Origin of the sequence: Flavobacterium praedii, assembly GCF_026810365.1 — a bacterium.
Classification (GTDB): domain Bacteria; phylum Bacteroidota; class Bacteroidia; order Flavobacteriales; family Flavobacteriaceae; genus Flavobacterium; species Flavobacterium praedii.
On record NZ_CP113948.1, the window covers coordinates 257,672 to 315,342 of the forward strand.

At 34.8% G+C, this 57,671-nt stretch carries 49 protein-coding genes (2 of these 49 running past the window's edge); 28 read left to right on the plus strand and 21 right to left on the minus strand.

Annotation, left to right across the window (positions count from 1 at the left end; translation table 11 throughout):
• The 10 genes from OYT91_RS01215 to ftsY form a co-directional block, all read left to right on the plus strand.
• Positions 1–80, plus strand: the end of a protein-coding gene (locus OYT91_RS01215) for a glycosyltransferase family 2 protein (protein ID WP_281239168.1). Its footprint begins 1,096 nt before the window's first position; 80 of the gene's 1,176 nt are visible here — the last part of the coding sequence; its start codon lies off the left edge, out of view; the stop codon is at positions 78–80.
• A gap of 70 nt (positions 81–150) precedes the next feature.
• Entirely contained in the window at positions 151–1,464 is a 1,314-nt protein-coding gene (locus OYT91_RS01220) for a dihydrolipoamide acetyltransferase family protein (protein ID WP_281239169.1), read from the plus strand.
• A 156-nt stretch (positions 1,465–1,620) separates the two neighbouring features.
• On the plus strand, positions 1,621–2,391 hold the full coding sequence (locus OYT91_RS01225; protein WP_281239170.1) for a 3'-5' exonuclease: 771 nt from the start codon (positions 1,621–1,623) through the stop codon (positions 2,389–2,391).
• Positions 2,392–2,463: 72 nt separating this feature from the next.
• Positions 2,464–3,075 (plus strand): fumarylacetoacetate hydrolase family protein, encoded by a 612-nt coding sequence (locus tag OYT91_RS01230; protein WP_281240353.1) that lies wholly within the window; start codon positions 2,464–2,466, stop codon positions 3,073–3,075.
• Complete coding sequence (locus OYT91_RS01235; RefSeq protein WP_269223442.1) at positions 3,075–3,419, plus strand: Hpt domain-containing protein; 345 nt, start codon at positions 3,075–3,077, stop codon at positions 3,417–3,419. The genes OYT91_RS01230 and OYT91_RS01235 overlap by 1 nt, the downstream gene beginning before the upstream one ends.
• A gap of 131 nt (positions 3,420–3,550) precedes the next feature.
• The gene (locus OYT91_RS01240; RefSeq protein ID WP_281239171.1) at positions 3,551–4,804 is read left to right on the plus strand and encodes a CinA family nicotinamide mononucleotide deamidase-related protein; all 1,254 of its coding nucleotides are present in this window, start codon (positions 3,551–3,553) and stop codon (positions 4,802–4,804) included.
• A gap of 72 nt (positions 4,805–4,876) precedes the next feature.
• Positions 4,877–5,113, plus strand: a complete 237-nt coding sequence (gene rpmB / locus OYT91_RS01245; protein ID WP_024980263.1) for a 50S ribosomal protein L28 — start codon at positions 4,877–4,879, stop codon at positions 5,111–5,113.
• Between the two features lie 27 nt (positions 5,114–5,140).
• A complete protein-coding gene (gene rpmG, locus OYT91_RS01250; protein WP_017495179.1) occupies positions 5,141–5,323 on the plus strand; it encodes a 50S ribosomal protein L33 in 183 nt (60 codons plus the stop codon).
• A 116-nt stretch (positions 5,324–5,439) separates the two neighbouring features.
• A complete protein-coding gene (locus OYT91_RS01255; protein WP_100429907.1) occupies positions 5,440–5,592 on the plus strand; it encodes a DUF4295 domain-containing protein in 153 nt (50 codons plus the stop codon).
• 177 nt (positions 5,593–5,769) lie between these two features.
• Complete coding sequence (gene ftsY, locus OYT91_RS01260; protein ID WP_281239172.1) at positions 5,770–6,723, plus strand: signal recognition particle-docking protein FtsY; 954 nt, start codon at positions 5,770–5,772, stop codon at positions 6,721–6,723.
• 679 nt (positions 6,724–7,402) lie between these two features.
• On the opposite strand, the gene OYT91_RS01265 is transcribed toward ftsY, so the two are convergent.
• Both OYT91_RS01265 and OYT91_RS01270 read right to left on the minus strand, forming a co-directional pair.
• Entirely contained in the window at positions 7,403–7,654 is a 252-nt protein-coding gene (locus tag OYT91_RS01265; RefSeq protein ID WP_269223439.1) for a hypothetical protein, read from the minus strand.
• A 101-nt stretch (positions 7,655–7,755) separates the two neighbouring features.
• Complete coding sequence (locus OYT91_RS01270) at positions 7,756–8,826, minus strand: serine hydrolase domain-containing protein (RefSeq protein ID WP_281239173.1); 1,071 nt, start codon at positions 8,824–8,826, stop codon at positions 7,756–7,758.
• A 273-nt stretch (positions 8,827–9,099) separates the two neighbouring features.
• Here OYT91_RS01270 and OYT91_RS01275 point away from each other — a divergent pair, with 273 nt between their 5' ends.
• Together OYT91_RS01275 and OYT91_RS01280 are read left to right on the plus strand one after the other, a co-directional pair.
• Positions 9,100–9,543 carry a hypothetical protein gene (locus OYT91_RS01275; RefSeq protein WP_281239174.1) on the plus strand — a complete coding sequence of 148 codons (444 nt, stop codon included), beginning with the start codon at positions 9,100–9,102 and terminating at the stop codon, positions 9,541–9,543.
• The gene (locus OYT91_RS01280) at positions 9,524–9,820 is read left to right on the plus strand and encodes a DciA family protein (protein ID WP_281239175.1); all 297 of its coding nucleotides are present in this window, start codon (positions 9,524–9,526) and stop codon (positions 9,818–9,820) included. The genes OYT91_RS01275 and OYT91_RS01280 overlap by 20 nt, the downstream gene beginning before the upstream one ends.
• 165 nt (positions 9,821–9,985) lie before the next feature.
• On the opposite strand, the gene OYT91_RS01285 is transcribed toward OYT91_RS01280, so the two are convergent.
• The 8 genes from OYT91_RS01285 to OYT91_RS01320 form a co-directional block, all read right to left on the minus strand.
• On the minus strand, positions 9,986–10,405 hold the full coding sequence (locus OYT91_RS01285) for a nucleoside-diphosphate kinase (protein ID WP_281239176.1): 420 nt from the start codon (positions 10,403–10,405) through the stop codon (positions 9,986–9,988).
• 174 nt (positions 10,406–10,579) lie between these two features.
• Entirely contained in the window at positions 10,580–12,187 is a 1,608-nt protein-coding gene (gene bshC, locus OYT91_RS01290) for a bacillithiol biosynthesis cysteine-adding enzyme BshC (protein ID WP_281239177.1), read from the minus strand.
• A gap of 540 nt (positions 12,188–12,727) precedes the next feature.
• A complete protein-coding gene (locus OYT91_RS01295) occupies positions 12,728–14,071 on the minus strand; it encodes a DUF4302 domain-containing protein (RefSeq protein WP_281239178.1) in 1,344 nt (447 codons plus the stop codon).
• A gap of 17 nt (positions 14,072–14,088) precedes the next feature.
• Complete coding sequence (locus OYT91_RS01300; protein WP_281239179.1) at positions 14,089–14,946, minus strand: substrate import-associated zinc metallohydrolase lipoprotein; 858 nt, start codon at positions 14,944–14,946, stop codon at positions 14,089–14,091.
• Positions 14,947–14,965: 19 nt separating this feature from the next.
• Entirely contained in the window at positions 14,966–16,444 is a 1,479-nt protein-coding gene (locus OYT91_RS01305) for a RagB/SusD family nutrient uptake outer membrane protein (protein ID WP_281239180.1), read from the minus strand.
• Positions 16,445–16,456: 12 nt separating this feature from the next.
• Positions 16,457–20,182 (minus strand): SusC/RagA family TonB-linked outer membrane protein, encoded by a 3,726-nt coding sequence (locus tag OYT91_RS01310; RefSeq protein WP_281239181.1) that lies wholly within the window; start codon positions 20,180–20,182, stop codon positions 16,457–16,459.
• 161 nt (positions 20,183–20,343) lie between these two features.
• Positions 20,344–21,465, minus strand: a complete 1,122-nt coding sequence (locus tag OYT91_RS01315) for a FecR family protein (protein WP_281239182.1) — start codon at positions 21,463–21,465, stop codon at positions 20,344–20,346.
• A gap of 89 nt (positions 21,466–21,554) precedes the next feature.
• Positions 21,555–22,163: an RNA polymerase sigma factor gene (locus OYT91_RS01320; protein ID WP_281239183.1), complete on the minus strand. Its 609-nt coding sequence runs from the start codon at positions 22,161–22,163 to the stop codon at positions 21,555–21,557.
• A gap of 250 nt (positions 22,164–22,413) precedes the next feature.
• On the opposite strand from OYT91_RS01320, the gene OYT91_RS01325 reads away from it, so the two are divergent.
• The 3 genes from OYT91_RS01325 to OYT91_RS01335 all read left to right on the plus strand — a co-directional run bounded on the left by OYT91_RS01325 (position 22,414) and on the right by OYT91_RS01335 (position 24,939).
• On the plus strand, positions 22,414–22,668 hold the full coding sequence (locus OYT91_RS01325; RefSeq protein ID WP_219317369.1) for an autorepressor SdpR family transcription factor: 255 nt from the start codon (positions 22,414–22,416) through the stop codon (positions 22,666–22,668).
• Between the two features lie 4 nt (positions 22,669–22,672).
• Positions 22,673–23,326: an SdpI family protein gene (locus OYT91_RS01330; RefSeq protein ID WP_281239184.1), complete on the plus strand. Its 654-nt coding sequence runs from the start codon at positions 22,673–22,675 to the stop codon at positions 23,324–23,326.
• Positions 23,327–23,562: 236 nt separating this feature from the next.
• Entirely contained in the window at positions 23,563–24,939 is a 1,377-nt protein-coding gene (locus OYT91_RS01335; RefSeq protein WP_281239185.1) for an alpha/beta hydrolase family protein, read from the plus strand.
• Between the two features lie 84 nt (positions 24,940–25,023).
• Here OYT91_RS01335 and OYT91_RS01340 read toward each other — a convergent pair whose 3' ends face one another.
• From OYT91_RS01340 to OYT91_RS01350, 3 genes are read right to left on the minus strand one after another with little or no spacing between them, the layout of a single operon-like run.
• Complete coding sequence (locus tag OYT91_RS01340; protein ID WP_281239186.1) at positions 25,024–26,019, minus strand: virulence RhuM family protein; 996 nt, start codon at positions 26,017–26,019, stop codon at positions 25,024–25,026.
• 23 nt (positions 26,020–26,042) lie between these two features.
• Positions 26,043–26,171 (minus strand): hypothetical protein, encoded by a 129-nt coding sequence (locus OYT91_RS01345; protein WP_281239187.1) that lies wholly within the window; start codon positions 26,169–26,171, stop codon positions 26,043–26,045.
• 33 nt (positions 26,172–26,204) lie between these two features.
• A complete protein-coding gene (locus OYT91_RS01350; RefSeq protein WP_281239188.1) occupies positions 26,205–27,245 on the minus strand; it encodes a DUF2971 domain-containing protein in 1,041 nt (346 codons plus the stop codon).
• A 253-nt stretch (positions 27,246–27,498) separates the two neighbouring features.
• On the opposite strand from OYT91_RS01350, the gene OYT91_RS01355 reads away from it, so the two are divergent.
• The 7 genes from OYT91_RS01355 to bglX all read left to right on the plus strand — a co-directional run bounded on the left by OYT91_RS01355 (position 27,499) and on the right by bglX (position 39,603).
• Positions 27,499–29,745, plus strand: coding sequence for a B12-binding domain-containing radical SAM protein (locus OYT91_RS01355; RefSeq protein WP_281239189.1), 2,247 nt, complete (start codon positions 27,499–27,501; stop codon positions 29,743–29,745).
• A 538-nt stretch (positions 29,746–30,283) separates the two neighbouring features.
• Positions 30,284–30,769, plus strand: coding sequence for an acyl-CoA carboxylase biotin carboxyl carrier protein subunit (locus OYT91_RS01360; RefSeq protein ID WP_281239190.1), 486 nt, complete (start codon positions 30,284–30,286; stop codon positions 30,767–30,769).
• Between the two features lie 120 nt (positions 30,770–30,889).
• On the plus strand, positions 30,890–32,329 hold the full coding sequence (locus OYT91_RS01365; protein ID WP_281239191.1) for an acetyl-CoA carboxylase biotin carboxylase subunit: 1,440 nt from the start codon (positions 30,890–30,892) through the stop codon (positions 32,327–32,329).
• A 386-nt stretch (positions 32,330–32,715) separates the two neighbouring features.
• Entirely contained in the window at positions 32,716–34,257 is a 1,542-nt protein-coding gene (locus tag OYT91_RS01370; protein WP_281239192.1) for an acyl-CoA carboxylase subunit beta, read from the plus strand.
• 176 nt (positions 34,258–34,433) lie between these two features.
• Positions 34,434–35,537 carry an SGNH/GDSL hydrolase family protein gene (locus tag OYT91_RS01375; RefSeq protein WP_281239193.1) on the plus strand — a complete coding sequence of 368 codons (1,104 nt, stop codon included), beginning with the start codon at positions 34,434–34,436 and terminating at the stop codon, positions 35,535–35,537.
• Complete coding sequence (locus OYT91_RS01380; protein ID WP_281239194.1) at positions 35,527–36,903, plus strand: sialate O-acetylesterase; 1,377 nt, start codon at positions 35,527–35,529, stop codon at positions 36,901–36,903. Before OYT91_RS01375 ends, OYT91_RS01380 begins: the two co-directional genes overlap by 11 nt.
• Positions 36,904–37,308: 405 nt before the next feature.
• Complete coding sequence (gene bglX / locus OYT91_RS01385; RefSeq protein ID WP_281239195.1) at positions 37,309–39,603, plus strand: beta-glucosidase BglX; 2,295 nt, start codon at positions 37,309–37,311, stop codon at positions 39,601–39,603.
• Here bglX and OYT91_RS01390 read toward each other — a convergent pair whose 3' ends face one another.
• A complete protein-coding gene (locus OYT91_RS01390) occupies positions 39,604–39,939 on the minus strand; it encodes a DUF5615 family PIN-like protein (RefSeq protein WP_281239196.1) in 336 nt (111 codons plus the stop codon).
• Positions 39,939–40,169: a DUF433 domain-containing protein gene (locus OYT91_RS01395; protein ID WP_281239197.1), complete on the minus strand. Its 231-nt coding sequence runs from the start codon at positions 40,167–40,169 to the stop codon at positions 39,939–39,941. Before OYT91_RS01395 ends, OYT91_RS01390 begins: the two co-directional genes overlap by 1 nt.
• A gap of 99 nt (positions 40,170–40,268) precedes the next feature.
• Between OYT91_RS01395 and OYT91_RS01400 the strand changes: the two genes are divergently transcribed.
• Positions 40,269–41,225, plus strand: a complete 957-nt coding sequence (locus tag OYT91_RS01400) for an aldo/keto reductase (protein ID WP_281239198.1) — start codon at positions 40,269–40,271, stop codon at positions 41,223–41,225.
• A 36-nt stretch (positions 41,226–41,261) separates the two neighbouring features.
• On the opposite strand, the gene OYT91_RS01405 is transcribed toward OYT91_RS01400, so the two are convergent.
• The 6 genes from OYT91_RS01405 to OYT91_RS01430 all read right to left on the minus strand — a co-directional run bounded on the left by OYT91_RS01405 (position 41,262) and on the right by OYT91_RS01430 (position 49,178).
• Complete coding sequence (locus OYT91_RS01405; RefSeq protein ID WP_281239199.1) at positions 41,262–42,554, minus strand: glycoside hydrolase 5 family protein; 1,293 nt, start codon at positions 42,552–42,554, stop codon at positions 41,262–41,264.
• Between the two features lie 411 nt (positions 42,555–42,965).
• A complete protein-coding gene (locus tag OYT91_RS01410; protein ID WP_281239200.1) occupies positions 42,966–44,198 on the minus strand; it encodes a glycoside hydrolase family 26 protein in 1,233 nt (410 codons plus the stop codon).
• Positions 44,199–44,207: 9 nt separating this feature from the next.
• A complete protein-coding gene (locus OYT91_RS01415) occupies positions 44,208–45,392 on the minus strand; it encodes an AGE family epimerase/isomerase (protein ID WP_281239201.1) in 1,185 nt (394 codons plus the stop codon).
• 2 nt (positions 45,393–45,394) lie between these two features.
• On the minus strand, positions 45,395–46,588 hold the full coding sequence (locus tag OYT91_RS01420) for a glycoside hydrolase family 130 protein (protein ID WP_281239202.1): 1,194 nt from the start codon (positions 46,586–46,588) through the stop codon (positions 45,395–45,397).
• Between the two features lie 23 nt (positions 46,589–46,611).
• Positions 46,612–48,027: an MFS transporter gene (locus tag OYT91_RS01425; RefSeq protein WP_281239203.1), complete on the minus strand. Its 1,416-nt coding sequence runs from the start codon at positions 48,025–48,027 to the stop codon at positions 46,612–46,614.
• 5 nt (positions 48,028–48,032) lie between these two features.
• Entirely contained in the window at positions 48,033–49,178 is a 1,146-nt protein-coding gene (locus OYT91_RS01430) for a glycoside hydrolase family 26 protein (RefSeq protein ID WP_281239204.1), read from the minus strand.
• A 277-nt stretch (positions 49,179–49,455) separates the two neighbouring features.
• Here OYT91_RS01430 and OYT91_RS01435 point away from each other — a divergent pair, with 277 nt between their 5' ends.
• From OYT91_RS01435 to OYT91_RS01455, 5 genes are all read left to right on the plus strand, one after another.
• Positions 49,456–50,334 (plus strand): helix-turn-helix domain-containing protein, encoded by an 879-nt coding sequence (locus OYT91_RS01435; RefSeq protein ID WP_269223413.1) that lies wholly within the window; start codon positions 49,456–49,458, stop codon positions 50,332–50,334.
• Positions 50,335–50,649: 315 nt separating this feature from the next.
• A complete protein-coding gene (locus OYT91_RS01440; RefSeq protein WP_281239205.1) occupies positions 50,650–53,838 on the plus strand; it encodes a SusC/RagA family TonB-linked outer membrane protein in 3,189 nt (1,062 codons plus the stop codon).
• 10 nt (positions 53,839–53,848) lie between these two features.
• A complete protein-coding gene (locus OYT91_RS01445) occupies positions 53,849–55,441 on the plus strand; it encodes a RagB/SusD family nutrient uptake outer membrane protein (protein ID WP_281239206.1) in 1,593 nt (530 codons plus the stop codon).
• 9 nt (positions 55,442–55,450) lie between these two features.
• Entirely contained in the window at positions 55,451–56,500 is a 1,050-nt protein-coding gene (locus tag OYT91_RS01450) for an IPT/TIG domain-containing protein (protein WP_281239207.1), read from the plus strand.
• Between the two features lie 504 nt (positions 56,501–57,004).
• A protein-coding gene (locus OYT91_RS01455) for a glycoside hydrolase family 27 protein (protein WP_281239208.1) crosses the window boundary here: on the plus strand, positions 57,005–57,671 show its 5' portion. It continues 572 nt past the right edge of the window; only the first 667 of its 1,239 coding nucleotides appear in the window; it begins with the start codon at positions 57,005–57,007; its stop codon lies beyond the right edge, outside the window.

A 57,671-nucleotide genomic window follows, 5' to 3' on the forward strand; every position in this document is an offset into this window, starting at 1 on the left:
AAAATGCAGATTTTATCATTGGAAGTGATTCTTCTAATGATAGAGGAGAGGTTGTAATAATCGGTAAAAATTACATTTAGTGTAATTTATATTGATAATATTCATTAATTTCGCAAACAGAAAATCAAAATCATCTTTTAGATTAACAATATGGCAAGATTTGAATTAAAGCTTCCTAAAATGGGAGAGAGCGTTGCAGAAGCAACCATCACAAATTGGTTAAAAGAAGTTGGCGACAAAATTGAAGCGGATGAAGCTGTTTTGGAAATTGCTACCGATAAAGTTGATTCCGAAGTCCCATCGGAGGTTTCGGGTGTTCTTGTCGAAAAATTGTTTGGTAAAGATGATTTGGTTCAAGTAGGACAGACCATTGCTATTATTGAAACTCAAGGAGGAAGTGTTGAAGCGCCAAGTCTTGAGATTACATCAGCCATTGTAGAAGAGATTCAAAAAACAGTTGAAGTAGCTAAAGAATCTGTTGCAACTCCAATTAGTTTTTCTGAAAGTGATAAATTCTTTTCTCCATTAGTAAAAAATATTGCAAAAGAAGAAGGGATTTCTTTGGGTGAATTGGTGAGTATAAAAGGTACAGGAAAAGAAGGACGTGTTACCAAAGAAGATATATTGAGTTACGTAAAAAATAGAGGATCTCAACCAGCAACTGTGGTGGAGACACCAGTCAAAGCGATTGAAACTCCAAAGGTTTCTGCTGTAAGTACTCCGTCACAAAAGGTTTCTCCTATTTCTGTAAGTGGAGGAGATGAAATCGTAGAAATGGACAGAATGACCAAGCTTGTTGCTGGATATATGGTGGCTTCTGTGCAAACTTCGGCGCACGTACAGTCGTTTGTTGAGGTAGATGTGACAAACATTGTAAAATGGAGAGAGAAAAATAAGAATATTTTTGAGAAACGTGAGGGAGAGAAATTGACTTACACTCCAATTTTTATGGAAGCAGTCGCCAAAGCATTAAAGGATTTTCCTGATATGAATGTCTCAGTCGATGGTGATTTTATTATAAAAAAGAAAAATATAAACCTTGGAATGGCAGCTTCATTGCCAAATGGAAATCTAATCGTTCCAGTTATAAAAAATGCAGACCAATTGAATTTGGTGGGAATGGCAAAAGCAGTGAATGACTTAGGTGGTCGTGCCAAAGCAGGAAAGCTAAAACCAGATGATACACAAGGAGGAACTTATACAGTTACCAATGTAGGTACTTTTGGAAGCGTTTTTGGAACGCCAATTTTGAACCAGCCGCAAGTTGGTATTTTGGCACTCGGTGCAATACGAAAAATGCCAGCGGTTATAGAAACTCCAGACGGTGATTTTATAGGGATTCGCCAAAAAATGTTCTTGTCTCACAGTTATGATCATCGTGTTGTAAATGGTGCGCTTGGTGGAAACTTTGTAAAACGCGTAGCCGATTATCTTGAAGCATTTGATGTAAATAGAGATTGCTAAGTTGTGTCTAAAATTATAATAAATAGCCCTTTTAAAGTTTTGAACTTTGTAAGGGTTATTTTTTTTTGGAACTTCGTGATTTTGTGCCTTCAGGGTAAAATAAATTAGCAAAACTCATGGTTAAAATTTATATTTGTACCAATTCAAACACAAAAAATGGAACTAAAACTCAATAAGCCAATTTGTTTTTTCGATCTTGAAACTACAGGAATTGACATTGGAAAAGATAGAATTGTAGAAATATCAGTTTTTAAAGTTTTCCCAAACGGAAATAAAGAAAGTAAAACATGGTTGGTAAACCCAACAATTCCAATTCCGCCACAATCAACCGCCATTCATGGAATAAGTGATGAAAAAGTAGCTAATGAACCTACATTTAATGAACTTGCACCTCAAGTTTATAATATGATTAAGGATAGTGATTTGGCTGGATTCAATTCAGATCGTTTTGATATTCCATTGTTAGCAGAAGAATTATTGCGTGCAGGAGTAGATTTTGATATGAAAGGTAGGGTTTCTGTTGATGTGCAAACCATTTTTCATAAAATGGAAGAGCGTACCTTGAGTGCGGCTTTGAAATTTTACTGTGGCAAAGGACTTGAAAATGCTCATTCAGCTGAAGCAGATACGATGGCAACTTATGAAATCCTAATGGCGCAATTGGAGCGTTATCCTGAATTGGAAAACGATATGAAATCTTTGTCTGAGTTTACTACCAGAAAAAAAATCGCTGATTTTGCCGGAATGATAGCTTTTGATGCTGATAACGAGGAGGTTTTTACCTTTGGAAAACATAAAGGAGTCAAAGTAGATAAGATTTTAGAGTCGGAGCCAGGTTATTATAGTTGGATTCAAAATGCTGATTTTCCATTGTATACCAAAAAAGTTTTGACAGCTATTAAATTAAGAAAATTAAATACGAAATAATGCCCCCTTGCCCCCGAAGGGGGAATGAGCAATAATGAAGCTCCCCCTTCGGGGGTTGGGGGGCTGATAATTATGAAAATAATCTGTATCGGCAGAAATTATGCCAGTCATATTGAAGAATTAAAAAATGAGCGTCCAACGGAGCCTGTTGTTTTTATGAAGCCGGATTCGGCAATTTTGTTAAAACAACATCCTTTTGTGATTCCAGAATTTTCCGAAGACATTCATCATGAAATTGAACTTATTGTAAAAATAAGTAAAGTCGGAAAATATATAGAACCTAAATTTGCCCATAAATACTATGAAGAAGTAAGTGTGGGGATCGATTTTACGGCAAGAGATCTACAAGCTAAATTAAAAGAAAAGGGACTTCCGTGGGAAAAAGCCAAAGCATTTGATGGCTCAGCGGTTATAGGAGAATTTTTGCCTAAAAGTCAGTTTGTTTCATTAGAAAATATTACATTTGAATTAACAAACAATAATAGTATCGTACAGAAAGGGAATACTAATAGAATGTTGTGGAATGTCGATGAGTTAATATCGTATGTTTCTCAATTTTTTACGTTAAAGATTGGAGATATTATTTTTACAGGGACTCCAGAGGGGGTTGCTGCTGTAAATCCTGATGATGTTTTAGAGGGATTTTTAGAAGGAAATAAACTATTTAGAATACAAGTAAAATAATGGCTTTAAAATACAACTTAGCAAAAGTTTATGCACTTTCGGATAATGATCCAGAGTTCGTAAATGAAATTTTAAATTTATTTGTCACCGAAGTTCCTGAAGACTTGATGCAAATTGGAGAGGGGATCAAAAAGAAAGATCATAAACATGCCTATGCTTTTGCACATAAATTGAAGCCTACATTGGATTTACTTGGTTTGAATGTGGCATTCGAGGAAATTTTGCAAATTGAGGCTTGGACCAAAACAGAAGGCAAAAAGAAAGAAATAATTGAAACTTACAAGAGTGTAAAATCTCAGGTAAAGGATGCTATAAAAGAGTTGAGAAAAGATTTCGATCTTTAAAAATTTATTTTTTATCGTTTTTAATTCCTTTAAAACTAAAAAAAAACATTAAATAATCCACGACTGTATTGATTTATACAGTTGGAGGATTATTTTTTTTATCTTATGCAAAATGTAAATAGGGTCAAAATATGAAAGCAGCAATAGTTACCATTGGCGATGAAATTTTAATTGGTCAAATTGTAGATACAAATTCGGGTTTTATAGCAAAAGCTTTGGATAAAATTGGCGTTGAGGTATATGAAATGCTGTCCATAAGTGATTCGCAAGAACACATATTGGATACATTTTCAAAACTTCAAAATACGGTAGATATTGTAATCATTACGGGAGGTCTAGGGCCAACAAAGGATGATGTAACCAAGAAAACGTTTTGTGATTATTTTGAAGACGAATTGGTGATTGATGAATCTGTTTTGGCTCATGTTACAGAATTGATTGAAGGGTATTTTAAAAGAAAAATAACTCAAATCAACAAAGATCAAGCATTAGTTCCCTCGAAAGTGACAGTCCTTCATAATCGATATGGAACTGCTCCTGGTTTATGGATGAAAAAAGAAAAAACTGTTTTTGTTTCTCTTCCAGGTGTCCCTTTTGAGATGAAATATTTGGTTGAAAACGAGATTATTCCAAAGTTAGTTAACGAATATGACCGCCCCTATATTCTGCACAAAACGATATTAACGTATGGGCAAGGCGAGAGTCTAGTAGCTGAGCGTATTGAAAAATGGGAGGATAGTTTGCCTTCTTTTTTAAAGCTGGCATATTTGCCGAGTTTTGGAAAATTACGGTTGCGCCTCACAGCGCGCGGAACAGATAAAAAAATGCTAGAAGAAGCAATAGCAGATTATGTAGATTCTTTAGATTCAATTATCCATGATATAATTGTCGGTTTTGAGGAAGAGGATACTATAGAAGTTGTTTTGGGAAAAATTTTGTCTAAGCAAAATGTAACATTATCAACTGCAGAGAGTTGTACTGGAGGGAAAATTGCGGAAATGATTGCATCAGTTCCAGGAGCTTCCAGTTATTTTAGAGGAAGTGTCGTGGCTTATGCAACAGAAGTGAAGATTCATGTACTTGGTGTTTCGGAAAGTTTGATACAGGAACACACAGTTGTTAGTGCCGAAGTCGCAAAAGCTATGGCTTTGAATGTAAAAGCATTACTCAAAACTGATTATGCAATTGCAACTACAGGTAATGCAGGACCGTCAAAAGGAGAGGCAAGTGCCAATGTTGGAACAGTATATATTGCATTAGCAACACCAAATGAAGTTGTTGTTGAAATGTTTGATTTTGGTCAACCCCGTGAAAAAGTGATAGATAGGGCGGCTGTTAAAGGACTTGAAATGTTACTGAAAGAAATTTCAAAAAAAGAGCTATAATTTTTTTGGTTTATAGGTTTATTTTTCTTTTCTTTGCACCCTGATTTTAGATAACGATAAAAGATAAGTATAATGTCAAGAGTTTGTGACCTTACAGGTAAAAGAGCGATGGTAGGAAATAACGTTTCTCACGCTATGAACAAAACTAAGAGAAAATTTTCTGTAAACTTAGTTAAAAAGCGTTTTTATCTTCCAGAAGAAGATAGATGGATTACTCTTAGAGTAGCAGCATCTACGATAAAAACAATTAATAAAAATGGAATCGCTGCAGTTTTGAAAAAAGCGCAGTCAGAAGGATTTATTAAATAATCTTTTCCAAAATAAACAAATAGCAAGATGGCAAAGAAAGGGAATAGAATCCAGGTAATTTTAGAATGTACTGAACACAAAACTTCAGGTGTTGCAGGAACTTCTAGATACATAACAACAAAGAACAAAAAAAATACTCCAGACAGATTAGAGATTAAAAAATTTAATCCAATCTTGAAAAGAGTAACTGTTCACAAAGAAATTAAATAATTATAAATTTTTACTTTTTGTGAAAATTTAAAATAATCCATTAATTAGAGATTTTAATAAAGATCCCAAATGAACCCATTTGAAGATTTTATTGAATTTCAAATAACATTTGAATCATGGCAAAGAAAACCGTAGCATCGTTACAAACATCTTCTAAGAGATTATCAAAAGCCATCAAAATGGTGAAATCTCCAGTAACTGGAGCATATACATTCGTTGAATCTATTATGGCTCCTGAAGAAGTTGATGAATTCTTGAAAAAGAAATAATTAACTATTACATTTTATAGAAAAGCTACTTTCATTCGGAAGTAGCTTTTTTATTTTCTATATTTACACCTTGAAAATAAAATGCTTTTCGGGTATTTTATTAAAAGCAGATTAAAACATTTTAATTGATTTTTCTTGCTTAAGTTGACAAATGTAAATTACAAATAATTAAACTCCATGAGCTTTTTTAAAAAAATATTCTCGTCAGAGAAAAAACAATCATTAGATAAAGGTCTAGAAAAAACAAAAACAACTTTTTTTTCCAAGTTATCCAAAGCGGTTGCAGGAAAATCAAAAGTGGATGATGATGTATTAGATAATTTAGAGGAAATTCTTGTTTCTTCGGATGTTGGGGTGAATACAACGCTTAAAATAATTACTCGAATAGAAAAAAGAGTAGAAGCGGATAAATATCTAGGAACTGATGAACTCAATCAAATATTGAGAGACGAAATTGCAGGGTTATTATCAGAAACCAATTCTGGTGAAGCCACTGAGTTTGTTATTCCTGTAAATACCAAACCTTATGTTTTGATGGTAGTGGGTGTGAATGGTGTGGGTAAAACAACAACCATTGGTAAACTAGCCTATCAATTCAAAAAAGCTGGCTTTAATGTAGTTCTTGGAGCTGCAGATACTTTTCGAGCTGCTGCGATTGATCAATTGCAAATTTGGGCAGATAGAGTAGGCGTGCCTATTGTTAGACAAGAAATGGGAAGCGATCCAGCTTCGGTAGCTTTTGATACATTGCAATCGGCGGTGGCTCAAAATGCCGATATTGTTATTATTGATACTGCAGGTCGTTTGCATAATAAAATTAACCTGATGAACGAACTTTCTAAAGTAAAACGGGTGATGCAAAAAGTGGTTGGCGATGCGCCTCACGATGTAATGCTTGTTTTGGATGGTTCTACAGGACAAAACGCATTTGAACAAGCCAAACAATTTACGGCAGCAACAGAAGTTTCTTGTTTAGCGGTTACCAAGTTAGACGGTACTGCCAAAGGTGGCGTTGTTATTGGTATTTCAGATCAATTTCAGATTCCAGTTAAGTATATTGGAGTGGGAGAAGGAATTGAAGATTTGCAGGTTTTTAATAAATACGAGTTTGTAGATAGTTTTTTTAAATAATAGATGTTCATGAATTTTTCTTCACTAAAAAACACGAATCCAATATACTTTTATTTTGTAAGTATTGTGGCTTTTGTATTGGCTAACGTTATTAGAACAACCAGTGTCAGTTTTTATTATGTATTGTTGATTGTTGGTTTGGTCTTTTTCTTTCTAGGTTTGATGAGAAGGATTAAGAAATAGGTAACTACATTTCGATAGTTATCAAGAATAAAAAGTGTAGAGGTGTTTCGTAATTAGGAAATTACGAAACACCTCTAATTATTTAAGGGCTTTTTTCTAATGGCTGAGTTGTAAGTGAAAATGATTTTTCGCTATCCTAATAGTATTACGAAAAGCTTTTGAGGTTGCGGAATAAATTAATGGCCTAGATTTTTCTTTAGAATGGAAAGACTTATCGTATCATAGTCCCCTTTATTGTATATAGCGACAAATGTTATAATTGTTTCTGAAATGTTTACAATAGCTTCATAAGTAATAACTCGTCCACCACCGCTGGTTCCTTTTCCTTTGGATTTTATGTCTATTCTTAATTTTTTGAAACCAGAACCTAAATCAATGCCTAGTTTTGGATTTTCTAAAATAGTATTTGATAAATTTTTTAAATCTGTTTTTAAGGAGGGGTGTTTTTTTGCTTAAAGTTTTAAAATCTTTATTAAAATCATCTGTTGTTTCAAAACTATAATTCATCAAACAACTCTTGTAATGGTTTTCCTTTTCGAGTTCCTGCTCCAATTTCTTTAGCGTGTTTTGCCGAACGTCTTAAGGTTTTTAAAAAAGCTTCCTCTTTTTGGCTAAGTTCTGGAGATTCTAAACTATTTGTTGGATTGTTTATTTCAATTCCTTTACTTCCAGCATCAGTGAGTATCTTTACCAATTCAAGGACTACTTTTCCTGCCTTGGTTTTCTCATTTATAGTTAGCGTTGTCATAATCTTAGTTTTATAATAACAAATATACAAAATACTAGCAGTGATTTACTTTTGAGATTCCAAAAAATATAAAAGCTCTTGTAACCTGATGCCTTAGATTATTACTGATACAAAGCACTTATTTTTGTCCAAAGCATATCATCAAAATCAGATAAGGCTAGATTTACATTGTCTGCTGCGTCTCCCATCCGGATAACGACCATTTTTTTACTTGGAACTACGTAGATTTTTTGGTCGTTTTTGCCCAAAGCCATGAACATATCATTTGGAGCTGATGGGATAATACTTCCTTGAAAAGTTATTTGTGATTGTGGTAAGTGATAACTTGATTTCCCGTTTATCCACCACAAATAACCGTAGCCTAAATTGATGTTTTGTGAAGTGTTCGTAGCTTCGTTAAAATAGGATTCGTTTAGAATTACATCATTTTCCCATTTCCCTTTATTGTACATCAATAATCCAAAACGAGCCATGCTTCTGGTGGTACTGCTGTAAACAATATTGTTGCCGGATGTAAACCAAGTGCCATTCATGCCGATTTTGTCTCTCAATTTGGTATTGAAATAGGTACTCCAAGATTGCCCGCTGGCTTGTGCGATTACATCTTGCAGTTTTACATATACGTTGTGGTATGCCCAACGTGTGCCTGCATCGGCTGTGTAGGTGAGGGCTGCAGGTGTTACATCATCGGTGGTGTCATCTAATCCAGAAGTCATAGTGAGTAAATGTTTGCAGGTGATTAGGTTTTCTTTGGCAAGCGGTATGCTTGTCCAACCTGTTCCTATGTATTGTGATACTTTGTTGTTGATGTTGATGAGGTTTTCTTGTTGTGCAATTCCTGTCATTGTTGCTGTTAATGTTTTACCTGCACTTGCCCAATACCAATTGGTGGCTGCGTCGTGTCCATTGAAATAATTTTCCATAACGATTCGGCCGTTAACAAGGATAATAAACCCTTTGGAATGTTTGAGTTCTAAATAATCTAAGAGAGGTTGAATAGCTGTTTGTTTCCAACCAAGGCTTTCTATGGTTTTAGTTTCCCAAGTAGTGCCGGTAAGTGGTGGAAAATATAATGTTTCAGTTGGTGTAGGAACAGGTGTTGGGTCGGTATTATCAGAAGAGCAATTGATGCAACAAAAAGCTAAAACGAGTAATAGTATTGATTTTGACATAGTTGGTTGGTTTGGTTTTGGGTTAGACCAAAAATATATAAAATAGTTTAAAGAGAAATTGTTTTTTTATTTTCTTTGATTTTTTAAAGTTTAACTTTGTGGTCTTAACTAATGATGTTGAGGAACGGGATGCACTAGCCCTGATAGTAGTGGAAATCCTTATAAGCCGGGGTTCGGCTTATAAGATTGAAACGGATAGCAGGAAATAGCTCCTCCCTTCGACTTCGCTCAGGATGACGACTTCATTCTTCGTAATGACAAAATAATTATTCTATGAAAAAAGTATTTGGTATTTTATTGGTAGCCCTTTTATTGGTTGGGTGTAAGCAAAAAATAACTTCGGCTGATGTAGCCAAAATTAACGGCTATTGGGAGATTGAAAAAGTGATTTTGGAGGATGGGAGTGAGAAGAAATATGGGATAAATGAGTCGTTTGATTATTTTCGAATTGATAAAAAAAATATTGGAATTCGTAAGAAAGTGATGCCACAATTGGATGGTACTTTTTTGGTAAACGAAACTTTTGAGGATGTTAAAATTCGTTTTGCCGATGACCAAACTTTTTTGGATTACAGTACGCCGTATATGAAATGGAGTGAGGAAATCATGGCTTTGACGGACAAGGAGTTGGTGGTTTTGAATGCGGAAAAAAAAGAATATCATTATAAAAAAGCAGGGCCTATAAACCTTGAAAGCTATGGCAAAGAGACTAAATAATCAAAGTTCGGTTGGGGATATTTTGAAACAAATTATTGAAGTGAACAAATTGCAACCTGGAATGGATCAAATTGACGTGAAGGATGCTTGGCGTAATTTGATGGGAAATGGGGTGAACAGTTATACCAAAAATGTGGTTTTGAAAGGTGCTACTCTCTATGTGGAGTTGACATCGGCAGTACTTCGCGAGGAATTAAGCCACGGAAAATCAAAGATTATAAAAATGATTAATGAGGAATTGAGACGAGATGTGGTGCGGGATGTGGTTCTAAGATAGTGAGCAGTATTCAGGAAGTTAGTGGTCAGACTTTTAAAAAGAGATCATTTTTTTATAAAAAAATCCCATTCGGTGTGTAGACTGAATGGGATTTTTTATGAAGTTGTAAACTGTGTTTAGTGTTGTATTTTACTGAGCACTAAAAAACGGATCACTGAATACTAATTAGAACTGCTCTCTTCCTGCAAAATGGAATGCACTTTCGATAGCAGCATTTTCGTCGCTATCAGAACCGTGAACTGCATTTTCTCCGATAGAAGTTGCGTATGCTTTACGGATAGTTCCTTCAGCAGCTTCGGCTGGGTTTGTAGCACCAATTAGAGTTCTGAAATCTTCAACTGCATTTTCTTTTTCTAAAATAGCAGTAACTATTGGTCCTCTTGACATGAATTCTACCAATTCTCCGTAGAAAGGTCTTGCAGCGTGTACAGCGTAAAATGCTTGAGCATCTGCAACTGTTAATTGTGTTAATTTCAAAGAAATGATTTTGAAACCATTGTTTGTAATCATTGCCAAGATGTTACCAATGTGTCCGTTTTGAACCGCATCAGGTTTAATCATTGTAAAAGTTCTATTAGTCGCCATTTTTATATGTTTTTAAAAGTGTGTGCAAAAATATACTTTTTTTATGGAATGATTTTAGCAAATTGTCAATTTAATGATGAAAAATTGTTGTTTAAGTGATTTTTATGCTGTTTTTTTAGCTTTAAAGTGTTTTTTTTAGAAAATATAGGAAGCACATAGATTGTTGATGTTCGTCTAATCTAAAGTGATAATATTAAAATTTTGCTCCAATGGTTTGAGTTGACTCAATATTTGCGGAATTAAATGTTGACCGTTTTCTAGATAAAATTCTGAAAAATTGGCTGACCGTTCCTGCAAACTTTGGTTGGGGAACAATTCGTTTTGTAAGTCAACGACGCGTTGCAATTCATCGTTAAATTTTCTTTTTTGAGCAATTAGCAACCTTTTTTCAAGCGTTTCTAGCCCTTTGATTTGTTTGACTTCTTGTGCTTTCACTGCTCCCAAAAAGGATTTGTCCGTTTGATTAGCGAGTTCTAGAAGTGCTTCAAATTGTTTTTTTAATGCATCTTTTTGAACGCTGAAATCAATCGGGAAATCGGATAGCTTTTGGGTTATTCGATTGACTAAAGCGGCTTGTTTTGAAAATAAGTCGGACCAAGTCAGGTTTAATTTGTCAGCTTTTTTGTTTTGTTTTGCAGTTGCCAAAAGCACGGAGTTTCTCAATAACAATATTGGGAATGTTACTTTTGCGGAAGTGAAAAATGATTTTAATTCCAACCAATACGCTATTTCCCCGCCTCCGCCAATGTAGCATAAATTGGGTAGAATAACCTCTTGGTACAACGGACGCATGATGACATTGGGACTGAATTTTTCAGGATTACTTTCTAATAATGCGAGAATTTCGGTTTCGGTGAATTCGATTTTGGTATGATTGACTTTATAAACATTGTTTTCGAGAATAATTCGTTCGCGTAAATTGTCTTCAATGTAAAATAAATTGATTTCGCGCGGATTCACCTGAACGAAATAATCGTTCATTTTTGTTATAGTTTCGCTAACTGCTTTGAAAGAAGATTGGTGAAGCAATTCGTCTTTTATATAAGGAATAAAAGAGCGTTTCAAATCTTGATTATCGGCATCCAGAATGACTAATCCCGATGAACCAAAAAGTGCGTTGGCCAAATATCTTGTGGCATCGGCTAAATGATTATGTTTGATGTAGGAGTCTTCAAACAGTTTCTTGATAGTATTGGCATTAGTGCTGGAACCTATTTCTAGTTCATATATTTCTAAAAATTCAGCTAAACCTTCGGTAGATAATCTCCCAACTGGTCCTTTGCTTTCTTTGTTCCATCTGAATTTTTTTCCTTTGAAACTAAAATAATTTATTTCCTCAAAATCATGATCTTCTGTTGCCATCCAATACACAGGAACAAAATTATAGTCAGAATATTTCGCTTTTAATTCTTTGGTTAAATTAATAGTCGAAATGATTTTGTACAAAAAATACAAAGGCCCACTGAATAAGTTGAGCTGATGTCCAGTGGTAACGGTGAATGTATTTGGATGGTTTAAAAGTTCAATATGGTTTAATGTTTCAGCAGAAACGGTTAATTCAGCATATTGATTTTTTAAAACACGAACTAATGTTTGTCTTTTTAAATTGCCATTGTCATTGCTATTGAAATTGATTTTTTTCTCTTCGATTTGTTTTTTAAAATTTTCAAGAGTGGGAAAGTGATGGTATAAAGAAGCTATTTCGTTTTTTTGATTTAAATAATCATTCATCAAAGGAGAAAAATACCCGGAATTTTGATAGCTAATACAGTCGGTTGGCATATTGTTTTTATTTGATGCTAAATTACCAAAAAATAATGGAAGAGATTGTTTAAATGTTTTCTTTTGAGGTAGAACTTTAACTTGTATTCATGAATATTTATTAGAAATAGTAAGATGTAAATTAGTCTCTTTTTTTAGCTAATCTTTAAACAAAGTAAAACTAATTCATCAAACAGGATTAAAATGAAAAAGCAACTCAAATTGAGTTGCTTTTCTTTAAATATAAGTAAAGCTAAAAGCCTTACATGTAACTTTGCTCAGTAATGAAAAAGAAAACTATTAGTATTACTGCCATAATCAGCATCCTATAAATTGATGATTTAAATATTGTTGTACCATTGATTTGATCATCTCTTCTCTGTTTAATAAGGTTAGAAATCATAAATGGAATCATTATTGTTATGGATCCGTATAAACAATATCTATAATACTCACTATATTCGTTTGAAATGAATACAAGAAGTAGTCCCCATAGGGGGATAATAACATTTATCGGTGTAATATATTTCTTTATCATATTATAAAACTAGCTTTTTGTTATTACAAACCATAAGTTGTTATTCTAAATGGACTTGAGGCGCTTGTAAAAGTGTAAATAGTATTAGAAAATTGTATTTTAAAATTTTCTTTTTTGACGTATAAACCTGCTGGATCCATCAATTTTGCGTCAATGCCTTTTAAGTAGGCTGGTTCTGGTATTAGTGCAGTACCATTGTCCCAAGAGTCATGAATAAGAACAATTGTTTTTGCTGTTGTATTTTCGGCTGTGGTTACATTGTGGTAAATTGTCTTTTTCCCGCCTGCAAATCGATATTCAATATAATTTCCAAAAGGAGTATTGAAATTCAGTTGTATTCTACTCAATTTTTGATTTGCAGGTAATGTAGCATTAACGGCATTCAACAAAGATATACACAGTGGTGAATTTGTTTGAGCACTTGATAAATATGCAGCAATATATCCATATACTGTCTGAGGTTTACCATCCAAAAGATTTTTGTAATCATCGGTTAATACTAAAGGTTTGTCACTATATTTTATGGTTGCAGTGACATTGTTTGTCCCTGTGGCAGTAAAGGCTCCGGTTACATTATCATATGTAAAGTTGGTTAGTTTTTGCTTTCCGACTTCTACTGCGGGATCAACAACAATACCCGTAGGTGTATAAGCAATTCCCATGTTATAACTCATACTTGATCCCGATTCTACAGAGTTTGCAACTGCAAAACGCGTAATATCTGTAAAACTAAAATCAAATTGATGTTGTGTTGTACCATCGTTTGTTTCCAATAATCTAAAAAGTGGTCGAGTAGGAGCTCCAATTACATTGGCTATCATATCAATATTTTTGTGAAGATCTGCCCAATCTTGCGCCGTTGCTTTTACAAAATGAAGTTCAATAAAAGCTCTATTGGTTTTAAAAATGATTTCTCCATTTTCTTGACCATAGTACAAAAATTGAAAATCACCTTTGTATCCTTTTGCTCTTAGTGCTGCTGTTGGATAATTATCTGAATCGGATAGCAAGTGAATTCTATTTTTTGTTGTGAACACAAGACTTACAGAACTTCCTAATTGAATTTGGTACTCACTGTTGTAGATGGCAGTATCACTATCAAAATCGGATGCCATGTCGACTAATCCGCCATTTTTAAATTTAAACAGATGGGTATAGCCTCCTAATTGCGTGTTGTCAGTAAAATAAACTGCTTTCCAACCAAATTCGGAGGATAACAGTAAATCATTTAATTCTTTTTGTTTTGCTTGCAAACGTTCCGTTGGTGATTGTTCGAATTTTTGATCTGCATCTGTATTAGTACAAGCAGCAAACAGTAAGGCTATAATACCTATAATTAGGTATTTATAAATATATTGTGTTTTCATAATTATTTGATATTTAATTAATTTATAACGGCATTTGTATTTTTTTCGGCTTCATCACGTAAAGCATAGAAATCCATATCAAAAGCATCTTTAAAATATTTTACGACTAAAGCTTCTTTTGCTATTAATGCAAAATATGCCGAGTCACTTGTAATATTATTCAAAAAATCTGCATACTCCGCTTTTGAACTAATTAATATTATAGATGCTGTTTCTGCAAAATCTTCATTAATATTAGATCTTGCATAACTAGTAATAAAACCTAATTCATTTGAGAGGGCATTTTCATAATTGTACCAATCTGCAGTATACCCAACTGGAGTAATTGCAGCCCAAGCTTTCTCATCAAAAGGTTTATTCTGATTTAAAATATGAATATATTCGTGTTGAATGGTGTGTATAAATTCTTGTATATTTGCCCGATTTGTTTTGTCGATATAATCAGTTTCAAAAAGTGTTACGCGTTGCCCTCCTTCGGCTAGTCCTAAGGTTCTGGTACCTACACTATTTAAATTAACTCCACCTACCAAAACAATTTCTCGGGGAGCAATTTTTTTTACAAAATCTGCCCCTCCAATTGTTTTATAACTGTCAAGCCAAATTTTTTGAACAATCTCAAGTGCAGGCTGAACGCTGCTTACTAATGGCGGAAATAAATAGCGGCTATTATCAACCGTATTTTGATTCCACTTATATTGGACATTTATGTTGTAAGGGTTTAGATAATTTATACCTATCCAATTATCTAGTGCAGTTTTTGTTGGCTGATTAAAATCAAGCTGGCTTTCGCCTACTTGATCATCATTCGAACAAGCAGTAAGAACTGTCAATGCCAAAAACAAAACTGCTATTTTATTATATTTTACTATTTTCATGATATTTTGCTTTTAAAAATTATCTAGGATTTAATTCGATGCCATTACCTGAAGCATGAAGAGGTATTTGTAAAGCTCTACGATTATCATCTTTGACTAAAATTTTGGTTGATTTGTTGTTAATTTCGTGATTAACAACAATATTAAAACGCTTTACATCGAACCATCTCATGCCTTCGTGTATAAAATCTCTGCGTTTTGTTTCGGCAATTGCTTTTATATAAGAGGTTTGTACGGGGGTCATAGTATAAAACGGAGTGTACTCATCAGCAACTACAGGGTATTTTGCAACAACTTTAGCTTCCGTTAGTTTATCTGTTGCGGCGTTGTATCCTGCTGTTCTAGTTGATAAAAAGTATTCCAATTCATCATTTGCCAAACTAATCTGTCCAGCCATAACATGAGCTTCTATTCGATTTAAGAAAAACTCATCATTACTTAATAAAACTTCAGCAACATACGGTTCTCCGATTCCGGCTGTAACATTTGTATACTTGAAATACTCATAGAACTTAGGAAGAAATACAGTTATGCTACTATTGGAAGAATAAAAATTGTACAGCCAGTTTTTTCCAAAAAGACTTGTGCCAGACCCTAAAATTTCTTGATATTTATCACCCGAAAGATAAAACCTGCTTTGAGAAGCTGATCTTCCGACAATTGAATTTGCAGACACAATTAATAAGTTTGTTTGAGCAGCACTGCTTGCAAAATTTACACGTTGGTCATTTACACTCATTAAATCATAAGAGGCAAAATCTCTTAGTTTCCCAACTGGCTTTGCACCTAAGTCGTTTGATAATGCTATTACTCTATTCCAATCTCCTTTTATCAAATAAAACCTGCTCGCAAATGCTTTAGCTGCCTCTTTATTAAAATGGAATTTTGGCTCTTTGTAACCATTAGTTATATAGGGAAGCCCTTCTTCAATATCTTTTTGAATAAAATCAAAAACTTCCTGAACTGTATTTCGCTTGTATTTCGCAAGTAGCTCATTTTCAGGTTTTGTAACATAGGGGATTCCTAGAGTTGTGCTTGCAGTAGCTGGATTGTAGCGTTTTGACCAGAAAGACACTAACATGAAATGCGAATAGGCTCTTGCTATTAATGCTTCTCCTTTTTGAGGATTTAAACTGCTTGGATTTCCTAATTGATCAATTGCTTGCAGTGCTGTATTTGCATGTGCAATAGCTCTGTAACAAGCATCCCAATAGAAGGCTTGAGTATCAATATTATTAGTTTCTGTTTGAATATCCCAATTGTAGTTTTGTTCATTTTTTGGCAGTGTTTCGGCTAGACCGCTATCAAATACATTATCCGACATTGTTTCGGCAATATCAAAATAACTCATTTGAGGATAAGCATTGACTAAAATTTCAGTAATTTTATCGGGAGTATTTATTTCGGTTCTATTATCGGGTTTCTCAGAAAGAAAATCATCACAACTGCTAACAACTGCAAGCGTTAGAAGTAATAGTGTTATTTTTAAGTTTTTCATAAATTTATAATATTAAAATGAAAGGTTGATAGCAAAAGTATATTGAGTGGTAACTGGCATGGCAACACCTCCAGTATTACGAAATTCAGGATCTTGGCCATTTAAATTTTTGTCTGAATAAATTAACCAAGGATTAACAGAAGAGCCTTTTAAAGTAAAGACACTAAGTCCTAATTTTTTCTTCAAATCTTTTGGAAATTCCCAACTCAATGATATGTTTTTTAATCGTACAAAATCACCATCTGCAATTCTAACATCTGAATAGTTATAAGTGTTATATGCTCTTGCCAGAGTTCTTGATCCTCCATAATTCGAATTCAATTGTTGGTCTGCAATAACAGGGACGTTTGTATAATTTTCGTCACCAGGGTTAATCCAGCGGTTCGTAAATTCTTTAGTAAAAACAGTTAAATCATCATAAGTACTGTCATAAACAGGATTTAGGCGTACTTTGTTTCCACCAGATCCAACGAAAAAGACGTATAAAGACCAATCTTTATAGGTAAATGTATTTGCTAGACCAATTGATTTATTTGGTTCAATAGAACCTTCATATTTTAAATATTTAGTAACATCTTGATTGTCTTGAAAATCAGCTCCTGTTATATTATCTGTTTCCCCTTCAGGCATAATAAAAGTAGGTAAACCTTGATTATTTAAGCCTGTAAATTGGTACGAATAAATTGAATTTCTTGGGTGTCCAACTGTATTGCCTCCATTGCCATCGATCAAATCGAAAACTGTAGGTTTATTTTCTAATTTTGTAATCTCTTGATTGAAAATTGAAAAGTTTAAGGTTGTTGACCATTTAAAATCTTTAGTATTAATGTTTTTTGTAGAGAAACCAATTTCAAGACCTTTGGTTTCCATATTAGCATTGTTACCTTGTTTTATTCTTTGTCCTCCAATTCCAGAGGTAATAACATAATCTACCAAATCAAATGCTTTTCTGCTGTAAACATCTGTTGTAAATTGTATTCTGTTATTGAACATAGCTAAATCAAAACCTATATTAGTTTCAAATTGTTTCTCCCAAGTCAATGCTCCATTTTGTAATTCCTCAATTTGGATTCCTGATTCTCTATCATCAATATTAAAACGATCAGTAATATAACTTTTGTAAATCGCCAGTGAGTTAGTTGCAGGTCCAGCTGTTGCAGTTAGTCCATAAGAACCTCTTAGGCTTAAATTGTTTACAGATTCAACATTCTTCATGAAATTTTCTTCAGAAAGATTCCATTTCCCGCTAAAAGTATAAGTAGGTAGCCATCTCGAAGAACCACTGTCTCCTTGTCTGTTTGACCCATCATAGCGACCTGTTAAAGAAGCGGTATAGCGGCGATCGTAAGTGTATCCAACTTTACCAAAGAAACCTACCGTTCTTTCTTTTTCTACATTAAATCCATAATAAGAATCTCCACCATTAATTATTTTTTCGATAATTCTTGGGTCAGTAAAAGCGGTAAGACCACGGTCATACTGAAGTCCAGCTGCTGTAAAATTATCACTGTTTCGATCTACAACACGCATCTCAGTCCCGAAGAAACCTTCTAATTCATGTTTATCTTTAAAATTATTTCTGTAGGTAATACTGTTTCTAAGATTATAAGAAGTCAGATCATTTGTAAATTTTCTCAAGAAACCACCATTAGGTAAAACCGAAACTTTTGGAGCTGTTAAGTCATTAGGGTCTTGATATAAAAAGATATTCTCATCCCTAACCAATGTGTTAACACCATCTTCACCTTCAGGAGTTCCTGCTTTGTAAGCGCCAACAACATTTGAATTTTCTAGTATTTTATGTTCACGGCTTGTATTTGCATAACGTCCGGATCCAGTTAGATTATAGGTAAGATGTGAATTAATTTTATAATCTAAATCGAGTTGAAAACGAATGTCCTTAACTTCAATTTCCATATAATTATTTTTCAATTCATTTAAAATATTCATCGAAGCCCAATTGTTTCTATAATATTCTAAATTCCCATTCTCATCATAAGGTCTTAAAGTTCTGCTGGTATTCAAAACATAATTAAAAGGATTGATATCAAAATCTCTGGTAACTTTTCCAAAAACTTCATCTTTTTCACTTTCATAACTTCCTGGAGCTTCTTGATTACGAACCGAAGCTAGTGTAGAAAGTGTTATGTTTAATTTATCATTTATAAAGAACGTTCCTTTTATGTTTGATGATAATTGGTTTACTTGATCAGCAATAGTCCATCCTGGATCATTGTAAAAACCTAGTGAAGCATAAAAGGTGTTGTTTTTACCACCTCCAGCAAAACTCAAAGAATGATTTTGAGTAATTGAAGGTCTAAAGAGTATATTGAACCAATCAGTATTGGCTAATTCATATTTTTTTAGGAAATTATTACGGCTTACGGGGTCATTATTTACTAAATAACCACCAGTTTCAGGAACATACGTATTAATTGCTCTTCCTAAAATATTATACGCACCTCCATATCTGCCATTTACCGTTGATGGTAAATCCAAATATCCTTTGGCTTCCATTTCTTTAAAAATGCTCATCGACTCTTGAGAATTTAAAATATCATATTGTCCATAATTAGGCACTGTTCTAAGGGATTGCTCTAATGAGTATGTAATTTTTAATGGTGAGTCTCTTCTGCCTTGTTTGGTAGTAACGACAACAACACCGTTTAATGATCTTGAACCGTATATAGAAGTTGCCGATGCATCTTTAAGGATTTCTATGCTTTGAATATCGTTAGCGTTTAAACCCGCAATTGATGAACTTAATAAAGTTTCTGAGTTTCCTGAAGCTAAATCAGCAAATGAAAGATTAATAATATCTTCTTGTACAACACCATCAATAACCCATAGCGGTTTTGTGTCTCCAAAAATTGATGATGATCCACGTACTGTAATTTTTGGTGCAGTACCAAAAGTACCGGTGACATTTTGTACAGTTACCCCAGCGGCTTTACCTTCAATCATTCGGCTGACATCAACTACACCATCTACTTTGAGTTCTTTATCTGTAATTTTGCTTACAGCCCCGGTAAAAGTTCTTTTTGATGTTTTCTCATATCCAGTTGTAATGATAACTTCGTTAAGACTTTGTCCTATTTCAGACAAAACTACAGTGATAAAATTGTTAGTAACATCAACCTCTTTCGTTTTCATACCAATATAGCTAACTACTATTTTTGTATTTCCAGAGGGTACTTCTATAGAGAAAGTTCCGTCGAAATCAGTTAGTGTTGCAACATTAGTACCTTTAACCAGTACTGATGCTCCTGGTAGAGGATTTCCACCATTGTCGATTACTTTACCTTTAACAATGATAGACGCAATTAAATTAGAATTTAATGATTCTAAAAGGTTAAAATTTGTTGATTCTTTAGGAGGTATGGTTTGAAGCACAATCTGATTACTTATTTCAGAGTAACTGATGTTTAAAGGTAAAAGTATTTCGTTTAAAATACTAGACAAAGCTTCTTCGTTTGCATCGATGCTTACTTTTTGATTGAGTTGCGTAATTCTCGAATTATATGAAAATTTTACATGCGCAGATTTTTGAAGTTTAGATAAAGCATCATCCAAAGATAAATTGGAAACTACAATAGTTACCTTCGTATCTAATTTTTTTTGACCATTCACACTGTTTGCCATTGTAACAGTTGAAAAGACAAATGCTAAGACCAGCTGGAATAATGTTATTTTCATGATTCGAAAGAGTAATCGTTGTTTTACAACAGGTTTTTTCATAATTTTGGTTTTGTTTTAATGAATATTTAATTAAAGGGTATTTTAAGAAACACTACAAATTTCACTTTACAGAGTGCAATTTGATTTTATTAGAGCGTCGAGTATGTTACAGCATATTCGGCGCTTTTTTTATTTTTATTTTTTATAAAGAGAAATTAGAATTAATTACAGCCATTTGAAGATATGATAATTTGATTTCCGTTCATTTCGTAATTGGTATTGTTGCTAATACTTTTACAAATGATTTTTAGTTTTTCGGGTAAAGGCTGATCACTTAATGAGGTTGTTAGATGACAATTTTTTAATTTATCTATAGGGAAATCAATATTTACCAAATAAGCTTGTTCAATAGTCTTGAATATCTGTGCGACCGGTATGTCTGTGAATTCAAAACTTAATTGTTCAATATTTCCTTGGGTATGATCAAAAGATTCATCTTGAGTAATATCAGTAATTTTATTGAAGGTTTGATTTTGTCTTGTAAACCGAAGTGCCTGATTGGGCAGTAATATGATTTCTTTTTCTTTTTCTTTTGAATTTGTTACTGATGGATTCGATCTAACTCTAACCTTACCAGTTCGAACAATTACTTCAACGTTTGGTAAATCGGCATAAGCTTTTATTCTAAAACTCGTACCAACAACTTTGGTTACAATTTCATTAGCATATACAAAAAAAGGTTTTTTGGGATTTTTGCTAATTTCAAAAAAGGCTTCTCCAGAAAGATATACTTTTCTTGTGTTTCCAGTAAATATTTTTGGGTAACTCAGCTTGCTATTTGGTTTTAGCAGCACAGAACTTCCATCAGACAATGTTATTATTTGTGGTTTGTATGAATGATTTGTTTGCTCCACAAGATCAGTGTAATCGTCCTTTATAATCTCATTATAAGTAGATTCTGAATTATTGGAAACAAAATGATTATTGTAAAACCAATTGGATAAAAAGCCAAATAAGAATACCGCGGCAACCGCTTTCAGCCAATTTTTTTGCCATAATTGTACAGTTGATCTTTTTGCTTCGGCAGCTGATTTTTCTTTTTCATTGATTTTTTTCCAAGTAGATTCTAATCCGCCTTGAATAACTTCAGATGGGATCTCTTCATGGTGCACGGACATCGCCAATAACCATAATCTGGAATCCTCGACCAATTTGGCACGATCTGGATTTTCCAAAGTCCATTCTTCCCAACCTTGACTATCTACTTTTGATCGTACCCATAACTGGAATGAGGCATCGGCCAAAAAATCTTCTATTTCTGTATAATTATTACGTTCTTGCATAAAAAAATTAGCTTACAAGAACATAGAGGACAGTTTCTTTATTAGATACTCATTAAATTAATATTATTTTTAAATTAAATAAAAAATAATTAAAAAGTGGTTGCAGATAATAACAATAATAGGGAGAGATTGCCTTTCCATTCTCTTCGAAGTTGAAGTAATGCCCGATGTAATAAGTTATTCGCTGATTGATAATTGATCTGTAGTAATTCGGCAATTTGTTCCACGGTAAGTCCTTGATGGTATCGAAGATAGAGTGCTTCTTTTTGCCTGGCGGGTAAGTTGTTCAAAAATGAATTTAGATGTGCCACTTTTAGTGCTGACTCTTCATCTGAGATAAGTTGATGTTCTATTGAAAAATCAAATAAAAATTCAATAGAATCCGTAGTCGATGTCTTCATAAAAATATAATCACGTTTCTGTAAGCGTGCAATTCTCTTGCGAACACTAGATAACAAATAAGCTTTTACCACAACCGAATTGCTTAATGATTGTCTGTAGATCCAAACATCTGCAAATACATCTTGTACGCAATCTTGTACTTTTTCTTTAAAAGGTGAAAATGAATTTCCGTAGCGAATTAAAACCGAATAATATTTTTCAAAAAGTATTGAGAATGATTTTTCATCACCCGCTTTCAAACTGGACCAAAGTGTAGAATCTTCAGTATTTTTTATGTTTTGGATTTGACTTTTCAAAAGTAAGGGTATTTGTTGGTTTATTTGAATTGGATTAATGTTTTGCAATAACGTATTTTTTTTTAAATAAATGTGTTTAAATTGTTATTTTTTATCAATTTAATTGCTTGTTTGTGTTAAAAACATGACGAAACGTAGTGTTCTAAAAGAAAAGAGAAATTTTCTTATAGAAAGAAAAATAATATAAATATTATTTGGTAAATCAAAAAAACATTTAGACATTTGTCTAAATATATAAATACTTTAAATTATGAACGACATATTTAAAGCATTGAATGATGCCACACGAAGAGAAATATTAGAGCTTTTGAAAACAAAAGATATGTCTGCTGGTGAAATAGCCGATCAGTTCAATATGTCAAAGCCAAGTATTTCCCATCATTTGGATATTTTGAAACGTGCTGATTTGATTACTGCCGAAAAATCGGGACAATTTATTTTCTATTCCATCAACACCACCATAATGGAAGATGTGTTGCAATGGATTTTAACTTTTAAAAAATAATACTATGAATGTAACTTTAAGGAAAGAACTTCCTATCATCGCAATTGTGTTAATGCCTTTTGTTTATTTGGCTTTTATCTGGAATACCTTACCCGCAAAAGTACCAACACATTGGAATTACAAAGGCGAAGTTGATCATTGGGGAGACAAATTTTCACTTGTAGGATTACTGTTTATGTTGCCTGTTTTAATGTATGTCTTGTTACTTGTTGTCCCAAAAATTGATCCCAAAAAGAGAATCGCTCTTATGGGGGGAAAGTATTACCAATTGAAGTTTATACTTGTTTTATTCATGTCCTTGTTGGCATTGTTCATACTGTATATCTCCAAACATCAGTCTTTTTCTAGCCCCAATATGATTTATGCAATTATCGGTATTCTGTTTACCGTTTTGGGAAATTATTTCAAGGTGATTCAGCCCAATTATTTCATCGGGATCCGCACCCCTTGGACATTAGAGAATAAAGAAGTTTGGAAAATTACTCATGTTTTTGCGAGTAAACTTTGGGTTATTGGCGGGTTAACAATTGTATTAGGCGCTTTGTTGTTTCCAAGTGCAACTTTTTCAATCGTTTTTATTGCACTGGTTTTTGTTTTGGCAATCGTCCCAATGGTGTATTCCTATATTAAGTTTAAGGAAATAGAGAAAAAAGGGTAATAAATAAAGTTCGATTATTAATTTGAAGCAGAAAGATTAGGTTTTTTTGCTAGCATCGTCCCGCTTTCCATTTCAATCTTATAAGCCGAACACCGGCTTATAAGGATTTCCATTTCAATCGGGGCTAAAGGGAAAAATTTTACCTTTTTGCCATTATTCAAAAAAAGAAAAAGCAAAAACAATTGGGTTCCATTTTTTAACTATTTAATATCAATTTTAAAATAAAGTCAACAAAAATGAAGAAAACCGTATTTTTTATAATAACAATTCTAGCTTCTTTTACTATGTTCGGACAAGAAATTACCGGACAATGGAATGGAGTTTTAAAAGTTCCCGGGGCACAGTTAAGAGTGGTTTTTAACATCACTAAAACCGAAAGCGGATATTCTTCAACAATGGATAGTCCCGATCAAGGTGCAAAAGGCATTCCAGTAACGACAACCAGTTTTGAAAATGCTATTTTGAAACTACAAATACCAACTGCTACAATTGGTTACGAAGGAATATTGAATAGCGACAATATAATTGAGGGTAATTTTTCGCAAGGCGGCCAATCTTTTGCAATGAATATGTCAAGAGCTATTATAGAAAAAAAAGCAATAATAAGACCTCAAGAACCACAAAAACCTTATCCATATTATACAGAGGAAGTGCTATTTGAAAACAAAATTGATAAAAATGTTTTGGCTGGGACTTTAAGTTTACCTCAAAAGGAAGGTCATTTCCCTGCTGTAATTTTGATTACGGGAAGCGGTCCTCAAAACAGAGACGAAGAGTTGTTGGGACATAAACCCTTTCTAGTTTTGGCTGATTATCTAACCAAAAATGGAATTGCAGTATTGCGATTTGATGATAGAGGGGTTGCCCAATCAACAGGTGATTATAAAACAGCAACCACTCCCGATTTTGCCAAAGATGTTCAAGCAGGAGTCGATTATTTACGAACCCGAAAAGAAATCGATAAAAACAGGATCGGATTAATGGGGCATAGCGAAGGGGGAGTAATTGCCCCCATAGTTGCAGGGAATTCAAAGGATATAAATTTTATTGTATTGTTGGCGGGAACCGGAATCCGCGGAGATCAATTGATGCTTTTGCAAAAAGAAAAGATAGAACGCCAAATGGGAGTTCCTGAGAATGAAATTCAAAATGGACAAGAAATTTTTAAGGGAGCTTATGAAATGATTTTGACTTCCCCAGAAAATGATTCTAATCTTAAATCTAAAATAAATAGTTATTTCAAAGTGCAATTTGGAGACAAAATGAACGAGCAACAAATAAGTGGAGTAACGTCACAAATCACAAGCCCTTGGATGGTCTCTTTTCTGAAATTGGATCCTTCATCGGCTTTAGAAAAAGTGAAATGTCCAGTTCTAGCACTCAACGGGGATAAAGATTTACAAGTTCCCGCTGATGTAAATATTCCTGCGATTAAAAACGCATTGGCCAAAGGCGGAAATAAAAAAGTAACTACCACAATAATTCCAAATTTGAATCATCTGTTTCAAGAATGCAAAACAGGGTTAATGGACGAATATGAAACTATCGAACAAACATTCTCTCCAATTGCATTAGAAGAAATTTCCAAATGGATTTTGGTTCAAGTAAAGTAATAGAATTTATAGAATAAGCAAAAAGCCCATTTTATTGGGCTTTTTTCATGTAGTTTTTTCACATCTTCAAACTAAAATGGCACTTTATTTGTTTTTTAATCGTTTTATATCGTCTTCTATTTCTTTAAGATTTTGTTCTTTTTCTATTGCTTTTTGAGTAGTTTTATATTTTTCATATTCAGTAGATGATTTTTCTAATGCTTTATCATGGCTTATTTTTCCAGCATGAGTTAGAAGTTCTCTGCCGTTGAGTTGCAGGATGCTATCGAGTCGATCGATCCAGTCTTTCATGTACATTGGCATTTGTTGCTGCGCCATAGTTTCGGCAAAAGCCAAATACTGCTCCACCAATAAACCCAAAAGTTTCATTTCGTCTTCGATGAGATAATTTTTGGCCACACTTACATCATTTTTACTAACTGATTTAGAGCCTTTTTTGTCAAAAGACTGCATTCCTACCAAAGGCAAAGTAGCATCTACCCGGCGGTAAATCAGTTCGGCAGCTGTATTTTGAGAAATAGCCCAAAGCAATTTGTTTTGGATAATTTTGAAAAACTCAATAGTTTTTTCGTCTTTAGGATTGTAATCGATACTTGTAGTGTATATGTCTTTAATTTTCTGATAAAAGAAACGTTCTGATAATCGTATTTCCCTGATTCGTTCCTGAAGCTCCGAGAAGTAGTTCATGGAGTTCCCTGATTTGAAACGATCGTCATTTAAAGTAAATCCTTTTACTATGTATTCTTTTAATCGTTGTGTTGCCCAAATTCGGAATTGAGTTCCTTGTATTGATTTTACTCTATAACCAACAGAAATTATTATATCTAGACTATAGAAATTGGTGTCATAATTTTTGCCGTCTGCGGCAGTTGTTCGGAATTTCCGAACAACTGCATTTTCTATAAGTTCGCCTTCTTCAAAAACATTTTTAATATGTTCACTTATAGTTGCTTTTGATTTTTGAAATAAGTCGCAAAGCTGTGCCTGCGTTAACCAAACTGTTTCTTCCTCTAAGCGCACATCAATTTTGATGTTGCCTTCCTGGTTTTGATAAATTAATATTTCGCCTGTATTGTCCATTTAATAATCGTGTTTTTTAGTCATTAAATCTCAATTTCATTAATTTCCTTCATAATTCTTTCCTTTTCTCTCAAAAACTCAATGATTTTTTGATAATACAAAATATCTTCGTAACTCAACTCGCGGTCTTTGAGTTGGAAGGTAGCTGTCAATATAAAAATTATAGAGAGCTTCTTTAACTATTATTAACACATTTTAATAATTTCTTTTTCATTATTTATTTGAAAAATTTCAAATTCGTAATTATGAGTAGTTTTAATTTGATTCAATAAAGATGTTATGGCAACTTTATTTTTTACAGAGATATTAAAACCTAATATAATGTTTTTTATTTCAATTTGCGGGAACTCATCAAAAACTGCATCTTCTTCATTAGAAAGTGAATCTTCGAAATCCAAAAATGGACGCCTTTCTTTTAAAAATAATTTATAGAAATATTTAACTTCCTGATTAGAATTTATGTCTTGATAAATGGATCCAAGTTTATGTACTTTATGAGCTTGTTTTTCTACTTTTAAAAACAACCTTACTTCTTGTTCGACTTTGTATCGTTCCGCTTTATGGAATGATTGAATCTCCATAAAGAACTCGCTAAAATTATTAGGCAAAATATTTTGTTCGTCTTTTGCAAATTTTTCGACTCCTTTTTCTAAGTCTTTTAATGGTTTTAAAGATTCGTTCCCATATTGAACTTTCCCCAAAAGAAATTTATTAGGGTCTTTTTTTGTGAATTCAAATTCAATAAAAACTCCTTTACCCTTATCTCCATAAACTTCCCACATAAAAGCATCTCGCTTAGTTTCTTCATTTGATTGGCAGGCCGAAAGACAGAATATGTTTTCTTTCAATTGTTCTAATTCTTCTTTTTTAATTTGAAAAATAGGATTGTTGATGAAATTTTCTGACGCATACATTAACTCATTTTTGTCAATTAAGTTGCCAAATTCTGACATTCTCAAAAAACCAGTTTCAAGAACAGCTTTTAAACTGAATAAAGAGGTGTAATGAAGAAATTTACTATCTCCTTTATATTCATATTTAGTGTCTTTAAAAAGGTTTACAGACGATAATTTACCTTTGAAACTTGTTGCTGGCTCTCCAAGAGCAGTTACCATCATGCTAGATTCAAATTTAACATTTGGAAAGATGGGTTTAATAACTTCATTTTTGAATTTTTCAATTCTGTCAAAGTCCTGAAACATTACGGTATTATCATTTTCTTCCATATTTGCTTAAATTTCAATTTTATCAATCTCCTTCATAATCCTACTCATCTCACTCAAAGCCACAATGATTTTTTGATAATGCAAAATGTCATTTCGGTCTGTTTTTTTAAAATATTATTGAAGGGTAATTCTCTTTTTTTAAGTTTTTAAAAGTAATAATAATATTTCAGAATAAAGAAAATACAGGTATCTCTGATGCATTTCTTTTTCAAAAAATAAAATAGGTTACTTTTGCACAAAAACAATCTCACTCTTGAAACCAAAACTTTTCCTTATCACGCCCCCGTTTACCCAACTGAATACGCCTTATCCAGCAACGGCTTATATCAAAGGGTTTTTGAATACCAAAAATATTGAATCAGTTCAGGCGGATTTGGGGATTGAAGTGATTTTGAAATTGTTTTCGAAAGAAGGGTTACGCCCCCTAGCCCCCAAAGGAGGAATAGAACAATGCTCAGATAATGCAAAACGAATTTTTGCACTTTGGGATGAATATATCAAAACCATCGATTCGGTTATTGCATTTTTGCAGGGAAAAAATCCAACGTTGGCGCTTCAAATTTGTCAGGAAGATTTTCTGCCCGAAGCTTCACGGTTTGCTCAATTGGAAGAACTCGATTGGGCTTTTGGAACGATGGGAACGCAGGACAAAGCCAAGCATTTGGCTACTTTGTACCTTGAGGATATCTCCGATTTTATCGTAGAATGTGTCGATGAAAACTTTGGTTTCAGTCGTTATGCGGAAAGGTTAGGAAGAAGCGCGAATTCTTTTGATGAATTGTACGGAGCTTTGCAACAGGAACCTACATATATTGACCAAATTTTACTTTCGATTTTAAAAGACAGAATCGAAACGATTCAGCCGACACTATTTTTGATTTCGGTTCCGTTTCCTGGGAATTTATATTCGGCTTTTCGATCCGCCCAATGGGTGAAAAAGCATTATCCGAATATCAAGATTGCTATGGGTGGCGGTTTCCCTAATACCGAATTGCGTTCACTTTCGGATGCACGGGTTTTTGAGTTTTTCGATTATATAACATTAGACGACGGGGAACTTCCAATAGAATTATTATGTAGTCATGTTGCAAGTTCCCCTCCTTCGGAGGGGTTAGGGGAGGCTAAGCGAACTTTTCTTCTTGAAGACGGAAAAGTAGTTTACAAAAATAATTCCACTAAACCGGATTACAAACAATCCCAAGTAGGAACGCCCGATTATTCAGATTTGCTTTTGGATAAATACATTTCGGTTATCGAAATCGTCAATCCGATGCACCGATTGTGGAGCGACGGACGTTGGAACAAACTCACGATGGCGCACGGCTGTTATTGGGGAAAATGTACGTTTTGCGATATTTCTTTAGATTATATAAAAGTGTATGAACCTGTCGCCGCGAGTTTGTTGTGCGACCGAATGGAAGAAATGATTGCCCAAACAGGCGAAACCGGTTTTCATTATGTAGATGAAGCCGCGCCACCCGCTTTAATGCGCGCTTTGGCACTTGAAATCCTTCGTCGAAAATTGGCGGTAACGTGGTGGACAAACATCCGATTCGAAAAAAGTTTTACCCAAGATTTGTGTCTGTTGCTCAAAGCTTCGGGTTGTATTGCAGTTTCGGGTGGACTCGAAGTGGCTTCGGACAGATTGTTGAAACTGATTGACAAAGGCGTAACGGTAGAGCAAGTGGCCAAAGTTACTCGGAATTTTACCGAAGCAGGAGTAATGGTTCACGCTTATTTGATGTACGGTTACCCAACGCAAACGGTTCAGGAAACGGTGGACAGCCTAGAAATGGTGCGTCAGTTGTTTGAAGCGGGCGTTTTGCAATCAGGGTTTTGGCATCAGTTTGCCATGACGGCGCACAGTCCGGTGGGAATGTTTCCAGAGCAATTTGGAGCCGTAAAAGAAACAGAAGCTATTGGAACTTTTGCCAATAATGATATTAATTTTATCGATTCAACTGGAATCGATCACGATAAATTTAGTTTTGGACTCAAGAAATCGTTGTTCAATTTTATGCATGGAATCTGTTTTGATTACGAACTGCAAGATTGGTTTGATTTTAAAATCCCGAAGACGAAAATTGGCGCCGATTTTATTTTTGATGCCTTGCAGGAAAGCCCCCTAACCCCCGAAGGGGGAACAAAAACGATGAGTGGCTTTAATATCAAACCGACTGCCAAAATTGTTTGGTTGGGAGGAAAACCTACAATTGAAACTTTTTCTAAATCCAAAAAAGGAAATTCTTGGGCTATGATGAGCTTGACTTTTCATGATAAAAAAGAAAGTTTCACTATTCAAACCAATAAATCGGAAGGGGAATGGCTAATAGAAATGCTTCAAAAGATTTCGGTTTCAAATATTCCCCCTTCGGGGGCTAGGGGGCTTTCTTTTCAGGATATAAAAGCCGATTTTGAACTGCAATTGGAAGATTTTGAGTTGTTTTGGTATTCAAAACCGGTGAATACTTTGCGAGAATTTGGGTTATTGGTGTTATAGCATAATGCTTTTTTTAAATTTTAGCCGCAGATTGCACGGATTAAACTGATAAGCACGGATTTTATTTTTTTATCTGTGTAAAATCCGTTTAATCCGTATCATCTATGGCCTTTTTTTTATAGGTTGAATTATACCATTAGCACATATAAAATAGTCCAATTTACTCGTTCTTTTTCTCCAATACGTCCTCAAAAAATAATTCCATAGCTAAGGCTATGCAATGATTTTTATCGTTGTCTTGAAAAAAAATAACTTCGCATCTTTGGACTATTTTACATTCACTAATGGTATTACTTTTTATTACTAAATTTTCGGGTTGAACGGGTTTGCGTGAGGGATAGACGGAAGCTACCGAAGTAGCCCATATAGCCCGACTCCAGTAGAGAATGGGCCGTATAAGCGCCTAGTAAAGTAGGCCCATTTTCTAGTGGAGGCACGCCCTAATTGTAACTCTTCGGTTGATTTTTTCAAGAATTTAAATTTTTGTTTACGAAAACGTTTTCTTTTTATACTTTTACTCCTCTAAAAAGAGAAAAGAATGAGTGATAATTACAAAGTAACGGTAAATGATACTTTTCAATTTGATTTTGAAAAGGATAGTATTTCTCAACTGGATGCCGTACCTACGGGAGTCAATGAATTTCATGTACTACATCAAAATACACCTTTTAAAGCGAAAATTATCGCTTCGAATTTCAATCAAAAAAAATATACGGTTAAGGTAAATAACAACACTTATGTGATTGCTATTTCAAATCCATTGGATCTTTTAATTAAAGATATGGGATTTGAAGTGGGCAAGGTGAAACAAGTGAATGCTATAAAAGCTCCTATGCCTGGATTAATTTTGGAAATTGGAGTTGAAGTGGGGCAAATTGTTAAAGAAAATGACTGTTTATTGATTCTAACAGCAATGAAAATGGAAAATAGTTTTCTTTCTCCTAGAGATGGCGTAATCAAATCGATTTCTGTTTCAGTAGGGGATTCGGTAGTAAAAGGGGATTTGTTAATTGAGTTTGAATAGATAGAAAAAAGATAATAGAGTATAGATAATAGAAAAGAGAGAATTAAGATACATGTTTCTTTACTCTTACGGTATAATCTTTATTCTATTTTCTTTATTCTTTTAATCGTATTGAAAATTATGAAAAAAATATTAGTTGCCAATAGAGGAGAAATTGCCATTAGAGTAATGAAAACAGCTCAAAAAATGGGCATAAAAACAGTTGCGGTGTATTCGACAATCGATAGAAATGCACCCCATGTAAAATTCGCCGATGAAGCAGTTTGGATAGGAGAATCTCCATCAAATCAATCATATTTGTTAGGAAGCAAAATTATTGAGGTTGCCAAAGCATTGAATGTAGATGCTATTCATCCAGGATATGGTTTTTTGAGTGAAAATGCTGATTTTGCTCAAGAAGCAGAGCGAAATGGAATTATTTTTATTGGTCCAAAGGCAAAGGCTATTGAAATTATGGGAAGTAAACTTGCTGCTAAAGATGCAGTAATGAAATACAATATTCCGATGGTTCCTGGTGTTGATCACGCTATTATTGATATTGATGAAGCCAAAAAAACGGCAACAACAATTGGCTTTCCTATTTTGATAAAAGCATCTGCAGGTGGTGGCGGAAAAGGAATGCGTGTGGTAGAAAAAGAAAGCGACTTTGAATCCCAAATGAATCGTGCAATAAGCGAAGCAGTTGCGGCTTTTGGTGATGGATCTGTTTTTATCGAAAAATACGTAGCCTCTTCCAGACATATCGAAATCCAAATTATGGCAGACAGCCACGGAAATGTATTGTACTTGTTTGAAAGAGAATGCAGTATTCAACGACGTCATCAAAAAGTAATTGAAGAAGCTCCTTCTTGTGTGTTAAGTCCTGAAACCCGCAAAAAAATGGGAGAAGCTGCTGTTTTGGTTGCCAAATCCTGTGATTATTTAGGGGCTGGAACAGTGGAGTTTTTATATGATGAAAATGACAATTTTTATTTCCTAGAGATGAATACCCGTTTGCAAGTAGAGCACCCAGTTACCGAATTGATTTCAGGCGTTGACTTGGTCGAAATGCAAATTCGTGTAGCTCGAGGAGAAGCATTAGCAATCAAACAAGAAGATCTCGAAATAAAAGGACATGCTATGGAATTGCGTGTATATGCAGAGGATCCGATGAACGACTTTTTGCCAAGCGTTGGGCATTTGGATGTGTACCAGTTACCAGTTGGCGAAGGAATTCGAGTAGATAATGGGTTTGAACAAGGAATGGATATTCCTATTTATTACGACCCGATGTTGGCTAAACTAATAACATATGGAGAAACCCGTGAAGAAGCTATTCAGTTGATGGTAAAAGCCATTGATGGATATAAAATTGAAGGAGTGCAGACCACTTTGCCTTTTGGGAAATTCGTATTTGAACATGAAGCATTCTTGTCCGGTCATTTTGATACCAATTTTGTAAAGAAATTTTACAATGCAGATATGTTGAAAAATTTAATGGAACAAGAAGCTGAAATTGCTGCTTTGATAGCTTTGAAGCAGTATTTTGAAGATCAAAAAATCATACGCTTACCGAATTAAAAATATTTCAATCATTAAGTATTAAGTTTCAGTAAGAAAAAAGCAAAACTTAATTTTCCTTACTCTCTTAATGGTTTAATAAAGAGAAGTATGTTGAGTCGGTTTTGACCAAAAAGAATATAATATTTTGAACCATTAAGGAATTAAGTTTCATAAAGAAAAGTAAAACTTAGTCATCTTATTTTTTAATGGTTTACAAATGGAAAGGCAAATAAAATGTTTTGTTTACTCTTATTGGATTGAAAAGAATAGTTGAACTATTAAGGAATTAAGTTTCATATAGAAAAAGTAAAACTTAATTTTCTTAATCACTTAATGGTTCAAATTAAGTTGGCTTTAGCCGGAAAGAAAGGATTAATAAAAACTCAGCTGTTAAAAAAGAAAGTATGCAAGACAAAATAGAAATCTTAAACGAAAAAATAGCACAAGCCCTTTTGGGTGGAGGAAAAGAACGTATTGCTAAGCAACACGAAAAGAAAAAATTAACCGCAAGAGAACGTATTGATTATTTGATGGATGAAGGTTCTTTTGAGGAAATCGGAATGTTGGTAACACACCGTACTACCGATTTTGGAATGGAAAAAGAATTGTATTATGGCGATGGAGTAGTTACGGGTTATGGTACCATCAACGGCAGATTGGTTTATATTTTCGCTCAAGACTTTACTGTTTTTGGAGGTGCTTTGTCCGAAACACACGCCGAAAAAATATGCAAAGTAATGGACATGGCTGTCAAAATGGGAGCTCCGATGATTGGTCTTAACGACTCAGGTGGCGCTCGTATTCAAGAAGGTGTTCGTTCCCTTGGCGGATATGCTGATATTTTTTATCGTAATGTTCAGGCTAGTGGAGTAATTCCGCAAATCTCAGCAATTATGGGGCCATGCGCGGGTGGAGCGGTATATTCTCCTGCGATGACCGATTTTACTATGATGGTCGAAGGCACCAGTTATATGTTCGTTACCGGTCCTAATGTGGTAAAAACAGTAACCAACGAAAGTGTAACTTCTGAGGAATTGGGTGGTGCATTGGCGCATTCAACCAAGTCAGGTGTGGCACATATCACTTCGGGAAATGATGTTGAATGTTTGGAAGATTTAAAACGATTGTTGGGTTATTTACCGCAAAGCAATAAGGAAACACCAAAAAGTTTGCCGTATGAATTGGGAGATGAAATCCGAATGCAATTGGCAAATGTTATTCCCGATAGTACCAATAAGCCTTATGACATGCACGATGTTATTAAAGGAATAATTGACGAAGATTCTTTTTATGAGATTCATAAAAATTATGCCGAAAATATCATCGTGGGATTTGCGCGTTTAGCAGGAAGAAGTGTTGGAATTATTGCCAATCAGCCCAACTTTTTAGCGGGAGTATTGGGTGTAAAAAGCTCCAAAAAAGCAGCGCGTTTTACTCGTTTTTGCGATTGTTTTAATATACCATTATTAGTATTGGTCGATGTACCCGGTTTTTTACCCGGAACAGACCAAGAGTGGGAGGGAATTATTGTGCATGGTGCCAAATTACTCTACGCATTGAGTGAAGCAACCGTGCCAAGAGTTACCGTGATTACGCGCAAAGCTTATGGTGGGGCCTATGATGTAATGAACTCCAAACACATTGGTGCCGATTTGAATTTTGCTTGGCCAACTGCCGAAATAGCCGTAATGGGAGCAAAAGGAGCTTCGGAAATTATTTTTAAAAACGAAATTAATCAAGCCGAAGATCACGAAGCCAAACTTTTAGAAAAAGAAGCCGAATATGCCAATTTGTTTGCCAATCCATACACAGCAGCGCAACGTGGTTTCGTAGATGAGGTAATTCTACCGCAAGACACTAGACGTAAACTGATCAAAGCGTTTAGCATGCTGGAGAATAAAGTAATTGTTGCTCCCAAAAGAAAACACGGAAATATTCCTTTGTAGTTGAAATCAAAAAACCACCTGAATTAATAGGTGGTTTTTTGGTTTTATGAAGAAATTTTAAGGAGCAATTAGTACAAGTAATTTTTTCATTATAGTTTGAAAAAATAGTATCTAATCCAGAATAGTAATCGTTTTATATTTGTTGTTTATATTGCTAAAATAAGCTCCAAAATATTATGAATTACCCCAAAAAATACCTTTTATTTTTATTGATTGCCATTTCATTCGTTTCTGTTGCCCAAAAAAAGGTCGAGACCCAATCGCTATTTGAGTATCACGGACGAATTGAAAAAATGCAAGATGATAAAGTGATGCTGATCGGCTCTGCTTCTTCAGTTTCGTTTGATTTTAATGGAAATTCCTGTTCTATTTCCTTACAAAGTGTCGATTCCTTTGAACATCAAAACTATGTTTCTCTTGAACTCGATGGGAAATACATCGGAAGAATCCGAATAGAAAAAGGAGCTGTACAATCTTTTCCAATTACGGTTCCAAAAAGCAAAAAAGCACATCATCTTTCAATTTATAAAGCGACAGAAGCAGCCAATGGAGGTGTTTTATTCGCAGGCACAACAGTCAAGTTAATAGCAGGAGCAGCTCCTAAAAAGAAGAAAAAAATTGAACTCATCGGAGATTCTATAACCTGTGGTTTTGGGAATGATGCTTCGGCAATTCCGTGTGGGGCGGGAGATTGGTTTGACCAACACAATGCGTATTATGCTTATGGGCCAGTACTTGCAAGAGATTTAGATGCTGATTTTGTACTGAGTTCCGTTTCGGGATACGGGATGTACCGCAACTGGAACGATGAGCATCTGGACGAGCCTATTATTCCCGATGTATATGAAAATTTATACCTGAATAAAGACAACTCAAAACCGTACAATTTTGCTTTTCAACCTGACTTGGTAAGTATTTGTTTGGGAACCAACGACCTTTCGGATGGTGATGGCAAAAAAGGGAGATTGCCGTTTAATGAAGAAAAATACGTTTCGAATTATATTGATTTCATCAAAACAGTTTACAAACACGCACCCAATACCAGAATTGTTTTGTTGAACAGTCCGATGGTTTCGGGAGAGCGAAATGTAACTTTGGTGAAATGCTTGAAAAAAGTGATTCAAGCTTTTGAAAACGACACCATTCATAAATCCATTGCCTTGTTCGAATTCCAACCAATGAGTCCAAAAGGCTGTGGCTATCATCCCGATATTGCTGATGATAAAGTGATGGCCGACCAATTAAATCCTTTCTTTAAAAAATTACTCGATGCAAAATAACATCTTTAGATTCGTTTTCTTACTGATACTTTCAAATACCGCTTTCGCAAATGTTACGCTTCCGAATATCTTTTCGGATAATATGGTTTTGCAACGAAATGCTGAAGTTACCATTTGGGGCTGGGCAAATCCGCAGGAAGAAGTGGTGATTACACCAAGTTGGAATAGTGAAACCTACAAAATCAAAGCCAGCAATCAAGCCAAATGGGAGATTGTCATTCCAACTCCAAAAGAAGGTGGGCCTTATACCATTGCTATAAAAGGCTACAATGAAATTGTGTTGAAAAACATTTTGATTGGTGAAGTTTGGATCTGTTCCGGACAATCCAATATGGAAATGAACGCCAGTTGGGGAATTGAGAATGGCGATGAAGAAGTAAAAAATGCAATGAACCCAAACATTCGATTATTTTTGGTGCCAAAATTAACGGCAACGACGCCCCAAAATAATATTTCTGGGACTTGGACAGCATGCACACCCGAAACAATGAAATATTTTAGTGCAGTGGGTTATTTTTTTGGAAAGCGTTTGCAAGAAGAGTTGAAAAACGTACCTATCGGTTTGATTTCGTCAAATTGGGGCGGAACACCTGCCGAGATTTGGATGCCAGAAGAAGTGATTCAAAACGACCCCGTTTTATTGGAAACAGCCAAAACCCGAAAAGAAGAAAGCTATGGTCCGAATCAGCCGGGACGTGCTTTTAACGCTATGATTTATCCGCTGACTCAATTTAAAATAGCTGGGGCGTTGTGGTACCAAGGCGAAAGTAACGTGGGGTCAGCGGTTTATGACAAAACGCTGACGGCTTTAATTACTTCGTGGAGAAAATTATGGAAATATGATTTTCCGTTTTATTATGTTCAGATTGCGCCTTATAAATATGGTGAAGATCATTTTGGAGGTTCAATCATTCGCGATGCTCAGCGAAAAGTGCTACAGGAAGTGAATACCGGAATGGTATTGACAAGCGATATTTCTACCCCTGAAGATATTCATCCAAAGGATAAAAAATCAGTTGGAACTCGTTTGGCGAATTTGGCTTTGGTGAATACGTATAAAGCCAATAGCGCATTGGTGAATGGCCCGATTTTTAAAGGAATTGCTATTAATAAAAATAAAGTGACGGTCACTTTTGATTATTCAGAAGGTTTGTATTTTAAAGACACCAAAGACGATTTGTTTGAAGTTGCAGGTGCAGATAATGTGTTTTATAAAGCGACCGCTGTCATCAAAAATAATGCAGTAGTAGTACAATCAGATAAAGTAAAAACACCTGTTAAAGTGCGTTACGCATGGAAGAATACGGATCAAGCGACTCTTTTTAATAAAGCGAATTTACCGACTTCCTCTTTTATAAGTGAATAGTTAAGGTTGCAGTTTTCAGTTATCGCCCGATTAAGAGTTTCCCGCTATTTTTTTAAATCTAGCTCTCGCAAAGGCGCGAAGGCACAAAGTAAGCAACTCAGAATTTTGCGCCTTTGCGTCTTTGCGAGATAAATTGAAGTTGTTGTGAGTCCGCGTAAGGGCAATGTCATTAAGTTAAGGGTTTCTCACTACGCTTTTTCAAAATATAACTCTCGCAAAGACGCGAAGACGCAAAGAAATGGCTCTTAACTTGGCGTCTTAGCGAGAAAAAACAAAGCTTAACTTAATGACATTCCGCGTAAGGGATAGCAGTGAAAATCCTCCCGATTTTTCTCGGGAGATTGCAACGGATAGCCCGACCCGACTTTTTCTGGAGGGATACGCCCAAAAAATAAATTACGAATTATGAAGAACAATACATTAATTATTGCAGGGATTTTTACCCTGATTACCACAGGAACTATGATTGCACAGAAAATACCACATTTAGATAAGACAAAACCCATTGAAGAACGTATCGATTTGTTGATGAAACAAATGACGCTGGAGGAAAAAGTGGGACAAATGAACCAATACAACGGTTTTTGGGAAGTAACCGGTCCAGCGCCAAAAGGCGGAAATGCCGAGTTGAAATACAAACATTTGCGTGATGGTTGGGTAGGTTCTATGCTTTCGGTTCGTGGAGTGAAAGAGGTAAAAGCCGTTCAGAAAATTGCAGTTGAGGAAACTCGATTGAGGATTCCGTTAATCATTGGTTTTGACGTGATTCACGGGTACAAAACCTTGAGTCCGATTCCGTTGGCCGAAGCAGCGAGCTGGGATATGGAAGCGATTAAAAAATCGGCTCAAGTGGCGGCAGACGAAGCTTCGGCATCTGGAATCAACTGGACTTTTGGGCCAAATGTAGATATCTCGAATGATGCCCGTTGGGGTCGCGTGATGGAAGGTGCGGGGGAAGATCCGTATTTGGGGAGCAAAATTGCCATTGCACGAATCACTGGTTTTCAAGGAGATACCAAATCAGATTTGCTTAAGGTGAATACGATTGCGGCTTGTGCCAAACATTTTGCGGCTTATGGTTTTGCCGAATCGGGAAGGGACTATAATACAGTGGATATAAGCAATTCTAAATTGTACAATACGGTTTTGCCACCATTTAAAGCGGCGACAGATGCGGGTGTTCGTACGATGATGAATTCGTTTAATATTTTGAATGGAGTTCCTGCAACCGGAAACAGTTTTTTGCAAAGAGATATTCTAAAAGGCAAATGGAAATTTGACGGTTTTGTGGTTTCGGATTGGGCTTCGGTTCGGGAAATGATTGCTCACGGATTTGCCAAAGATGGTGCAGATGCAACAGCCAAAGCGGTGATTGCTGGTTCGGATATGGATATGGAATCGCATTTGTATGTTGAGGAATTAGTGAAATTGGTAAAAGATGGTAAAGTAAAAGAAGCTTTGGTTGACGATGCCGTTCGTAGAATTTTGCGTGTGAAATTTGAATTGGGATTGTTTGATGATCCGTACAAATATTGTGACGAGAAAAGAGAAAAAGCAACGATAGGAAACAAAGCCAATAATGATGCGGTTTTGGATATGGCCAAAAAATCGATTGTGTTGTTGAAGAACGAAAAAGGATTACTTCCGTTAAAAAAATCAGGGCAGAAAATTGCTTTGATTGGTGCTTTGGCTAATGACAAAAACAGCCCATTGGGAAGTTGGAGAATCGCATCTGATGACAATACTGCCGTTTCGGTTCTGGAAGGGATGCAACAGTATAAAGACAATCAATTGACGTTTGAAAAAGGAGCCGATTTGATTGTTGGGAAAGCGGCTTTTGTAGATGAGTTGGTTTTCAACACCACGGACAAAACCGGATTTGATGCCGCCAAAAAAGTAGCTGCAAACGCTGATGTTGTGGTGATGGTTTTGGGTGAACACGGTTTTCAATCAGGAGAAGGGCGTAGCAGAACAAATCTGGATTTGCCTGGAGTTCAACAAGAATTATTGGAGGAAATCTACAAAGTAAACCCCAATATTGTCTTGGTTTTAAACAACGGAAGACCTCTAGCTTTACCTTGGGCAGCAGAACATATTCCTGCGATTGTCGAGGCTTGGCATCTGGGTACGCAAACCGGAAATGCGGTGGCTCAGGTGTTGTACGGCGATTACAACCCAAGTGGAAAATTGCCAATGTCTTTCCCAAGAAATGTGGGTCAAGTACCGATTTATTATAACAATTACAACACTGGAAGACCTGTAAACAGCGATAAAAATGTTTTTTGGTCCCATTATACCGATGTAGAGAAAACACCTTTGTATCCTTTCGGATTTGGGTTGAGTTATACTACTTTCGATTATAAAAATTTAAAAATCAACAAAACTGCTTTCGCAAAAGGGGAGCCGGTTATGGTTTCGGTAGATATTACCAACTCAGGTAATTATGATGGTAAAGAGGTTGCACAATTGTATATTCAAGACGTTGCTGCAAGTTTGGCCAGACCTGTAAAAGAACTAAAAGGCTTCGAGTTGATTGCTTTGAAAAAAGGAGAAACCAAAACCGTAACCTTTACTTTGACGGATAAAGAACTTGGATTCTTTGATAATGATGGTAATTATTTGGTAGAAGCAGGAACTTTCAAAATAATGGTGGGAGGAAGTTCGGATAAAGGTTTGGACAGTAGTTTTGAGTTGCAATAATTAATAAATTTCCAAAATCATTAGTTCATTATTCAGAATAAAAGATTCAATAATTGCCTTTTTGTCTATTAATGTTTGGGCAAGCTGTTTCGTGTTTTGATTGAAAGTTTTTAAAATTATTACTTTTGGAGGAACACCATTCAAAAGTAATAGTTTTTCAAAATCTTCATCGTGTGTGAGGATGGTGAAATTGTTGTTTTTGGCAAATTTCCAAATCTCGTTATCCTTTGCAGGTTGTGCACTATCGATATCTTTGGAATGTAAACAATTAGGAAATGTATTTTCAATGATTTTGATAATTCTCCAAGAAATATTGGCATCAAGAAGCAGTTTCATTAAGCTGCAATTATTTTGGTGATATTTTCTCTATTAGCCGCAAAAGCTAAAGCAGCAAGAATGTCTTCTTTTTTTAGTTCTGGAAAGTCCAAAAGAATTTCTTCCATAGACATACCTTGAGAAAGCCAAGATAAAATGTCAGACACACAAATTCTAGTCCCAGTTATTGTGGGTTTGCCAAATCGAATATTGGAGTCTATTGAAATTGATTTTTGCCAATTATTATTCATATTTTTATCGTTTGATACAAATTTACAAAAAAAGTACGTAGGTATTTTTAAAATAAATTAAGAGTTAAATTGTACTAATAGTATAAAAAAAATAAAAAGATGAAATACAACAGATGTGGAAAAAGCGGTTTGTTATTGCCGCAAATTTCTTTGGGATTATGGCATAATTTTGGTTCGGTCGATTCTTTTGAAAATGCCGAAAGTATTGCCAAAGCTGCTTTTGATAAAGGAATCACCCATTTTGATTTGGCTAATAATTACGGACCAGTTCCAGGTTCTGCAGAGACTAATTTTGGTGCTATTCTAAAAAATAATTTTCAGGGAAACCTTCGTGATCAAATTGTAATTTCGACCAAAGCAGGTTATACGATGTGGGATGGCCCTTATGGGGATTGGGGTTCCCGAAAGTATTTATTGTCGAGTTTGGATCAAAGTTTGAAACGAATGAAAGTTGATTATGTAGATATTTTCTATTCGCATCGTTTTGATCCCGAAACTCCTTTGGAAGAAACCATGATGGCATTGGATTATGCTGTTCGAAGCGGAAAAGCTTTGTATGCGGGCATCTCTAATTATAACCCAGAACAAACCAAAGAAGCTACCGAAATCTTGAAACGATTGGGAACACCTTGTTTGATTCATCAGGTAAAATATTCCATGTTTGTGCGAACTCCCGAAGAAGGATTGCTCGATGTACTCGAAGAAAAAGGGGTGGGTTGTATTGCTTTTTCACCTTTGGCACAAGGGCTATTGACAGATAAATATTTGAAAGGTATTCCAGAAAATTCCCGTGCTCACAATCCAAACGGACATTTGCAAGAAGCCGAAGTCTCGGAGGATAGAATCCAGAAAATTATTCAATTGAATGACATTGCTACAGAACGAAATCAGTCTTTGGCGCAAATGGCTTTGGCTTGGTTGCTCAAAGACAACAGAATTACTTCAGTATTGATTGGTGCCAGTTCGGTAGGGCAATTGAATAATAATATTGACAGTTTACAGAATCTGGATTTCTCTAAAGAAGAATTGGTTGCAATAGAAACTATTTTAGGTTAATATGAAAAGGAGCAAACTGATATTTGCTCCCTTTTTTTATTTCAATATTAAATTAAACTTTTTTACAATCTCCAAAGTCGATTTATCCGCAGAAAAAACGGAGTTCAAACCCTGTGGTTCCTGTGGTGGGTCTGTAGTCAAAGGATCGCCTGGATTCCATTTTCCGTCTTTGGTGACGGCTTTTCCTTCACCACCAAAACCCCAAAAATTGGCCGCTTGTAAGGCACCATTTTTTTTATGACTTTCCGCAACTCTTTGAAAAATATAATTATAAAAAACATCTCTGTTGGTTACAGGTGCTGTTGTTGTTAGACCTTCATTTTCTCTTGGCAAACCAAATTCTTCAATGATAATTGGTCTTTTCAAACGATTGGCGACTTCAACGTGTAAGTCAATATATTTCCCAGCATTTTCTAGCGTTGTTGGCAACGTTTTTTCGGCATCTTCGGCTTTGTACCATCCCCAATTTTTTGGCCAAATGTGCATGGTTAAATAATTAATATTCGGATTTGTATGTGTTCTTTCAAACGTTTCCATACTGTCGTTCGAACTGTTCCTTCCCTCAGAACCGGTTGAAATCAAATGATTTTTGTCTAAACTATCCATTAAGTTGACAATATTGTTGAGCCAAACGGTAAATTTAGCCTCGTTTTCGGGAGTAAACGTTCGTGGTTCATTCCCAACTTGCCAAGCCATAATGGTGTTATCCTCGGTATATTTTCTTTTGGTATACTTATTTGTTCGTCCCAAAATAAATTTCACATGATTGTTCAACGCTTCCATGCAAGGCTCACAACTGTGGAATTTCTCGGTATAACTCATAAACTGTGGCCAAGTGTTGGGCGGAATTGCAGGAATCGGAATTGCACCTTTTCCATTCCATTCCAAATATTGTGACATGCCACCCGACCATTCCCAGTTGTTGGTCAAGTACAACACTGCGTACATCTTGCGTTTGCCCATTTCGGCAATCAGGAAATCTAAACCATCGAGCAGGTCCTGATCGTATTTTCCTTGTTCATACTGCAAAGCGGGACGAACGGTAAAATCGTATTTTCCGCCATCCCCTCCAACTAAAATTCGCAAGTTATCGATACCATTTTTCTGCATTAAATCCAGTTCCCGAATCAATCTTTTTCGGTCACCCACTTTCTTCGAAGCCAACAAACTTCCATACCAATAATTGGTTCCAATATAAGAATACGGTTTGTTCCCTTTGTAAAATTGGGTACCTTTCACAGTGATTCTGGCTTGTTGTTTTTGGGCTTCACAAGTAATGCTTGCCAAACAAAAAAGAGCCAAAACTATTTTTAATACTGATTTTTTCATCGTTAATTAATTTCTTTAGGAGCTATTTCCTGCTATTCGTTGCAAGTCCTCGCAGGAAAAGTAAAGTTTCCAATGTTGCAAAAAGAGCTTCCTTTGGTCGCTTTTTTGCACCAGGAAATTTTTACTTTTCCTGCTCCGGGCTTTCCACTGCTATCAGGGCTAGTGCTTTCCGTTTACAATTATATTTCTGTAAATTTTGGAATTCTTAGCTTAACTTATATGTACTTATATGCCAATGTCGTTTCCTTAAGAATTTCACATTTCCAAATCCGCCCAGTTTGTCATTCCGACGAAGGAGGAATCACATTACGTAAGTCCCAAGTGTGATTCCTCCTTCGTCGGAATGACAAAGTCTACTTAATAAGGAAACGACATTGACTTATATGTCCTTATATGGTTAAAAAAAAGCAGTTAATTCGGTAAAACATACATACTAGGTAACGTGTTCACCAAAGCCGATTTGGATTTTGTTGCAAAAGTCTTAAAATCAGCTGCATTTGAAGCAGTTGGTGTTGGAACGTAATAACCATCTTGACTGTTGTTCCAAAACATAACATAACTGATCTGTATACTATTTGCTGTCAGTGCGCTGTACAAATAAGTTGAAAACCAATTGGTAACTGGAGAAATAGTTGACGTAACGCGATAACCAGTTTCGGTCATAGCGGCAATTTTGACTTTGCTTATTGCTAAGTCTGATAGCATTTTAAGTTTGGTATTGGCTTTGTCCGCTCCTGTTTGACCAAGATTATTCAAATCACCATAATTGTCCATTCCCAAAACATCTACATAAGTATCTCCAGGATAACGACTTAAGTAGTTGGCAGATGTACTATATGAATTATCAGGAGAAAAGGCATACAAAATGTTATGAACTCCTTTGGTATCTCTTAAATAGTCTACGGTAAATTGATATGCAGCTTTGTACTCTTCTGGCGTACAAAAATCAGCACCCCACCAAAACCAGCTCCCATCAAATTCATGAAAAGGTCTGAAGATAATGGGAATTAATTCTCCCTTAGATCCTTTTAAACTCAAAATGACGCTGGCTACTTTATCCAGTTTTGTTTTGTACCATGCATTATTCACGCCGCCAGGCAAAATGCTTTTGAAGGCAGTTCCTTTTTGTTCCGTGGTCATATCAGCGGCATAAAAACTATCTTCTTTATTCGGTTCTCTGATGTGCCATGAAAAAGTGTTAATCATACCTTTGGCATAGGCTTCTTTAGCATCATCAGTAATAATGACTTCTTGTTGGTGAAACCAATTGTCGGCTTGGCCATTATTGTTTTTGTCGGTAATAAACATAAAATCGGAACCCAAAAGCGCAGGTTCATTCCCTGTCGTTTTCTTGATATCCGATTGTGCTGAAGACCCATTATTATAAAATCCATTAAAAGCATCTTGCTGACCAATTGCAAATTTAGTTTTAGCCAATTTTTTCAAATTGTAAAATAAAGCCACGGTTTCTGTAGTAGCATTTTTGTCGACCATATAAGTTTTTACATTTTGTGTCGTTAACACATCAGTAACTACTACTGGCGGAATGACCACAACTGGATCAGGAGTTGAATCGTCTTTTGAACAACTGCTTAACACAAGTACAAAACAGGTAACAATGGTTTTTAGAAATAGGTTTTTCATGTTGTCTTTTTAAATTCGATGAATCAATTCGATGCAAGCTCTGCTATTGTGATACGGGCATTTCCAGAATCCGGCTTTGTCTTTTTTTATTTTAGAATAATCACTGTTGATACCCCAAAACCATTCTCCCTTTTCTTTGTCAATAATATATTTTTGAGTAAAATCCCAGTTTTTAAAAACGATATCTAAGTATTCTTGTTTCCCGGAAAGTTGCCAAGCTGTAAAATAACCAATCATCAATTCAGCTTGAGGCCACCAATGCTTTTCGGCCATTAATTCTTGGGTTTCAGGATCGTATTCATACCATAATCCGCCGTCGGTATCGATTCCTTCTTTGGTTGCATCTGCAATTTGAATAGCATGTTTTTTAAAACGACTAATCAATGTCGAATCTTCTGATATTTTAGCACATTGTAATAAAAGCCAAGCCGCTTCAATGTCATGCCCATAGGAAACAACATCTTTTTTTTCGACCCAATTTTCATCAAAAAATAATCGTAAATGACCTGTTTCTGTATTGATGAAATATTTTTCAATGGTTTCCAATAATTCAATAATGACTTTTCGCAAAGACTCGTTTTTCCATACTTTATACAAATTGGCATAGCCTTCAATGATATGCAAATGGGTATTCATGGTCTTCTTTTCGTTGGCATCTTTTTCGCTCAAACGCAAATCCTCTATCGGTTGCCAGTCACGGGTAAAGGCTTCTAGGTAACCACCATTTATAGGATCGTAACTGTATTTTTGTATTTTTTTATACAAATCAATAGCCATTTCTAATGCTTTTTTATCTTGAGTAACCGAAAAATATTCGCTCAATCCATAAATAACAAAAGCTAAGGCATAAATTTGGTTTTTAGTGTCTTTTGGTGTCCCGTCTGGATTGATACTCCAAAAAATTCCACCAAATTCTACATCATGAAAATAGATCGAAATATATTCAAATGCACGTTTTGCAGTATCTAAATGTTCTCTGTTGTGCGAAATTTTGTAAGCTGCAGAAAAGGTCCATAGCAATCTTGCATTTAATACAGACCCTTTTTCAGCTTCTTCATTGGTATTATTATTGTAATCTATCTGGCCAATAAATCCTCCCCTTTTTTGATCAACAGTGTTTTCCATCCAATACGAAAGGATACTTTGTAGTTCTAGCTTTAGTTCTATTTTTAGATTTTTTAATTCCTTTTGCACAATTATGAAATTTCTTTATTTTTATTCACTTGTTTGATTATGGTGTTTACAGAACCAGCAGAAGTAAAAGTATCTTCAGGAGAATTGATAACGTAATCTACCAATTTATCGACGCTTGAAACCGCTACGTGCATTCTAGTATCGGAAGAGGCATAATAGATATAAACAGTTCCGTCTTTGTCTTCGATCCAACCATTAGAAAATAAAACATTAGAAACATCTCCAACTCTTTCTATGCCTTCTGGTGCCATAAAATGTCCTGCAGGAACATGAGTAACTTTTGAAATATCATTCAAATCGGTCATGAACATATAAAGCGTGTAACGCAAACCGGCGGCGGTGTTACGAACACCATGTGCCAAATGCAACCAACCTTTTTCTGTTTTTATGGGTGCTGGTCCAAGACCATTTTTCAATTCGTAAACAGTATGATATTGTTTTCCGTAAATGATTTTTTCGTCTTTTACAATCGGATTGGTCATATCTTCTACAAAACCAAGACCAATTCCACCACCATTTCCTACATCAATAAAACCATCTTGTGGGCGAGTGTATAAAGCATATTTTCCGTCCACAAATTCAGGATGTAAAACTACGTTGCGTTGTTGTCCAGTGTTCGAAATCAAATCGGGCATTCTTTCCCAGTTGATTAAATCTTTGGTTCTTACAATTCCTGCATTTGCAATAGCGGTACTAGTATCACCTTTTGGGGCAGAAGGATCTTTTCTTTCGGTACAAAATATACCATAAATCCAACCATCTTCATGCTTGATTAATCGCATATCGTATACATTGGTATCTGGTTCTTCGGTTTGTGGAATCACACAAGGTTTTTCCCAAAATTTAAAATTGTCTATACCATTTGGGCTTTCGGCAACGGCAAAGAATGATTTTCTGTCGGCTCCTTCTACACGGGCAACAAGGATGTATTTGTCATTCCATTTTATGGCTCCAGCATTGAATGTTGCGTTAATGGCAATTCTTTCCAGAAGCAATGGATTTGTACTTGGATCAAAATCAAATCTCCATTCTAGTGGGGTGTGTGCTGCTGTTAAAATTGGGTTTTTATAACGAGTGTATATTCCGTTTCCAATTCCGTCTTGTGGTTCATTTTTTCTTTGAATTAAAGAGTTAAAATGATTGAAAAGTTCGGATTTTATTTGTTTTAAATCGGTGTTCAGTTCTGTTGTGTTCATAATTGAAAGTTCTAAATCAAGTATTATTTGTTTAATTTTCGTTTTTCATTAAGTTCATCTTCAATTGTTTGTAATTTTTCTTCCGATAATGGATAGAATAAGATGAAAAGTAATGATATGGTAGCTGCTATAGCTGGGAGAATACTTAGCATTAATAGTATTCCGTTTTGGGTTGTAATGGATTGTACGACATTAGCTTGGAATCCAAAATAACCTAATAGCCATCCTGTTGCGGCACCACCAATTGTCCAGCCAAATTTTTGTGACATCGAAGAAGCCGAAAAAATTAGTCCAGTGGCTCTTCTTCCTTGTTTCCACTCCGAATAATCAGCGCTGTCGGCATACATAGACCAGATTAATGGGAAAATACAACCTGCACAAATACTAATCATTACTTGGAAAAGCATTATAAGTACCACATTTTCTTTTCCGATGTAATAGAAAAATACACTTAAAATTGCGGCTAGTACCATAGCACCAAAAAAGGTTTTCTTTTTACCAATTTTATTAGCAATTGGAGTAGCGGCAATCACTCCAATGATGTTGGCAGCTTGTCCCAATACTAAATAAAGTGTGGTTGGAGTCATGGCAAAATTTTCGCCCAAAATATTGAAACTATAACTTATCGTACTGCTAACATAATATTTGAAATAATAAACTGCAGCACCGTCACGGATTGAATTGAATACCAAAGCACCAATTCCTGCTCCTAATAATATCCACCAAGGTCTGTTTTTGAGAAGATCATTTAGATCTTCTTTTAAATTTGGTTTTTCGTCATTTATAGGTTGAACTCTTTCTTTGGTAAGAAAAAAACAAGACCAAAAGAATATTGTAGTGATGATTCCAAATACGATTATGGTATACAACCAACCTGTTTTGGAGTTTAGATTTCCACCAAAATGATTTACCAGCGGTTCAATCAACCAAAGTGCCAGTAAGCTTCCTGCAAAAGCAAAAACCATACGATAGGAAGAAAGAGTGGTGCGTTCTTTTCGGTCACCAGACATTACACCAAGTAAAGAAGCATAAGGAACATTGATTACAGAATACACCATCATCATTAAGGAATAGGTAACATACGCATATATTATTTTCCCTTTTTCATCAAAGTCGGGTGTGTAAAAAGTCATGATTCCTATTATGGCAAACGGAATGGCTGTCCATAATAAATACGGTCTAAATTTTCCCCAACGGCTTTTGGTACGGTCTGCAAGGATTCCTACCAAAGGATCGAAACAAGAATCCCATATACGAGTGATTAAAAACATAGTTCCAACCACAGCTGGGGCTATTCCAAATACATCAGTGTAAAAAAACATAAGATACATACTGAAAATTTTCCAAAACATGGAGGAAGCTGCATCGCCAAGTCCGTAACCAACTTTTTCTTTTATGCTAATTTTATGTTCCATTATTTTTTTAGGGTTTGTAGTCATGGGGTTTATTTTTTATATAGATTTATTTTTGCAGCCTCTTTTTCAAAAAGAATATTGTCAAGATTGTAAAATTGAATAAAATCTTTTTCACTCACTTGTCCTTTGAAGGGGGCGTAATAATGCATTTTTTGTTCTTTTTCCTGCCAGCCGTGGTTTCTCCAAACTAAGGCATAGGAGATTTTGTAGGATTCCATAGCTTTCATCAAAGTATCTGTCCACCATTTGTCATACGGAATAGCTTCGTATCCTGTTTCGGCAAAGGCGATGATTTTATGTTGTTCTTTTGCAATTTTGTCTATTATTCCAAATTGTCGTTGGCAATTGTCCACAAAGGAATTGTCTTTCAAAGGGTCGTTATATTGGTATTTGTCAAAGCTTAAAACATCAGCATAATCAGAACCTGGATAATATTCTAGAAAGTCTTCTTTTGAAGCGAAATCGGCGGTATTGTATACATAAATTAAATTATGAACGCCTTTCTTTTGTAGATAATCAATAGTAAATTTCCAAAGGGTTTTAAACTCTTCAGGGCTTCCATTGTTTTTGCACCACCAAAACCAGGTTCCGGTAAGTTCATGAAACGGACGATATAGCAAAGGGATTGGATTTCCTTTTTTGTCTTTCAACGTTAAAATGTATTTTGCGGCTTCATCCAACCAGGCTTTGTATTTTTCATGACTTACGCCTCCAGGTAATGCAGAAGCTAATGATTTTGGGGTAGTATCCCAAGCATCTTTGCCAGTTAAAGGATTGTTATAATGCCAACTGATAGTAATAACACCACCTCTATTGTATCCATCAATGATGTATTGTCTCATTTTGTCAAAAGGAATGCCGTCAATATTCTTGTCGGATTTAGTTTCTAAGCCACCCAAATCCCAACCATACACAGCTGGAAAGTCTCCAACAACGTCTTTTACATCACTTCTTCCTGCTTCGTATTTCCAGTTAACTCCGTAAGCCAAATCGTCTTGATGACCAAATAATACACCTCTGTTTGCTGTTTTATACAAATTTTGGTATAATTGAATGGTTTTTTTTGTCGCTTTTTTGTCAGATAATGATAATTTAGTACTAGCTGTTTGTGAGAAAACAGAATATAACGTGCTAAAAGCAAATAAAATACTTAATATAGTTTTTGGTTTTGGCATTTTTTTAGAAATAAATTTTGGTTGGTTTGAATTTGTATTTTTAATTAATTGGTATTCAATTCAATTGTTTAAAAATCATAAAAAATAATTTGCGATTTTACTAATTATTTGTCAAAATGTTAAAAAAAATAATGCTTTAAAATGATCTTTGTTTTTTAAGAGTATTATTTTTTACAATAATAGAATTTCACTTTTCAAAGATAAAGTAATAACATGTGTTGAATTAATATTATTTTATCAATTTTATATCTTATTATTGCAAATAAAAAAATGAATTATGAGCGCTTTTAAAAATTTTCATAGAGAGATAGTTCCACTTGCTGCACAGGATAGTTTTTTGGTTTTTGATAGAGTGAAAGATGAATTTGATTATCCAGTGCATTATCATCCAGAATTTGAAATTAATTTTATACTGAACGGAAAAGGAGTGAAACGTGTCGTAGGTGACAATATAGAAGAGATTGATGACATCGAGTTGGTGTTGGTCGGACCTAATTTATACCACGGTTGGGAGTTGAATAAATGTAAAAACAAAGAAATTCACGAGATAACAATTCAATTTCATAATGATCTTTTTCATGACTCATTGTTGTCTCGACGAATTATGACACCTATAAAGGAGATGTTCAATCGTTCTGTACATGGTATTTTATTTTCAAATCAAGTAGCCGAAATGCTTACTCCGCGATTAATAAAGATATCCAAGTTGGATGGGATGGATTATTTTCTTGAAATCATCTCTATACTGTATGATCTTGCGAACTCCCGTAATCAAAGGCTTTTGTCTACTTTTACTGTTGAAAATGATACTTTTGAAGAGTACGATAAGATGAAATTAATCTATGATTATATTCAAAAGAATTTTGCCGAAAAATTATCATTGGAAGAAGTAGCGGGAATTGCTAATATGACCACTATATCTTTTAATAGATTTATTAAAAAAAGAACAGGAAAAACTTTTGTCAATTATATTAATGACATTCGAATTGGGTATGCAGCAAGGTGGCTAGTAGAGAAGGATCTTAGTGTTTCTGAGGTTGCATTCAAATCTGGGTTTAATAATATAGCGAATTTTAATCGAAGTTTTAAGGCTTTTAAAAAATGCACACCTAGTCAATATCGTGATGATTTTTCTGGGTTAAAGAGAATTCTGTAACAATCATTTGATTTTCTGTTAAAAATGCTCCTAGAGAAACTTCTTTAAGGAGCATTTTTGTTTTTATAATTAAGTATATGATATATATTGTGGCTTTTAAGTATTAATAATATAAAAAATTACATCTATAATTTTGTTATGTGTAATTAAATTTTTCATTTTGAAAAAATATTATCATTAAATGATATAATACTATTAATTTAATGTTAGCTACTGTTATAAATTTGTTAATTATAAATCATATTTATTAATGCCAATAATAATAGACGAATTACCCTTTCGGAAATTATTAAACTTAACTAACAAATTTTTATTATGAAAAAATTATTGTCCAACTTAATTCATTGGAAAGTTAACCACAGAAAGGTTCCATTGATGTTTTTATTACTAACCTGTGGAATAATGAATGCACAACTTAAGGTGCAAGGTGTTGTTACTGATTCTAATAATCTTCCATTGTCTGGAGTTAATATCAAACAAGACGGTTCTTCTCAAGGGGTTTCTTCTGGTTTTGATGGTGCTTACGCAATCGATGTACCTGCAACTGCAACTTTGACTTTTACATTCATCGGTTTTGATACTAAAAAAGTAGCTGTAAAAGGAAATGCTAAGCAGAATGTAACCTTAACTTCTTCTTCAGAAAACTTGAAAGAAATCGTTGTAATTGGATATGGTACTCAAAAAAGAGGAAATCTTAATGGGTCTATATCTTCCGTAAGAGCAAAAGACATTGAAAACCTAAAAGTAGTAAGTGTAGATCAAATGCTGCAGGGTAAAGCTTCTGGGGTATCGGTCTCTAATAATAGTGGTGCTCCTGGGGGGGCTGCATCGGTTAGGATTCGAGGAACTACTTCTATTTCTGGAACTAATGAACCTCTATATGTAATTGATGGAATTCCTGTTTCTGGTGATGCCACGGGTAAATCATCTAGTGGCCAAGCATTGGTAGGGAAAGAAGGATTTTCCTCAACAGGTGGTGGAGGTAATAATGCAGTTAGCCCATTATCTATGTTAAATCCAAGTGATATTGAGTCTATTGATATCTTAAAAGATGCATCTGCAACAGCAATTTACGGTTCTAGAGGTGCTAATGGGGTTATTATAATCACAACCAAAACTGGTAAAAAAGGAGGTGGTAAGATTGCTTATGAAGGATATACTTCAATAAGCTCAAACTACAAAACTTTGGACGTTATGAACTTGCAACAATTTGCAACAAACAAAACCAATTTGGCTAATTTGTATGGTTACGAAACACGTCCTGAATTTTCACACCCAGAATTGTTAGGCAAGGGAACAGATTGGCAGGATGAAGTCTATAGAACTGCGGTTTCTAGAAGTCATCAATTGTCCTTTTCTGGAGCCAAAGAAGGTTCTAGTTATTATTTGTCTGGAGGATATTTAGATCAAGAAGGTACAATTATCGAATCTGGTTTGAAAAGATATACAATTCGTTTGAATGTGGATTCAAAAATCAGAAGTTGGTTGCGAATAGGATCAAATCTATCCTCTGGTATTACGGATGAAAAGGTTACTGTAAATCAAAGTTTTCAAGGGCTTATAAGTAACACTTTAATGCAATCTCCTGATATACCAGTGCGTAATCCTGATGGGACTTTTGCAGGACCACCATCTGCAGACCAAAGTGTAACATATTATAATCCTGTTGGTGAAGCTTTGACTAGGGATAATAAATTGAATAGGAAAAACTTTTTAGGAAATATATATGCTGAATTTTCAATAATTGAAGGTTTAAAATTTAGAACTGAGTTTGCTGCAAACACAGAATATTCTAAAAATGAAGATTTTAGACCATCTTACAAATGGGGATCACAAGTGAATCTATTAGCGGATTTGGATACTAGAAATCAAAATTGGTATTCTACCAATTTTAAAAACTTTTTGACTTACGATAAAACTTTGGGTAAACATCATTTTACTGTTTTATTAGGACAAGAAGCGAACGACAGTCACTGGGAAGGTGTAGTTACTTCTTCTCAAGGATTCAAAAGTAATGACGTTCACACTATCAATTTGGCCGATCCAAAAAACAATACGGTTACAGGTTATAAAGGGAGTGCGTCTTTGGCATCAATTTTTGGACGTATTATCTATGATTTTGATAATAAATATAGCATTATGGGATCTATCAGGCAAGATACGTCATCTAAATTTGATCCAACTACAGAGAATCAAACTGGTACATTTAAATCAATTTCTGGTTCTTGGAAACTTTCTAATGAATCATTTATGGAGAATACCCGTAAATATGTGGATAATATCAAATTCAGATTAGGGTATGGGGAAACAGGTAATCAACAAATTGAGAATAATAGATATACAGCTATGTTAGCTACTCAAAATTCTGGTTTAGGTAGCGGTTTCTTAGTGTCCAATTCTCCAAATCCTGATTTAACTTGGGAGTCATTAAACCAAACAAACTTAGGTATTGATTTTACTTTGTTTGATTCAAGTTTTAATGCAAGTATTGACTTTTATGATAAAAAATCGGAAGGATTTTTATTCCAAGTTCCATTGCCAATTTACCTTACAGGTGGAGGAGGTCAATATGGTGGAATTTCTGCACCTTACTCTAATTTAGGAGTAATGGACAACAAAGGATATGATATTACTGTTGGCTATACTTTGAAGGGGAATGGTATTTTTAATTGGGATTCATCATTCAACTTTTCGCATTATTCAAATAAATTAGTTGAAATGCAAAATGGTGTTGTGTTAACTCAACAGGTAAACACTAATGGTTACCAACCTGTTGTTGTTACTAATACAGTTGTAGGGCAACCAATTGGTATGTTTTATGGATATGTTACTGATGGTATTTTTAATGATTTGAATACTTTAAATGCAGCGCCATTACAATTTGGCCAAGCTGTGGGTACTGGTGCTGGCGAAACATATCTTGGGGATATTAAATACAAAGATGTGAATGCAGATGGGGTTATAGATGCCAAAGATAAAACGTTAATAGGATCACCACACCCTAAATTTACTTATGGATTCACAAATAATTTTAAATATAAAAACTTTGATTTATCATTATTCATACAAGGTTCTTATGGGAATGATATTATGAATCTAACTAGAAGAGCAGGAACAACAAATGCTTCATTATATGAGAATCAATTAGTGGAAGCATCTAACTATTGGACTCCTACTAATACCAATACAAACATTCCAAGACCAATTGACAATACGGCTAATAATAACCTTCTTATCTCAGATCGTTATATTGAAGATGGCTCTTATTTGAGAATTCAAAACTTAACTTTTGGTTATTCATTGCCTCAAGATTTAATTACAAAATTAAAAATGTATAGATTAAGACTGTATGGTTCAGCTCAAAACCTATATACTTTTACGAACTATTCTGGTTATGATCCTGAAATTGGTTCTTTCAATCAAAATCCACTTTTAGCGGGTATTGATAATGGAAGATACCCTTCGCCTAGAATGTATTCATTAGGACTTAACGTAGAATTTTAAAAATAAAAAAATGAAATATAAAACTTTTTTTAGTACCTATAAATTGCTGAGTGCAGCAATTGTGTTTTTGGTTTTTGGGTCTTGTAGTGATGATTTTACCAATAGACCTTCAGAAGATTCTATAAGTTTAGATTCATACTACTCTACTAACGAACAAGTAGTGGCAGCAACCAATGGTATGTATAGCAGAACTTGGTTTCAATTGTTCAATAAATTTTATTGGGCACTAGAAGTGGGGTCTGGAAATATGTATTCTGGTTCACCAGATGTAAGTGGGCTTAGAACTTTTTCTTTGAATGGGAGTGATCCAGAATTAGAAAATGGTTGGTCATCTTTATGGGCCAATGTGGCTCAAGCTAATGCAATTATCAATTTCCTTGAGTCTAGAGTAGGTTCCGGAGTTGATCCAAAAGTGTTGCAAAATACTGTTGGAGAAGCCTATTTTATGAGAGCAACTGCTTATTTTTATTTAGTTCGCATTTGGGGCCCAGTACCTATTATTGAAAACAATTTGGATTATTCTAAGGAACCAGCAATTAATACAAACCCTGAAGTCGATGTTTATAGATTAATTGTAAAAGATTATTTAGCGGCTATTGATAGACTGGCAGATAAAAAAAGAGGTGCAAACTACAGTGACAATGGACACGTTTCCAAAGGATCTGCCAAAGCATTTTTGGCGAAAGTATACTTGTATCAAAAGGATTATGCCAACGCAAAATTAATGGCCGAAAGTGTAATCAATAGCGGAGAGTTTAAATTATTGGGTGGGGATGCATTACCTGGTTCTTCATTTGCAGATTTATTCAAGTACAAAAATAATAATAATGAAGAATCTATTTTCTCTCTGCAATGGAAAGGCGATGGAAACTATGGCTCCGCGAATAATTGTAATACACAATTCGGAATTAGTTCTTCAACAGTATCTACTTCAAACGCTTCTTATGGTGGAGTTTTTGGACCTTCACAAGAGGTATTGTCTTTGTATGAAGCAGGTGATGTAAGAAAACAAGAAACAGTTATGACTCCAGGTGCTATCTATCCAGATATTAAAACTACAACAGGTACAGGTTTTACAGTTCCTGTTGATGAATCAAACGCACAAAACTCTGGTGGAGGGATCAAGAAATATTGTCTTGGTGTTGTTTCAGCAAACACAGGACCAGCTGATGCTTGGGCTATGATGGATAACAATACTTATATTATGAGATATGCTGAGTTATTGCTGATTCACGCTGAAGCCGTTTTGGCCGGTGGCGGAAGCACTTCTGATGCAGGAGCTTTAAATTCTTTTAATGCAGTAAGAAAAAGAGCAGGTTTATCTACTAAAGCGAGTATCACTGCGGATGATATTTTTAAAGAAAGAAGATTGGAACTTTGCTTTGAAGGAGATTATTGGTTTGACTTAGGTCGTATTGACAAAACTAAAGCCATCGCAATTATGTCTGCTCAAAATAGAGGAGATAGAGGTGGAGCAAGATATTATACGCCTGTTTATTCTGCAGATCATAGCACAAATGACTTTTTTATGGATTATCCAGATAATGATGTAGCCAAAAACCCTAAGTTATTGGAGCCACCTGTTCCTTATACTTTTAAATAAAAAAACACTATGAAAAATTTAAAAATAAAGCACATATTAAGCATCTTTATGATAGCTTCAATATTTATAAGCCTGTTTTCTTCCTGTTCAAACGATGATAATAGTAATTCAGTCGGTTCATTGACAGTAACCAGTGTAAGTAAAGCCGAAGCTGGGGATTTAGTCCCTACAACTCTTGGATATCCTGCTAATATGTATGTGATTCAAGGAAGCGGTTTTTTGGGGGTCAAAAAAATCTATTTTAATGGTGTTGATACGTATTTCAATCCTACATTGGTTACAGATTCAGCTATTTTTGTAACTATAGATTTAAATACACCATATGCCAATGCATCCAGTGAATTAAAAATAGAGACAACTAATGGCTCAGTTGTTTATCCATTTGTAATTGCGCCACCGGCACCCATTTTGAAAAGCTACAACCCAATTAATGCAGCAGATGGAGATGTGGTAACAATTTATGGTTCTTTCTTTTTGAATCCAACTGTAAAATTTGGAACAACACCCGCAACCGTTATTTCAAGTACTTTGGAACAAATTAAAGTAACTGTCCCTGCAGGGTCTAATGGAAAATACCCTACAGTGACCACTATTTCTGGTTCTTCTACTTCTACAGATGCAATAGGTTCAGCTATATATGATGATGCTTTTCACGGTATTGATGGTGTTGGTGGTTGGGGTGTTTCAAATACCAATACTGAAAACGCTACACCAGAAGAAGTAGCTCAAGGCGAAAAAGCGATCAAAGTTGATATTACATCTTGGTCTGGTTTTCAAATTGATATGTGGGCTAATGGTGGACATCCAGTTCCAGCAAATGCTGTAGGGATTAAATTTCAAATGAAATTGAAAACTGCTGCAAGAATGAGAGTTATTGTTGGCGGAGATTGGGGACATGAAGTATGGTTTAACATTGCCGCGGATTATGCTACTTATGTTGTAAAATGGTCTGATTTAGGGATGACAGTTGCACCAGCTACTATTGGACAATTAGTGTTTGGTAGTGATGGTACTGCAACTACTTTTTATATAGATAATTTAGGATTTGCGTTAAAATAAAAATTTGGTTATTGTTTATTGAGTTAGTTTAAGAATTCCCTAATCAAAAGATTGGGGAATTCTTTGTTTTAGGATTAGTTACTTTTTTCTTTTTGCCGTTTTTTAAGTATATTTTGAAAAAAAAGTATCACTATCTTTAGTATCAATTAACTAAACTTGTAAGTTAAATTCTTTGTTATTTTGTAAATAATATAAAATAAAAATCCCAATCGAATACCAGTAATACTATTTGTGTTTTTATCTTTTGTCTTTGTTTTTTTTACAATCCAATTTAAATAGAAAGAATATATAGTCCATTTAAAATGAGCTAAAAGGGTGGTTTTATTTTTGAAATCAAACGGTAATTCAATATTAAATAGAGCGATACTGCCATAAATCAAATCATCTAGGTTGAAACAAAATGCCTAAGTGGAAATTATATAAATCAGTTTAAAACTGCTTGCCGAATAAATTGAAATATGCCGGACAATAGTGTTACATTAAAAAATAATAACATACAAAAAAATGAAAAAAATACTTCTCAGCTTTCTTTTAGGAAGCATCGCAATTCAGGGATTCTCTCAAGGAAATGTCTACAAACAAGGAGCCGGAAAATTCGAAGGCCTTGCCATGACACCACCAATGGGTTGGAATTCTTGGAACACCTTCGAAACCAACATCGATGAAAAACTAGTAAAAGAAACAGCCGATATTATGGTTTCAACCGGAATGGCGGCTGCAGGCTATAATTACATCGTACTCGACGATGGTTGGATGACAAAAGAGCGTGATGTCAATGGAAATCTAGTCCCAGACCCAATCAAATTCCCAAGCGGGATGAAATCCTTAATCGATTATGTACATTCCAAAGGATTGAAATTTGGTTTGTACAATTGTGCCGGAACCCATACTTGTGCAGGTTACCCAGGCACGCGCGGATATGAGTATCAAGACGCTCGTTTTTATGCAAACTTAGGGATTGATTTCCTGAAATACGATTGGTGTAATACTGCCGGAATCAACGCTCCCGAAGCCTATGCCACGATGAGCAATGCCTTGAAAACTGCGGGAAGACCTATCGTTTTCAGCCTTTGCGAATGGGGTGATACCAAACCATGGGAATGGGGAAAACCTATTGGAAATCTTTGGAGAATTTCAGGTGATATTTATCCATGTTTCGATTGTGAGTTCC

Coding starts and splice junctions, on each gene's coding strand:
- OYT91_RS01270 (WP_281239173.1), bottom strand. CDS start 8,826: ATGTCAAAATCAATACTATTACTCGTTTTAGCTTTTTGTTGCATCAAT.
- OYT91_RS01280 (WP_281239175.1), top strand. CDS start 9,524: ATGGCAAAGAGACTAAATAATCAAAGTTCGGTTGGGGATATTTTGAAA.
- OYT91_RS01390 (WP_281239196.1), bottom strand. CDS start 39,939: ATGAAACTGCTTCTTGATGCCAATATTTCTTGGAGAATTATCAAAATC.
- rpmB (WP_024980263.1), top strand. CDS start 4,877: ATGTCAAGAGTTTGTGACCTTACAGGTAAAAGAGCGATGGTAGGAAAT.
- OYT91_RS01335 (WP_281239185.1), top strand. CDS start 23,563: ATGAAGAAAACCGTATTTTTTATAATAACAATTCTAGCTTCTTTTACT.
- OYT91_RS01425 (WP_281239203.1), bottom strand. CDS start 48,027: ATGACTACAAACCCTAAAAAAATAATGGAACATAAAATTAGCATAAAA.
- OYT91_RS01410 (WP_281239200.1), bottom strand. CDS start 44,198: ATGAAAAACCTATTTCTAAAAACCATTGTTACCTGTTTTGTACTTGTG.
- OYT91_RS01230 (WP_281240353.1), top strand. CDS start 2,464: ATGAAAATAATCTGTATCGGCAGAAATTATGCCAGTCATATTGAAGAA.
- OYT91_RS01445 (WP_281239206.1), top strand. CDS start 53,849: ATGAAATATAAAACTTTTTTTAGTACCTATAAATTGCTGAGTGCAGCA.
- OYT91_RS01330 (WP_281239184.1), top strand. CDS start 22,673: ATGAATGTAACTTTAAGGAAAGAACTTCCTATCATCGCAATTGTGTTA.
- bglX (WP_281239195.1), top strand. CDS start 37,309: ATGAAGAACAATACATTAATTATTGCAGGGATTTTTACCCTGATTACC.
- OYT91_RS01365 (WP_281239191.1), top strand. CDS start 30,890: ATGAAAAAAATATTAGTTGCCAATAGAGGAGAAATTGCCATTAGAGTA.
- OYT91_RS01360 (WP_281239190.1), top strand. CDS start 30,284: ATGAGTGATAATTACAAAGTAACGGTAAATGATACTTTTCAATTTGAT.
- OYT91_RS01305 (WP_281239180.1), bottom strand. CDS start 16,444: ATGAAAAACTTAAAAATAACACTATTACTTCTAACGCTTGCAGTTGTT.
- bshC (WP_281239177.1), bottom strand. CDS start 12,187: ATGCCAACCGACTGTATTAGCTATCAAAATTCCGGGTATTTTTCTCCT.
- rpmG (WP_017495179.1), top strand. CDS start 5,141: ATGGCAAAGAAAGGGAATAGAATCCAGGTAATTTTAGAATGTACTGAA.
- OYT91_RS01450 (WP_281239207.1), top strand. CDS start 55,451: ATGAAAAATTTAAAAATAAAGCACATATTAAGCATCTTTATGATAGCT.
- OYT91_RS01295 (WP_281239178.1), bottom strand. CDS start 14,071: ATGAAAACACAATATATTTATAAATACCTAATTATAGGTATTATAGCC.
- OYT91_RS01375 (WP_281239193.1), top strand. CDS start 34,434: ATGAATTACCCCAAAAAATACCTTTTATTTTTATTGATTGCCATTTCA.
- ftsY (WP_281239172.1), top strand. CDS start 5,770: ATGAGCTTTTTTAAAAAAATATTCTCGTCAGAGAAAAAACAATCATTA.
- OYT91_RS01395 (WP_281239197.1), bottom strand. CDS start 40,169: ATGAATAATAATTGGCAAAAATCAATTTCAATAGACTCCAATATTCGA.
- OYT91_RS01225 (WP_281239170.1), top strand. CDS start 1,621: ATGGAACTAAAACTCAATAAGCCAATTTGTTTTTTCGATCTTGAAACT.
- OYT91_RS01275 (WP_281239174.1), top strand. CDS start 9,100: ATGAAAAAAGTATTTGGTATTTTATTGGTAGCCCTTTTATTGGTTGGG.
- OYT91_RS01325 (WP_219317369.1), top strand. CDS start 22,414: ATGAACGACATATTTAAAGCATTGAATGATGCCACACGAAGAGAAATA.
- OYT91_RS01255 (WP_100429907.1), top strand. CDS start 5,440: ATGGCAAAGAAAACCGTAGCATCGTTACAAACATCTTCTAAGAGATTA.
- OYT91_RS01435 (WP_269223413.1), top strand. CDS start 49,456: ATGAGCGCTTTTAAAAATTTTCATAGAGAGATAGTTCCACTTGCTGCA.
- OYT91_RS01430 (WP_281239204.1), bottom strand. CDS start 49,178: ATGCCAAAACCAAAAACTATATTAAGTATTTTATTTGCTTTTAGCACG.
- OYT91_RS01350 (WP_281239188.1), bottom strand. CDS start 27,245: ATGGAAGAAAATGATAATACCGTAATGTTTCAGGACTTTGACAGAATT.
- OYT91_RS01405 (WP_281239199.1), bottom strand. CDS start 42,554: ATGAAAAAATCAGTATTAAAAATAGTTTTGGCTCTTTTTTGTTTGGCA.
- OYT91_RS01400 (WP_281239198.1), top strand. CDS start 40,269: ATGAAATACAACAGATGTGGAAAAAGCGGTTTGTTATTGCCGCAAATT.
- OYT91_RS01440 (WP_281239205.1), top strand. CDS start 50,650: ATGAAAAAATTATTGTCCAACTTAATTCATTGGAAAGTTAACCACAGA.
- OYT91_RS01340 (WP_281239186.1), bottom strand. CDS start 26,019: ATGGACAATACAGGCGAAATATTAATTTATCAAAACCAGGAAGGCAAC.
- OYT91_RS01285 (WP_281239176.1), bottom strand. CDS start 10,405: ATGGCGACTAATAGAACTTTTACAATGATTAAACCTGATGCGGTTCAA.
- OYT91_RS01300 (WP_281239179.1), bottom strand. CDS start 14,946: ATGAAAATAGTAAAATATAATAAAATAGCAGTTTTGTTTTTGGCATTG.
- OYT91_RS01240 (WP_281239171.1), top strand. CDS start 3,551: ATGAAAGCAGCAATAGTTACCATTGGCGATGAAATTTTAATTGGTCAA.
- OYT91_RS01315 (WP_281239182.1), bottom strand. CDS start 21,465: ATGCAAGAACGTAATAATTATACAGAAATAGAAGATTTTTTGGCCGAT.
- OYT91_RS01380 (WP_281239194.1), top strand. CDS start 35,527: ATGCAAAATAACATCTTTAGATTCGTTTTCTTACTGATACTTTCAAAT.
- OYT91_RS01235 (WP_269223442.1), top strand. CDS start 3,075: ATGGCTTTAAAATACAACTTAGCAAAAGTTTATGCACTTTCGGATAAT.
- OYT91_RS01310 (WP_281239181.1), bottom strand. CDS start 20,182: ATGAAAAAACCTGTTGTAAAACAACGATTACTCTTTCGAATCATGAAA.
- OYT91_RS01220 (WP_281239169.1), top strand. CDS start 151: ATGGCAAGATTTGAATTAAAGCTTCCTAAAATGGGAGAGAGCGTTGCA.
- OYT91_RS01370 (WP_281239192.1), top strand. CDS start 32,716: ATGCAAGACAAAATAGAAATCTTAAACGAAAAAATAGCACAAGCCCTT.
- OYT91_RS01265 (WP_269223439.1), bottom strand. CDS start 7,654: ATGACAACGCTAACTATAAATGAGAAAACCAAGGCAGGAAAAGTAGTC.
- OYT91_RS01420 (WP_281239202.1), bottom strand. CDS start 46,588: ATGAACACAACAGAACTGAACACCGATTTAAAACAAATAAAATCCGAA.